Origin of the sequence: Gilliamella sp. W8136, assembly GCF_016101285.1 — a bacterium.
GTDB lineage: Bacteria > Pseudomonadota > Gammaproteobacteria > Enterobacterales > Orbaceae > Gilliamella > Gilliamella apicola_N.
In genome coordinates this window covers 173,014-215,774 of sequence record NZ_JACFQU010000003.1, presented here as the reverse complement: position 1 = coordinate 215,774, position 42,761 = coordinate 173,014, and the positions used below count along the sequence as shown (strand labels likewise).

General features: G+C 34.3%; 41 protein-coding genes and 1 other annotated feature (1 of these 42 running past the window's edge). Of the genes, 15 read left to right on the top strand and 26 right to left on the bottom strand.

Translation table 11 applies throughout. The annotated features are described in order from the left end of the window. Positions 1 to 162: 162 nt before the first annotated feature. From H3T96_RS02990 to H3T96_RS02955, 8 genes are all read right to left on the bottom strand, one after another. Positions 163 to 444: an IS3 family transposase gene (locus H3T96_RS02990; protein WP_025315588.1), complete on the bottom strand. Its 282-nt coding sequence runs from the start codon at positions 442 to 444 to the stop codon at positions 163 to 165. Between the two features lie 67 nt (positions 445 to 511). Then, positions 512 to 823, bottom strand: coding sequence for a DDE-type integrase/transposase/recombinase (locus H3T96_RS02985; protein ID WP_144091248.1), 312 nt, complete (start codon positions 821 to 823; stop codon positions 512 to 514). Positions 824 to 1,137: 314 nt separating this feature from the next. Continuing rightward, the gene (locus tag H3T96_RS02980) at positions 1,138 to 1,851 is read right to left on the bottom strand and encodes a tetratricopeptide repeat protein (protein ID WP_186279202.1); all 714 of its coding nucleotides are present in this window, start codon (positions 1,849 to 1,851) and stop codon (positions 1,138 to 1,140) included. Then, on the bottom strand, positions 1,835 to 2,242 hold the full coding sequence (locus H3T96_RS02975; RefSeq protein WP_144091246.1) for a hypothetical protein: 408 nt from the start codon (positions 2,240 to 2,242) through the stop codon (positions 1,835 to 1,837). Before H3T96_RS02975 ends, H3T96_RS02980 begins: the two co-directional genes overlap by 17 nt. A 10-nt stretch (positions 2,243 to 2,252) precedes the next feature. After that, positions 2,253 to 5,627, bottom strand: coding sequence for an N-acetylmuramoyl-L-alanine amidase (locus tag H3T96_RS02970; protein ID WP_144091245.1), 3,375 nt, complete (start codon positions 5,625 to 5,627; stop codon positions 2,253 to 2,255). 725 nt (positions 5,628 to 6,352) lie between these two features. Next, entirely contained in the window at positions 6,353 to 6,961 is a 609-nt protein-coding gene (locus H3T96_RS02965; protein WP_144091244.1) for a riboflavin synthase subunit alpha, read from the bottom strand. Positions 6,962 to 7,362: 401 nt separating this feature from the next. Continuing rightward, on the bottom strand, positions 7,363 to 7,815 hold the full coding sequence (locus tag H3T96_RS02960) for a hypothetical protein (protein ID WP_144091243.1): 453 nt from the start codon (positions 7,813 to 7,815) through the stop codon (positions 7,363 to 7,365). Further along, entirely contained in the window at positions 7,812 to 8,192 is a 381-nt protein-coding gene (locus tag H3T96_RS02955; protein ID WP_144091242.1) for a hypothetical protein, read from the bottom strand. The genes H3T96_RS02960 and H3T96_RS02955 overlap by 4 nt, the downstream gene beginning before the upstream one ends. 460 nt (positions 8,193 to 8,652) lie before the next feature. Between H3T96_RS02955 and crcB the strand changes: the two genes are divergently transcribed. Then, positions 8,653 to 9,030: a fluoride efflux transporter CrcB gene (crcB, locus tag H3T96_RS02950; protein ID WP_086327581.1), complete on the top strand. Its 378-nt coding sequence runs from the start codon at positions 8,653 to 8,655 to the stop codon at positions 9,028 to 9,030. Positions 9,031 to 9,138: 108 nt separating this feature from the next. Continuing rightward, the gene (locus H3T96_RS02945) at positions 9,139 to 9,537 is read left to right on the top strand and encodes a cell division inhibitor SulA (RefSeq protein WP_039126309.1); all 399 of its coding nucleotides are present in this window, start codon (positions 9,139 to 9,141) and stop codon (positions 9,535 to 9,537) included. Between the two features lie 995 nt (positions 9,538 to 10,532). On the opposite strand, the gene H3T96_RS02940 is transcribed toward H3T96_RS02945, so the two are convergent. Further along, positions 10,533 to 11,159, bottom strand: coding sequence for a TetR/AcrR family transcriptional regulator (locus H3T96_RS02940; protein ID WP_039126306.1), 627 nt, complete (start codon positions 11,157 to 11,159; stop codon positions 10,533 to 10,535). Positions 11,160 to 11,311: 152 nt separating this feature from the next. Here H3T96_RS02940 and H3T96_RS02935 point away from each other — a divergent pair, with 152 nt between their 5' ends. After that, on the top strand, positions 11,312 to 11,563 hold the full coding sequence (locus tag H3T96_RS02935; RefSeq protein WP_144091241.1) for a Tm-1-like ATP-binding domain-containing protein: 252 nt from the start codon (positions 11,312 to 11,314) through the stop codon (positions 11,561 to 11,563). 479 nt (positions 11,564 to 12,042) lie between these two features. Continuing rightward, the gene (locus tag H3T96_RS02930) at positions 12,043 to 12,453 is read left to right on the top strand and encodes a DoxX family protein (protein ID WP_039126302.1); all 411 of its coding nucleotides are present in this window, start codon (positions 12,043 to 12,045) and stop codon (positions 12,451 to 12,453) included. A 78-nt stretch (positions 12,454 to 12,531) separates the two neighbouring features. Here the strand turns inward: H3T96_RS02930 and H3T96_RS02925 are convergent, their stop codons facing one another. The 5 genes from H3T96_RS02925 to H3T96_RS02905 form a co-directional block, all read right to left on the bottom strand. After that, positions 12,532 to 13,404, bottom strand: coding sequence for a DUF4261 domain-containing protein (locus H3T96_RS02925; RefSeq protein WP_144091240.1), 873 nt, complete (start codon positions 13,402 to 13,404; stop codon positions 12,532 to 12,534). Positions 13,405 to 13,808: 404 nt separating this feature from the next. After that, positions 13,809 to 13,955 carry a LysR family transcriptional regulator gene (locus H3T96_RS14970; protein ID WP_370545713.1) on the bottom strand — a complete coding sequence of 49 codons (147 nt, stop codon included), beginning with the start codon at positions 13,953 to 13,955 and terminating at the stop codon, positions 13,809 to 13,811. Positions 13,956 to 14,067: 112 nt separating this feature from the next. Continuing rightward, a complete protein-coding gene (locus H3T96_RS02915) occupies positions 14,068 to 14,670 on the bottom strand; it encodes a hypothetical protein (protein ID WP_198248584.1) in 603 nt (200 codons plus the stop codon). After that, complete coding sequence (locus tag H3T96_RS02910) at positions 14,639 to 15,010, bottom strand: alcohol dehydrogenase catalytic domain-containing protein (RefSeq protein ID WP_198248583.1); 372 nt, start codon at positions 15,008 to 15,010, stop codon at positions 14,639 to 14,641. The genes H3T96_RS02915 and H3T96_RS02910 overlap by 32 nt, the downstream gene beginning before the upstream one ends. 171 nt (positions 15,011 to 15,181) lie before the next feature. Then, positions 15,182 to 15,730 carry a cysteine hydrolase family protein gene (locus H3T96_RS02905; protein ID WP_144091239.1) on the bottom strand — a complete coding sequence of 183 codons (549 nt, stop codon included), beginning with the start codon at positions 15,728 to 15,730 and terminating at the stop codon, positions 15,182 to 15,184. Positions 15,731 to 15,836: 106 nt separating this feature from the next. On the opposite strand from H3T96_RS02905, the gene H3T96_RS02900 reads away from it, so the two are divergent. From H3T96_RS02900 to hisIE, 9 genes are all read left to right on the top strand, one after another. Continuing rightward, on the top strand, positions 15,837 to 16,229 hold the full coding sequence (locus H3T96_RS02900; protein WP_144091238.1) for an Lrp/AsnC family transcriptional regulator: 393 nt from the start codon (positions 15,837 to 15,839) through the stop codon (positions 16,227 to 16,229). Between the two features lie 209 nt (positions 16,230 to 16,438). Beyond that, positions 16,439 to 16,564: a sequence feature (His leader region), on the top strand. Between the two features lie 39 nt (positions 16,565 to 16,603). Beyond that, positions 16,604 to 17,503, top strand: coding sequence for an ATP phosphoribosyltransferase (hisG, locus tag H3T96_RS02895; RefSeq protein WP_144091237.1), 900 nt, complete (start codon positions 16,604 to 16,606; stop codon positions 17,501 to 17,503). Positions 17,504 to 17,507: 4 nt separating this feature from the next. Then, positions 17,508 to 18,803 (top strand): histidinol dehydrogenase, encoded by a 1,296-nt coding sequence (hisD, locus tag H3T96_RS02890; RefSeq protein WP_144091236.1) that lies wholly within the window; start codon positions 17,508 to 17,510, stop codon positions 18,801 to 18,803. Further along, entirely contained in the window at positions 18,804 to 19,871 is a 1,068-nt protein-coding gene (hisC, locus tag H3T96_RS02885; RefSeq protein WP_144091235.1) for a histidinol-phosphate transaminase, read from the top strand. Positions 19,872 to 19,879: 8 nt separating this feature from the next. Further along, positions 19,880 to 20,947, top strand: coding sequence for a bifunctional histidinol-phosphatase/imidazoleglycerol-phosphate dehydratase HisB (gene hisB / locus H3T96_RS02880; RefSeq protein WP_144091234.1), 1,068 nt, complete (start codon positions 19,880 to 19,882; stop codon positions 20,945 to 20,947). Next, a complete protein-coding gene (gene hisH, locus H3T96_RS02875; protein WP_086326347.1) occupies positions 20,948 to 21,535 on the top strand; it encodes an imidazole glycerol phosphate synthase subunit HisH in 588 nt (195 codons plus the stop codon). It begins immediately after the preceding gene. Between the two features lie 17 nt (positions 21,536 to 21,552). Beyond that, positions 21,553 to 22,290: a 1-(5-phosphoribosyl)-5-[(5-phosphoribosylamino)methylideneamino]imidazole-4-carboxamide isomerase gene (gene hisA / locus H3T96_RS02870; RefSeq protein ID WP_144091255.1), complete on the top strand. Its 738-nt coding sequence runs from the start codon at positions 21,553 to 21,555 to the stop codon at positions 22,288 to 22,290. Beyond that, positions 22,272 to 23,048 carry an imidazole glycerol phosphate synthase subunit HisF gene (gene hisF, locus H3T96_RS02865; protein WP_144091233.1) on the top strand — a complete coding sequence of 259 codons (777 nt, stop codon included), beginning with the start codon at positions 22,272 to 22,274 and terminating at the stop codon, positions 23,046 to 23,048. Before hisA ends, hisF begins: the two co-directional genes overlap by 19 nt. Then, entirely contained in the window at positions 23,042 to 23,683 is a 642-nt protein-coding gene (gene hisIE, locus H3T96_RS02860) for a bifunctional phosphoribosyl-AMP cyclohydrolase/phosphoribosyl-ATP diphosphatase HisIE (protein WP_144091232.1), read from the top strand. Before hisF ends, hisIE begins: the two co-directional genes overlap by 7 nt. A gap of 67 nt (positions 23,684 to 23,750) precedes the next feature. Here the strand turns inward: hisIE and cysB are convergent, their stop codons facing one another. From cysB to matP, 3 genes are all read right to left on the bottom strand, one after another. Further along, on the bottom strand, positions 23,751 to 24,725 hold the full coding sequence (gene cysB / locus H3T96_RS02855; protein WP_144091231.1) for an HTH-type transcriptional regulator CysB: 975 nt from the start codon (positions 24,723 to 24,725) through the stop codon (positions 23,751 to 23,753). A 163-nt stretch (positions 24,726 to 24,888) separates the two neighbouring features. After that, positions 24,889 to 27,489, bottom strand: coding sequence for a type I DNA topoisomerase (gene topA / locus H3T96_RS02850; RefSeq protein ID WP_144091230.1), 2,601 nt, complete (start codon positions 27,487 to 27,489; stop codon positions 24,889 to 24,891). Positions 27,490 to 27,517: 28 nt separating this feature from the next. Further along, on the bottom strand, positions 27,518 to 27,982 hold the full coding sequence (gene matP / locus H3T96_RS02845; protein ID WP_039126398.1) for a macrodomain Ter protein MatP: 465 nt from the start codon (positions 27,980 to 27,982) through the stop codon (positions 27,518 to 27,520). A gap of 149 nt (positions 27,983 to 28,131) precedes the next feature. Between matP and H3T96_RS02840 the strand changes: the two genes are divergently transcribed. After that, on the top strand, positions 28,132 to 29,823 hold the full coding sequence (locus tag H3T96_RS02840) for an amidohydrolase (RefSeq protein WP_144091229.1): 1,692 nt from the start codon (positions 28,132 to 28,134) through the stop codon (positions 29,821 to 29,823). 48 nt (positions 29,824 to 29,871) lie between these two features. On the opposite strand, the gene H3T96_RS02835 is transcribed toward H3T96_RS02840, so the two are convergent. After that, on the bottom strand, positions 29,872 to 31,263 hold the full coding sequence (locus H3T96_RS02835; protein WP_144091228.1) for a PTS fructose transporter subunit IIC: 1,392 nt from the start codon (positions 31,261 to 31,263) through the stop codon (positions 29,872 to 29,874). After that, positions 31,256 to 31,690: a PTS sugar transporter subunit IIA gene (locus H3T96_RS02830; protein WP_039126259.1), complete on the bottom strand. Its 435-nt coding sequence runs from the start codon at positions 31,688 to 31,690 to the stop codon at positions 31,256 to 31,258. Before H3T96_RS02830 ends, H3T96_RS02835 begins: the two co-directional genes overlap by 8 nt. A 361-nt stretch (positions 31,691 to 32,051) precedes the next feature. Here H3T96_RS02830 and H3T96_RS02825 point away from each other — a divergent pair, with 361 nt between their 5' ends. Beyond that, positions 32,052 to 33,434, top strand: coding sequence for an APC family permease (locus H3T96_RS02825; RefSeq protein ID WP_039126256.1), 1,383 nt, complete (start codon positions 32,052 to 32,054; stop codon positions 33,432 to 33,434). A 123-nt stretch (positions 33,435 to 33,557) separates the two neighbouring features. Here H3T96_RS02825 and H3T96_RS02820 read toward each other — a convergent pair whose 3' ends face one another. From H3T96_RS02820 to H3T96_RS02790, 7 genes are all read right to left on the bottom strand, one after another. Continuing rightward, on the bottom strand, positions 33,558 to 33,821 hold the full coding sequence (locus H3T96_RS02820) for an HPr family phosphocarrier protein (RefSeq protein ID WP_039126254.1): 264 nt from the start codon (positions 33,819 to 33,821) through the stop codon (positions 33,558 to 33,560). Positions 33,822 to 33,957: 136 nt separating this feature from the next. After that, complete coding sequence (locus tag H3T96_RS02815; RefSeq protein ID WP_144091226.1) at positions 33,958 to 34,896, bottom strand: phosphatidate cytidylyltransferase; 939 nt, start codon at positions 34,894 to 34,896, stop codon at positions 33,958 to 33,960. A gap of 58 nt (positions 34,897 to 34,954) precedes the next feature. Beyond that, complete coding sequence (locus H3T96_RS02810; RefSeq protein ID WP_039126248.1) at positions 34,955 to 35,431, bottom strand: hypothetical protein; 477 nt, start codon at positions 35,429 to 35,431, stop codon at positions 34,955 to 34,957. Further along, a complete protein-coding gene (locus H3T96_RS02805) occupies positions 35,415 to 36,752 on the bottom strand; it encodes a phosphatase PAP2/dual specificity phosphatase family protein (protein WP_144091225.1) in 1,338 nt (445 codons plus the stop codon). The genes H3T96_RS02810 and H3T96_RS02805 overlap by 17 nt, the downstream gene beginning before the upstream one ends. Before the next feature lie 12 nt (positions 36,753 to 36,764). Continuing rightward, positions 36,765 to 38,519 carry a bifunctional alpha/beta hydrolase/class I SAM-dependent methyltransferase gene (locus H3T96_RS02800; protein ID WP_144091223.1) on the bottom strand — a complete coding sequence of 585 codons (1,755 nt, stop codon included), beginning with the start codon at positions 38,517 to 38,519 and terminating at the stop codon, positions 36,765 to 36,767. Positions 38,520 to 38,533: 14 nt separating this feature from the next. Beyond that, complete coding sequence (locus tag H3T96_RS02795) at positions 38,534 to 39,142, bottom strand: CDP-alcohol phosphatidyltransferase family protein (protein WP_144091221.1); 609 nt, start codon at positions 39,140 to 39,142, stop codon at positions 38,534 to 38,536. A gap of 73 nt (positions 39,143 to 39,215) precedes the next feature. Next, positions 39,216 to 42,761: the 3' portion of an acyl-CoA dehydratase activase-related protein gene (locus H3T96_RS02790; protein ID WP_144091219.1), read on the bottom strand. Its footprint extends 732 nt past the window's final position; only the last 3,546 of its 4,278 coding nucleotides appear in the window; the start codon falls outside the window, past its right edge; it ends in the stop codon at positions 39,216 to 39,218.

The following is a 42,761-nucleotide window of genomic DNA, read 5'->3' as shown; positions in this document are numbered from 1 at the left end:
GGGCTTTATGTTGCCAATACTGCTTTTGGATATACTCGCTGAGTTTGGTTGATTTGTTTGCTCTTTTTAACCAAGCATAATAACCTGATGAACTGACACCAAGTAATGAGCATATCCTAGTAACGGGATAGCAGATTAAATGGTTTTTCATATAAGCGTACTTCACCGACTTGGATTGTTGATGAAGTACACATGCGCCTTTTTTAGTATATCATTGGCCATTTTCAGTTCTTTAATCTCTTTTTCTAACACCATAATCCGCTGTTGCTCAGCCGTTAACTCTCGACGGCTGGTTTTATTCGGGGAAAGTTGCCTAATCCATTTATCTAGGGTTGATTTACCCACACCTAGATGGTTGGCAAGTTCGCTGATAGAAAGGTGTGCATTAGATAACGCATAATCCACTGATTGTTGTTTGAATTCGATACTAAATTTTTTGACCATGATATTTGTCTCCTATGATTTTTGTTTATATCATAGAGGCGACTTTTGTCCACTTTTTTGGCGAGGATCAGTAATCTAGGGTTATTCCATGTGATTTTGCCCAGCTTGTAAATCTGTTTGAGGTAAATTCTGTGCCATTATCAACGCGTATTTTTAATGGATAACCGTGATATTGAGCCAGTCTGTCTAAATAACGGGTAATTCTACCTGCCGATAAACTGACCGCAATATCAATGCCTAATGCCTCTCGATTAAAGTCATCAATAACATTAAAGGTTTTAAATCGGCGGTGATTTTGAGAACTATCACTCATAAAATCCATTGACCAACATTCTCCCAAACGACTTGGTACTGATAATGGCTCTGGATAACTGTTCATTATTTTGTGTACTTCCTAAATATAAATATTCTTTATTTGAAGAGTCAATAAATACCTCTTGACCCAATAGTAATTTAGGAAAAATCAATAAAATTAAAACTAGAAATTTCATAGAATTGCCTTATTTTTTATGAGGATTACCATCTAAAACAAGGGAATATAGATAATTATCCTTTGTATATAATTTGTTAGATTCAGCCTTGTCACCAACAACGTTCATGATTAAATTGTTAATGATTATTTATAAGTATTTTTTTATCAACTTGGATTAATCTCTAGAAATATTCACCTTTATCCGAAAATCAAATAGACAATTATCTATTTTTAGAGCGTATTTTTTTTGTCTTAATCTTAGAAGCCAGTTGACAAGCATCGGTTAAATCATTTTTGCAAGCTTGATTAAGCCACAATAATGCTTGCTGGTAATTTGATTGAGCCATTTGAATAATACCTAAGTTAAGTTGAGCAAACGCATTATTTTTTTGTGCTGCTTTTTTATACCAATAAACTCCTTTTTTGTAGCTATCTAAATCTGAACCCAATCCACTAGTTGTTAAATATAAATTACCTAATTCAACTTGCGCAGGTATATAATCTTGTTGAGCCGATTTTTCTAAAAAATATAATGCTTTTGAACTGTCTGATTTAACATCAAATCCAAATCGATAATTTATGCCTAATTCATATTGAGCTTTTGCATGATTTTGTTTTGCGGCTTTTTCTAACCAAATAAACGATTTTTCAGAGTCACCGCGCTCTGAATAAATAACCGATAAAGCAAATTCAGCTTCTACATATCCTTGTTCTGCTGATTGCTGATACCAATAAAAAATTTTATCATTATATTCTTCATCAACGTTTTTCGATAACAACAAATTTGCTAAATGATACTGAGCAACCTTATCTCCATTTTCTGCTTTAATGATTAAATTATTTTCGTTATCAATATCAGCCTTTGCAAGATTTATTACCAACAAAATGCAAGTTAATCCGACTGCTGTAATAAATTTTTTATTGAGGTATTTCATTAAGTTCTTCTTCCTCTGTTTCATATAAATTAGCATAATTATATATTTTTTTAGTTAACACCTTACCATTCTTATCATAAGTTGTAGTGATCTTATAATCTTTGCCAAACTCATCAGGATGATAATAATTCGTGCGAACAGGCATACCTAATAAATCATATTCATACCAATTACCTACAGAAATACCTGCCGCATTATAATGACCTTGGCAACCTTGTTCTTTAATTTGACCATTTGGATAATAATCAATGCGTAAAGAGTAACAAAAAGGATCACTATGATTAGCGGCTGACCGTGCTGCACGAATATCAATGTGTTCCTTTTGATTATTCGCAAAAACATTATTAACCCAAAATAATGGAATGAGCGATAAAAAAATTATTCTTTTCATTATGCAACCTTTAATGATATTTTTTTAAATTTTTTAGTAATCCCTTATATAGCTGTTGAGCAATTAAATCAATATTTGAAAATAAGGCCTTTGCATCTTTAGGTGATGTAACAAATCCTAATTCAATGAGAACTTTCCGATTGGTTTTATTTGAATTTCTTAATACTTGAAGATTTCTTACATCTTTCTTAGGGGAAGATGGCTCAACAGGTACCACAGTATAATAACTAAATATATCTTTTGCTAATTCTTTACTAAGTGCAACAACTTTGCTATCTGTTGTATTAGGATATATTACGTGAGCTCCTGAATCAGAATACTTTGTAGATCCATCAGCATGTATGGAAATAAAATAATCGGCTTTATTTTTATTAGTCAGGGCAATTCTAGCTTGTCTAGTCTTTGGATCATCTGTTCCATCAATTTTCCTCTGTGTTCGGGTGAGAATAACATTATAACCGTTTGCTTTGAGTAATTCTTTGAGTTTTATTGATACATCAAACACTAAACCTCTTTCATTTCTATCTGGATCCTCCTCATCACCCACAATTAAATTTGTGTTATCAATAACTTTTTGTGGTAAATTTGTGATATCTGCTTTTGCTGTTTTATTTTTGTCTATTTTATATTCATAAATTTTAGCTGATGCACCTGAAGTTCCTTTTGTATATCCATGACCAGGATCAATTACAATTGTTAAATTATTCTTTGTAAATTTAAACATTTCCATTATTATCGGATTAATAAACCATGCTTTCCCCTTAGAGCAAAATTCAGCTGGAGGTTTTACTTTGGCTGAAGTAGATGATTTATTAGCTGAATTGCTATTTGTAGCATTTGTATTATTTTGTTTCGCTAAACCTTTTACAACATCATCCCACCATAACATTTTTTTTATCTTTTCTTTTTCATTATCCCAACGTGCTACTTGTAGTTTTAATTCTGTATAAAATGAGTCTTCAATTGTTTTATTATTATTGATTCCCTTTTTTTCCAATTCTTGACGTTTTAATAGTAATCCTCTTTTTACTGATTCTTGTTCGTTTTCGGGTAATGTACTTATATAAGCATCACATTTTGCAACATCACCATCTTCTAAATAACCCAAGGCTTTTTTTGCTTTCTCGTTAAATTCACTGTCTAAGGCATCCCATTTGGGCATTTTACCTTGTGCATCCATTTCACTATACCATTCACTTTCGCTCTGAATCAGTAAACGTGAAAGTGCCGATGATAATTGTGGTTTATCTTTGATTCCGTTGAAACTTTTTGCATCTATTTTGGCATATTTTTTTTGGTCTAAATGATATTGCCTATCTAAAATTGTTAACGTCTCTTTTAGCGTCGGTTTATAGGCTTCAAGAGATGCATTATCTCTAGATGAAGACTTTTTAACATCTAAATAAAACTCTTTTGTAGTCGCCTTTTCCTCTATCTGCTTAAAATCAAACCAATCCCAACAACTCACTTTTTTTACATTTTCTTTATTTATAACTAACCAGCCACGGATAGGAGCATTATTTTTATCAAGAGCATGCTCAATATAAACCCATAATGTTCCATCTTTATCAACAGCCCGATGACTCAACTTTTTAAAGACCCCATTATTAATATCAAGTAATAATGGAGTATCAATAATCGAACTGTTATTCGATAATTCGCTTGCCTGTAATGGATATTCACTCCAGGCTTTTTTATCAGTCGCTAAAGTGATATTACCCTTTGCATTTATGCTTTTTGATATCTCTTCACTATTTTCTATCCATGCCGTTTTTTTCTTAGTTTTGGATACTGTGATTTCGACTTGTAACCATTTGATATTGATATTTTTACTGATTACTTTAATCTCAGTATGTTGCCCCACATCTGTGTCTGCATCTTTCGGTGATTTAAGTAGTTTTGCTTGTTTCGAAATACCTAATAAGGTCTTCTCTTCCTCAGGAAGTTTACTGGCCTCTGCACGAGTTTGTGCAATAAAGTTAGGCAGGTCATCACAGGTAAAACATTCAACATGCAAGTTGGTTTCGCATTTAATTTCAGCACTGTTCTGGGAAAGTGATATCTGAGGGGTATGGTCATGCCCAATATGCCCAATCAAATCACCTGCTTTTATTGGAGATGGTGTATCTAATACAACCACTTCATTGTATTTTTTACCTCGGGAAATTCTTTCAAGGCAATCAAACCAAATTTTTGTGTTTCCCTTTGGTAAAGGAATGGTGGGTTTACCATCCCGAATCACTTCAGTTAACTCAACAAAATGTTTTGCTTTTTTATTTCCCGATATTTTAACTTGGGTTCCTCCAGGTAGCATTGATAAGATTTTTTTATCTTTTCGAACTCTTAATCCTTTAGATTTCACCCAATTAGTATTAAATTCTTTTGTTAGTATGCTAATTTTTTCAGACTGATCAGAAAGAAGTTTTTCGTGCGCTTTTAATTCTAAAATTTCAAATTCTAGCGAAGTCACCTCTTTACCAATAAAAATCCAACCTAAAATGTCTATTTGACTTTCACCTTGAGTGTGTTTGATTGATTTTAACTCGGGAATAGAGGAATAACCTTCCGCTAAACTTGTAACAGCATACCAGTTATGATTTTCGTCATGTAAATCAAGATTTAAATTTACTTTGGTACCGACTTGTAATACCGCTAATATACTGTCATTTTTTGAATTGTCCGCTTTATCGCGAATACATAACCCTTCGACCTTATTCAACTCCTTATGGTTAGGTAATACACGATAAATATCTTGTTCCCAAAATGCAGGTGTTGGCATTTTAGAATTTTTATCATAAAAAGCAGTATCGGCCAGATGCATATAAAGGCTATAAAAATAGAGTTGATGCGGCGGCAGCTTTTCTTTTTCAGCTTCGGCTGGTTTGTTTTCTGATGTAGTACCAGCTTTATCTGCCGTTGAATTAGTTGAAGTTGCAGTATCATTTGCCTTAGAAGCAGAAGATGCGGGAGAATTATCTTCAGCAGGTTTTTCTGTTGTTGAACTATTTTCGGTATTAGGCTCTGTTGGTTGTTTTTTTTCTTCAACTCGCTCCATTTCGAGTAGATGACGTACCAAAACAAAACCTGTTGAGTAGTAAGCAACTGTATCTCCGTAGCTAATATTTTGATAGTTACCATTAATTCGATAAGCAACTACTTCACCATCGGCAATACAATGAACCTTTCGTTCGTTTTCATCACCTAATTCTTTAAGTACCGTTTTATCAAAGTGAATACCCATATGCATAAGATTAGTGACGCTAACTGGATAAAATCCTGTTGAAGTTGACATTAATGCTGCATGATAGTCATCAGCAGTGAGAGGTTCTTTTTTACTATTAATGATAACTGGAAATGTCCATTTTTTTACTGGTGATAATGTCATTGTTCATTCCTTAAACTATGAAGTTATTATAATAATTATTTATTAAACGTAATATGGTAACACTAAAGACATCTTTAAATTTAGGATTGTTGTTCTCCGATGCCTTACATGTCATTTTAAGTATTATTTGTTTATTTAAGCTAAACATGAACATCACAAATATAGTCCATAAGTTATAACGCTATGAAATTAACTTGTGATAAAAAATAATCTAAAATATGTTTGTAAACATACATTATTCTGCATAATTTGCAATCTTTTTTTGAAAAAAATTTAATTTAAATTAGATAGATAACTTAGTAATGACAGTAATAAATTAACGCAATACCAGTTAAAAATTGATTTCTGAGTAGTAGCAAAAAAGGTTGGGTAGGATTTATACTTCACGAATTTTGTATAAATTGATATTCAATCATTATCTTTAAAAATTAGTTTTTTACTGAAACGTATGCATAACCTGAAACTTTTTGACAGAAATAATCAACTATTCTTAATGAAGAAAATGATTTATATAAAAATTAGCAATAGAAAAATAGGAAGTAACCGGTTGTTAGACATTAGGGAATATCTGGATAGCTGTTAAGGCTTTAATAATAAAGCCTTAACCTAAATATAAGATAAGTAATAGTAAATTAATACGTTTAAAATATTCGAGAGTCAGTAAAACAAAATTTTTTAAAATTATAATGATAATCTTTTTAATTATTTAATCTAAAAAATATATATTACTTTCTTTCCGCCAAAACTCTTTCAACGGTATCAACAATTGCTTGAGTCTGTGAATCAATTTCTATGTTAACTCTATCTCCTACTTTTTTACTATCTAAAGTGGTAATCGCAAGTGTCTCAGGAATTAAATTAATTTTAAAACGATTATCCATTACATCACCCACTGTTAAGCTAGCACCGTCGATGCCAATAAAACCTTTATAGAGAACATACTTGGTAAATTTATGTGGTAATTCTAAAGTCATTTGGCAATTCGTTGCAGTTTTTTGAATATCAACAATTGTGGCCGTACAAGATATATGCCCAGACATAATATGGCCACCTATTTCATCGCCGTATTTAGCACTACGCTCAATATTGACCAGATCATTAATATTTTTATCACCTAATGTAGTAAGCGCTAAAGTTTCTTGCATTATGTCAAAGGTAACCCAATCATCTTTAAAATCAGTCACGGTTAAACAACATCCGTCGTTAGCAATGGATGCACCTATTTCGATATGTTGTGTTAGTTTTGCTGGTAATTTTACCTTATAAGTACGTAATTTATCTTGATCGATGATATCAATAATTTCACCAACCCCCTGCACAATACCTGTATACATACTTTATCCTTGAATTAAACGAATATTAGCCTCTATTGTACTTAATCAGCTCGTAATTATCTATCATTAAGCAAACTCGCTTAATCCTGACATCAACAAAAACAGATTTAATCAAGCGTTCTTTTTAAAACAAACAATGTTGTATTCCGTTTAGTTCTATCTTCTTGATAATCATAAAACACCAGTGTATAGCTATTATTTTGGCAGGAGATCACATCCTAAATAATTAATTTTTCTTCATATAATATAATAATTTCATTAGTAAGTAAGTTAGTAAATTTGCCAGCTTGCTGTTGTAAAAATGCCTCTATTACTTTATTGTTTCGCAAGGTTATCCAGCCGTTTCCTGTTTCTATACTAAAACGAATCACAAATGTTTCAGTGGCAATTTTTAATGGTTCTCAGACCCAAAATAGAGGAGAACCTACATCAAATAACTTATCTCGTGTCGCTTCACCTTGTGGGGTAAGAGTGATTAGATAAAAAATTCCACCCTCGCCGTGAGTTACTACACATGATGATTCGTAAAAACTCAAATTTAAAACACAATTCGGATAATCATTACAGGCTATATCAATTATTCTTGATTGTAATACGGTACCTTTTTCGTCAATTTGACGATGCAGCCAACAATTTTCTTCACTTTTGGCAATAATATTAATTTGTTTATTGTCATTATTTATAAAGGATTGATTATATTTTGGAAAAGGAATTTTTGTAGTATAACTTTTTTTAAGATCACCATTTTTAAATTCAACCGCAATCAGTTTATCTAATTGTTTGTCTGAAAAAATATCGACATACTTAAATATAGCAAAATCATGGTAAATACCAATATAATCACCAAGTGTCATTTTTTAGGTTTAGGATAGATAATATTATCGCGGTCAAAGCAAGGAACCATAATAATTAAACCATCTTTATCTGGATGATAAACCTCGATAGCAGTGTAAAGCTTACCCTCTGGATTGATGAAAAATTCTGGCAAGATACCATCAGATTCTAGGTAGTATGTAGGATTTTGTAAATCAGGCTCAAGCACAACATAGATCACTTGATAACTATACCGATCACTTTCAGAATAGTAACAATTGCAGGTAATGATTGGTTTATTTTGATAATTGATGGCTTCCTTGATACTAATACCAGCAGGTGATTTTAAAATAGTCATTGGTCCTAACGTCGTTTGCAGATAGTGCGCCTCAAAAGATATATCGGCTTTTTGTAACATAATTATGATTCATCCTGTTATTGTTTTCTTATTCAATTTATTAAGTTATATAATAAAATTAACTTTAATTATTTGATATTATTTTAGTTTTAACGTCAGGTTTTAATTGCGGTTCAAACCTTGTCAATTATTTCATCAACTGTATAAGTTACCTTATTAATCGTAATAAATCATGTAATAAAAAGTAGTAAATAAACAAAATACCCATACTTACAAAATATCTTTGCATAAAAGTGATGCTATAACTTTTTTATTTAACGTGTCTCTAATTTTTTAATTTATTTATATTTTTGAAAGTTAACAATAAAATTAAATATAAGCTATCGCTTTTTTAAACCTAAAAATGATGCCACAATGAAAGATATGCATTTTATTATTATCTCGGTTATAGTTATCATCCTTGCCATTAACCATAAAATATAAATTTAATAAGAATGCGCCCAATTTTTAAGGATTTAACATGTTTAAACTTATTTTAGCCATATCGGTTGGTTCAGTTGCAGGTGGATTATTGCGGTGGTTTTTGTCACTTAAATTAAATATTATCGCGTTTGCGATTCCATTAGGAACGTTACTATCTAATCTGATTGCTGGTTATATTATTGGCTTTGCAATTGCTTTTTTTAATCATTCAAACTTATCTGCTGAGTGGCGTTTATTGGTCATCACTGGATTTTGTGGTGGATTATCGACATTTTCAACTTTTTCAGCAGAGATCGTAAATTTTTTACAAGAAGGTCGTATTGCATGGGGATTAACTACTATTGCTATTCATGTTTTCGGTTCAGTTTTAATGACTTTTTTAGGGATTTTATCCTATCAGTTATTGCGTTCTTGATTCTATTATAGGAAAAAATAATAAAAAAAAATTGATCATTTAAGGAGTTTACAAACGCAAAATACTGTATTAATATTCACTGTATATTAATACAGTATTGAGGTTATTATGCTTATTGAACACTCTTCATCACAACTTATGGCGATTAATTTTGAATCTCCTTTTCAGCAGGTTTTACAACAACAACGCCCTTTGCTGAAGTCTCTTAATAAAGCTAAAAAATGGCAACTCTGGTTATCTGATCGACCAATGTTAAAACGTTCATGGGTAAATATTGCAGGACTTGATAAACAAAAAGTTGTGCATTTGAGTAATCTTAAAAATGAAAATTTAGTATCAACCATTGAAAAAGCGTTAAAAAGCAAAACCTGTAGTTATATCGTCGCATGTATTAATGATCTTAATGAGCACGATAAACTACGTATTAAACAAGCAGTATTAAACAGTGATACGTGTTTATTATTAGTTCACGATAACCCGAATCAACAGACAGTTCAATATCATTGATTTTTTAATCAATAATATTGTTTATCATAAAAGATAATTATTCAATTACCTTTCATCTCAGTTTATGAATAGACACTGCCTGACCTGATGGTGTCTTTTTTATATGACTGAGTCCAATTATTTATAATAAATAGAAAGAGATATAAATTTTGTCTTTTCAAATTATAAATATAATATGATTAATTCTTAAATGAGAGTAAGCTTATAAATAAAATATCATTCATATTTTCACAACCACAGTTACTGGACCCTCAGTAATTTGGCCATACTGTACTGAGCTTAATTTGCGAAAATTATAATAACCTAATTTTCTTTTTATAAAAGCTTATTCTTCTTAGTAAACTAAATAAAAAATATTAGAAAAAGAGTTAATAAATATCCTTTAATTCATTGTATTTGTTACTCTAACTAATTTATCTGAAAATGATGATGTAATAACAAAAATCATATTTGTTTTTGAGCACGCAAATCAGCTATATAGATGTCAACTTTAGCTTTGCTCATAGCAAATTGTTGCTTTAGTTCGTGCAATTTATCAACTGTTCGAGCAACCAATATTAGATTGCAATCAATATTGGTTAAAAGATAACTAAGCAACTCATCAATGCTATAACTGGCACCAGTTATAATGATGGTTTTATGTTGTAACCGCTGAGTTAAACGATTCAGGTTAGGTTTATGTACAAAAATAGCAAAAAGTTATGCAATTTAATTAAAGAAAATGGATTTCAATTGTGAATAATGTGAACGACAGTATAAAATCAACAATTGATAAGTCAATAAGTTAGCATTTTTATCATGCTATCATTTCATTTTAATGCCATGAGTAATTAGACTAATTAAACTCTATTGTTAACATCAACCTATAAGACAAGGTGTTATCAGTGTAGGAATAGAGATCGGAAATATTAATAATTCTAAAATAGCCTAATTAATTTCTTTATAAAAACAAGACGCTATAACCATTACTTATTCATCTTAAAATGACTGGATAATTAAAGCTCAGATGCATCTTGTTTTGCTTGTTTAATTACAGCGTTAATAATCCATTGAGAAAGTGAGACGATATAAGAATCATCTAAATTCCATATATCTTTTAATACAGTAATTTGAGAACCGCATATAATCGACAAGGTATAAATTAATTTATTATTTAGATCATCATTTAATTTTGATTGTAATGGTTGTAGTAAATTATAGAGCACTTCTTTGTGATTTCCACGAACAAATTTTTCAGAATCACTTAATGTTGTCGAACGAGCGGTCGCCCATTGCTGTAAGGATAATCGCATAGCTGCTCTTATTGACCCCTCATGTTTTATCATTTGAGTAAAAGCAAATGATAAAAAATCATTTATTTTTTGTCCTACATCCTGTTCATCTGATTGCCAATTTAAAATTGGTTCAAGCGAATGATTAACAACAGCCGACATCAAATCACTTTGAGTAGGAAAATAGCGGTAAGCAGTTGCTCTTGAAATTTTAGATTTATCGGCTAACTCAGTAATGGTTAATTCGTTACCTTCATCTAAAATAGTCACTGCTGTATGTATTAAATGGTCAAATGTACGTTTTTTAACGCCTGTATATTTTTGCTTTGGTACGATATTTTGCTTATCCATATTATTTTTTTATAATTTATTGCTTATTACCATTAAAGTTGATATAGTTAATCATATGAGACGTTAGTCTCATTTCTGTTAGATACGGTATCATTATATGAGTTGTTTAGTAAAAGTATGGAGTTCTATTTTATCCTTTAAAGGAGCTTTAAATGGCATCACCAAACACTATTTACTTAGTCACGATACTCAACACTAAGTTGAAAGAAAAATTAAGTTTTTTTAAAAAGCTGCTTAATCCCCAAAAAACTACTGTTAACGTCGTTGATAATTCAACTCAATCTCATCAACAGAATCGTTTTGTCGATTTAACTGCTGAACTAATAGCAAATTACCATATAATCGAAAAAGAAGCTATTTTTTGTTCTAATATCAAAATAGCTATGGTTGCTATGGTGAATTAATAAATTTATTTACGCTGGTTCAAACGGATGTAGGCGAGATTTTTTTGGTTTAGATGAATATTTTAATAAAGCAATGGAAAAGCTAAAATTATAAAAACAGAGGATGAGTGTATTTTACACAATTATTCGGATCTCAACGAATTTGAGTGTAAGTTCAATGCAAGGGAAACCAATAAAATTGCGTTAAAAAAAACAACAGAACAATTTAATCTATTTGACACCAACAATAAGTAAGACATAACGGTGTAACTTTTAAGTTACACCGTTATTTTTATCTACACATAAATAATTAAACTTCTAAATAGCGTAAACATAATATCACTAACCTTGTTCAATTTTCGTAAGTAACTTTACTAATGATTATTATCTGTGAGACAATCTTAAGTGCAGTATCCTATGTTGTAACTAAGTAATAGCTTTTGTAATAGATCTCAATGATTTTAATTATTATTTTGCTAACTTAATATAGGAACCTCAAAATGAAAGAATATCAAACTGATGTAGCAGCATTTGTATTACGAATTGCTTTAGGTATGATGTTTTTAGCCCATGGTTTTACTAAATTACTTGTTCTCACTCCGGAAGGTACGGCTGAGTATTTCCATACTCTTGGATTTCCAGGATTTTTTTCCTATATTGTTATCGCTTTTGAAATAGGCGGTGGTGCATTGTTATTATTAGGTATTTTAACCCGCGCAGTTGCATTAATTGCATTTTTTCAACTTGCGATAATTACCATTGTACATTGGACTAATGGTTGGTCTTTTACTAATCCGGGAGGAGGTTGGGAGTATCCAGCATTTATGTCTTTAGCGGCTTTTAGTCTTGCTTTATTAGGTACGGGTCGGTTTAGTGTTTTATCAGGTAAAAAATATACGCAAACCATTTAATTATACTATACTCAGTTTTTAGGAAAGGGAAAAACAGTGAACAATTACCTTTCCTAAAACTTTTATACTATAAAATTACTAATTAATTTCAATTACTAAAAGATCACCCTGATCGTTTAAGAAATATTCATCATCTTTAGGCACTCGTAATGACATCATACGATTTTCACCTATTTCCATAGTATCGCCAGGATTCATTGTTACTTTACTTTGTCGCAAATAATTTAAAATATTACTAAACATATCAAAATAATAGTCACTTTCCTCATAACTATTGGCTAATACAGCAAAATTAGGTAAGCCAAATATATTAGCGCCATAAGTGCGCATCCAAATCCCTTTAATATTTTCTATTTCATATTTAACAAAACCACAAAACAATAAAGGTAAACATTCTCCTAAACTGGTTAAACCATCTTTTTCCGAAGCTAATTCATTAATAAAGTTAATTGGCAATGAAGTATGAGCATCCTCATTAATTACTGCTAACGCATTAAATTGTTCAAAGCATACCGCTAAACGTGTTAAAGCTAGATACTGCTCTAATACATCTTGCTCATAGCCGACATAATATAATAATAAATGACTGTCACTTTCATAAATTTGTTGTTTTATTTCTTGACTATAACTAGCTGGAGTAACACATAATTCTAATTCATTTTGAGGATAAGGCGCATTGAGCCCCAAAATTCTAATAATATGTTTTCCCCAACTCACTAAAATCCACATGCCCTCTTCAAGTTGTCCGAACGGCACTTCATATCGAATATCCTTTATGGTCGGATCAACAGATTTAAGTTTTGTTAATAATTTATCGTTATTAATATCAAGTGCACCTTTAAATACAATACTTAAGCCAACTGAACTATCAATTTCAGGATTTGGAACAATTGAATTACCCATCTGTTTTGATTCTGATTTTTTCTCAAAAAAACGAGAAAATATACCCATTTTATATTCCTTATTATAACTATTTTAAATTAAATCTAATTTAGTGCATTTTACAGTAATTGATACTATAAAACTTAACCTCCAATAATATATAATTGCTTATATTAAATAAATATTTTATTTATCATTTTTTACCATTGTGAATTTTTTAATTCAATAATTAAAAAATCAATCAAACATCGAGTTCTAAGTGGCAACAATTTACGACTTGGGTAAATGGCATAGATGTTTAAATCCTCAATTTCATAATTACTGAGTATAGGAGAAAGGCGCCTTCTTTGATGTCATGATCAATAATAAAATTAGGTTGTTTGGATATTCCTCCATGATGTAACATGATTTGTCGGCAAGTGTCGCCATTGTTACAATAAATATCAGCATTTAAATTTATTGCATAACAAATATTAAATTGTCCAGTGTAATAATCGTACTTGTAAACGATCTTCTAACGCGTAAATATGACAATATACAGTTTGCTTAGACATATTCAATTTTATGGCAGCCTTGATAAAACTATTACATCCAACAACAGCAACAAATTTAACAAGAATAAAAAATCTAAAAACGATTGAATGGTAATATTATTAATTATTAGGAAAGATAAAATATACAAGTATCTTTCCTAAATCTTAATAATTAATAACATATTATAATATCTATGATTTAAGCAAATATTAATAAAGGCTTATTGTTTCTATGTGGTTGTCTATAGGTTTTTATCGCTTCTTGCCAATCAGGAAATTCAAATAAACTTGCTATATTTAAATCATTTGCATCTAATATGGGCCATATATCATCAAACATCTTTAGCCATTGATTTTGACTTATTAGATTTAAATAATGCCGGATATGAAACCAATGAACTTTAGGTAATCGCTTTTTAGGTTGAAAAAAAGTACCTGAAAGCAAACCATACGAGACAAATTCACTTGAATCAGACATATGATTCAAAATTGTTTCAGCAAGCTCGCCACCAACCGCATCAAAAACAATATCAGCATGTGCAGCAAAATATTCTATAGCTTCAGTATCGTTTTGATTTATTTTTTTAATACCATATTTATTATAAAATTGAACATGATTATCTGAGCGACAAATGACAGTTACAAATAATGCTTGCAAATTTACTGCCCATTTGCATAACAATTTTGCACAATCAGCTCCCCCCGCAGTAACTAAAATATGCTTTCCTTGTGGAGAATAATGTTTAAGCATTAACCAAGCTGCTACAAGATTAATATAAGCTCGAGCAGCGATAAGTATCATCAATTGAATCTGGAACTTGGATAGCATATTTCGCGGGTGAATCAACGAAATGTTGCCAAGTTCCTTCTCCTCTTAAAGGTAATACACGTTTTCCAATCAGATGACGATAAGTTAAAGGTGCCTCAATCACCTCACCTACTCCCTCATAACCAGCAATTTGTGGCAGAATAATACGATGCTGATAAGCACCTGTAATTGGAATAAGGTCTGAGGCATTAATTGGCGCATATAACATTTGTACTCTAATGTAATCTTCTTTTAATAAGTCTTTATTTGAAAGTTCAAGCTTCAATACATCTTCAGGGATACCAAACTGCCTATAACATAATGCTGAGTTCAAGTATTGTTCCTATTTACTATATTAATCGAATTAAAATAGCATGATTATAATTTATTTAACGGTAAATTATTCTATAAACTTTCAACAATTAGATGGCTTTTTTGTACCATCTAAATGCCTATCAATGAAATGCTAATTATGAATATAAAAACCTTTTTCACTGTTATTATGTTATGTTGTTTGAATAAATGCTTCACAGCTCATTATCTTAGAAAATCGCATTAATGCAGACATAAAACTATTGTGAACGTCTTGTGAGGGAATGATGTTGCCATTGAAGTCAAGATCACGAGTAGTACAAGCATCATGAATTAAAATCGGTTGATAATTAAGCTCAAATGCACAGCGGGTAGTTGAATCTACGCACATGTGACTCATCATGCCACAAATCACTAATTGTGTTATTCCTAATCGCTCTAACTTTTCTTGCAATTGTGTTTGGTAAAAGCTATTTGGATAGGCTTTTTGAATGATCATTTCATTCGGTTTGATAGGAAGTAATTTTGCATGTAATTGACTACCAAAACTGTTATTCACAAAAAAAACAGCATTAGGATCTGGGTTAATATGTTGTATATAAATAATAGGCAGTTGTTTTTGCCGAAAATAATTCTGCAGTTTTAAAGTATATTGTAATGTTTGTTCAGTATTATTTAACGGATATTTTCCGTCAGGAAAATAATCATTTTGCACATCAATAATCATTAATGCTTGAGTCATTTTGCTCTCCTTTATAAGGTTTCGTGTTATTATTTTCTAATAATCAATTTTTAAAGAACATAGCGAATTGAAATGATAAATATCAGTTAGCTTTCAAATTGAAACAATGGATAAAAAAGATCGAGCGATTTTAAGTGAATTAAGAAATAACAGCCGTCAATCTTGGCGCGAAATTGGCGATAAGGTTTTCTTATCTAGCCAAGCCGTTGGTCAACGCGTTCAAGATTTGCTAAATAATCATATTATAGAAAAATTCACCATTAAAGAACAAAAACAAAACTTACAGTTCATTACTATTTATATGAACACAAATCAATTTACTTCTTTTGAAAACTTAGTAAAGTCTTTTAATGAAGTAATAGAATTTTATAAGATTACAGGCGACGGATGTTATATGATTATCAGCCATTTCGACAGCGACGCATTGAATCTCTTTTTAACTAAAATTACCGATTTTGGTCGTTATAAAGTCAGTCATCGATTAAAACAAATTTTATAATTAAGTTAGTTTAACTTGACTCATTAGCAATTAATATCCGTAACTTTTGAAAAGCAAAAAGTCTGATATTTGCAATATTTCTTTATCAATCATAAAAAATGAGTTGATAGTTATTCATTTCTATTATATTTTATATATCAATTTTGATAATTAATTAAATTATTGGTTTTTATTTTTATGAATTGTTTTTGCGTTTTTGTTACTAAACATCATCATCACCATCATACCTGATTAGTCTTCGGGCGATTGGTGCTGGAAGACAGTTGGTCTTCCGGTGATATCGCAAAAGCAAATAGAAAACCCTCGGAAGATCAAACTTTCGAGGGTTTTTTGTTTGTGGTTAAAAAATTTTTTAGGATAATTTGGAGAATAATATGTTGGATAATTCGCGTTTACGTATAGCAATGCAGAAATCAGGTCGCTTAAGTGATGAGTCAAAAAAGCTACTTGCACAATGTGGAATTAAAATTAATCTTCAAGAACAACGTTTAATTGCCTTTGCTGAAAATATGCCGATTGATATTTTACGTGTTCGTGATGACGATATCCCGGGGTTAGTCATTGATGGCGTTGTCGATTTGGGAATTGTTGGCGAAAATGTTTTAGAAGAAGAAGTATTAGATCGACAAGCTGAGGGTTTCAATCCTCAATATAAAACATTGCGCCGATTGGATTTTGGCGGTTGTCGATTATCCATTGCAGCGCCTCGTGATTTTGATTATACCGGCCCTGAATGTTTAAAAGATTTACGTATTGCTACCACCTATCCTCACCTACTCCGTCGTTATCTTTCTCAGTACAATGTAGCTTTTAAAACCTGTTTGCTTAATGGTTCAGTCGAAGTAGCGCCACGAGCAGGTCTTGCTGACGTTATTTGTGATTTAGTTTCAAGTGGTGCAACACTTGAAGCGAATGGACTTAAAGAGATTGAGGTTATTTACAGATCTAAAGCTTGTTTAATTCAACGCCAAGCCGAGATGTCAGCTGACAAACAAGCATTGATTGATAAGTTGATGACGCGAATTCAAGGTGTTATCCAAGCTCGTGAATCCAAATATATTATGTTACATGCACCAACTGCAGTGTTAGATCAGGTCGTAGCTTTATTACCTGGTGCTGAAAATCCAACGATTTTACCTCTTACTGGTGAACAAAATCGTGTGGCGTTACATATGGTAAGTTCCGAATCGCTATTTTGGGAAACCATGGAAAAACTTAAGGCTTTAGGTGCTAGTTCAATTCTTGTCTTACCAATTGAAAAAATGATGGAGTAATACTATGAAACTCTCTTATTGGCAACAATGTTCAGATGCACAGCGTGCAGCACTTTTAACTCGCCCAGCTATTACTGCTTCAGATTCAATTAGCCAAGCGGTAGCAGATATTTTAAGTCAGGTGAAACAAAATGGTGATCAAGCTTTAATCGCATTAAGTAATAAGTTTGATAAAGTACAAATCCAACAAATAAAATTAACACAAGATGCCATCAAAGCAGCAACAGCAAGGGTTAAACCTGAATTAAAACAGGCAATGCAATTAGCCGTCAGTAATATTGAAAAATTTCACCAAGCCCAAGTTAAATCAGCAATTACAGTTGAAACAATGCCGGGGGTGAAATGTCAGCTTGTTACTCGTCCGATTGATTCAGTAGGTCTCTATATTCCAGGTGGTTCTGCACCTTTATTATCGACGGTTTTAATGCTTGCAACTCCAGCAAAAATTGCCGGTTGTCGTAAAGTCATTTTATGCTCTCCTCCACCTATTGCTGATGAAATCTTGTATGCAGCTGAACTGTGTGGTGTAACCGAAATATACCAACTAGGCGGCGCACAAGCCATTGCTGCAATGGCTTTTGGTAGTGAATCGGTACCTAAGGTCGATAAAATTTTTGGACCGGGTAATGCTTTTGTTACTGAAGCTAAACGCCAAGTTAGCCAACGCCTTGACGGCGCTGCTATTGATATGCCAGCAGGTCCTTCTGAAGTGTTAGTTATCGCCGACAGTTCAGCTAATCCAGCTTTTATTGCTGCAGATTTATTATCACAAGCGGAGCATGGCCCCGATTCACAAGTGATATTACTTACTCCAGATGAGGATATTGCGAAAGCGGTTTCAATTGAAGTTGATAAACAATTAACTCAATTATCTCGACAAGGTATTGCCGAAAAAGCTTTGCAAGAAAGTCGTCTAATTGTGACAAAAAATTTAGATCAATGTATTACTATTAGTAATCGTTATGGTCCTGAACATTTAATTATTCAAACACAAAATGCTGATGATCTTGTAGAACAAATCACAAGTGCCGGCTCAATATTTTTAGGGGACTGGTCACCCGAATCGGCAGGTGACTATGCTTCAGGAACTAATCACGTTTTACCGACTTATGGTTATACAGCGACTTATTCAAGTCTTGGATTAGCCGATTTTCAAAAACGTATGACCGTACAGAAATTATCACCAGAGGGCTTACAAGCCATTGGTAATGCAGTTGAATTAATGGCACAAGCTGAACAACTTACTGCCCATAAACAAGCTGTAACGCTTCGTTTAGCTGCATTAAACGCTAAAAAATAGGTGAACAATATGGATATTAATCAATTAGTCCGAAAGAACGTACAGAAACTAACCCCTTACCAATCTGCTCGTCGTATTGGTGGAAATGGCGATGTATGGTTAAATGCCAATGAATACCCTGTTGCTCCAAAATTTGAGTTAACGGAACAGACATTAAACCGTTATCCAGAACCGCAACCGGAACAAGTTATCAATAGTTATGCTCATTATGCAGGTGTCAAACCAGAACAATTAATTGTTAGTCGTGGTGCTGATGAAGCAATTGAGCTGTTAATGCGAGCATTTTGTGAGCCACAGCAAGATAGCATTTTATATTGTCCTCCTACCTATGGTATGTATCAGGTTAGTGCTGAAACATTAGGTATCGATATAAAAACTGTACCAACGAAATCGAATTGGCAATTGGATTTAACAGCCATTGATCAACATCTTGATAATGTTAAATTAATTTATGTTTGCTCGCCAAACAATCCAACTGGCAATTTAATTAATCCTAATGATATTAAAACATTATTGGATATCGCTAAAAACCGTGCTCTTGTGGTAATAGATGAAGCTTATATTGAATTTTCACCAGAGTCTTCAGTAGTTAGTTGGTTAGCAAGTTATCCGCATTTAGTTATTTTAAGAACTTTATCGAAAGCTTTTGCTTTGGCTGGTTTACGTTGTGGTTTTACCATCGCTAATAAACCAGTGATTGATGCATTACAAAAAGTAATTGCTCCTTACCCGTTGGCAACCCCTGTTGCTGATATTGCGACGCAAGCACTAAGTAAAACGGGGATTGAAAAAATGCAACAACAAGTGCAACAACTCAACAGACAAAAAGAGAGATTTGCAAGCGATTTGTCTGCTTTACCCATTGTCGAAAAAGTTTATCCTAGCTCATCTAACTATTTATGTGTTAAATTTCAAGCGGGTAAAGATGTGTTTAAAACATTATGGAATAAAGGCATTATTTTGCGCGATCAAAGCAAATCTATTGGGCAAGATAGCATAATTCGCATTAGCGTTGGCACAGCAGCCGAATGTGATGCGGTGATTTTGGCACTCAAAGCGATAATATAGGAGCAATGATGTTACAGAAATACTTATTTATTGACCGAGATGGAACATTAATTACTGAACCGCCAATTGATTTCCAAGTCGATAGCTTTGAGAAGTTGGCGTTTGAACCTCATGTCATCCCTGCTCTACTTAAGTTGCAATCTGCTGGTTTTAAACTGGTGATGGTAACAAATCAAGATGGTCTTGGTACTAGCAGTTATCCACAATCTGATTTTGATGGACCTCACAACTTGATGATGCAAATCTTTCAATCACAGGGTGTTAACTTCGAAGAGGTGCTAATTTGTCCTCATTTTCCAGAAGATAATTGTCAATGTCGTAAACCAAAAATTCAATTAGTTCTACCTTATCTTAGCAATGGTAACTTAGATAAAGAAAACAGTTATGTTATTGGTGACAGGGTTACTGATGTTCAACTCGCCGAAAATATGCAAATCAAAGGATTACGTTATCATCCTGAAACGTTAAATTGGTCTGAAATAGCACAACGTTTAACCACCGCTGACCGCTACGCAAAAATTGAACGTAATACTAAAGAGACAAAGATCTTAGTTGAAGTTTGGCTTGATCGCCAAGGTGGTAGTCAAATCAGTACAGGTATTGGGTTTTTTGATCATATGTTGGATCAAATTGCAACCCATGGTGGGATTAAACTTAATATTAAGGTTGACGGAGATTTGCATGTTGATGATCATCACACCATTGAAGATACTGGATTAGCATTAGGCGAAGCCTTAAAAATCGCTTTAGGAGATAAACGAGGAATTACTCGTTATGCATCAGTCATTCCTATGGATGAATGTTTAGCAAAATGTGCAATGGATATTTCGGGTCGGCCTTATTTAAAATTTAATGCTCAATTTACTCATCAAAAAGTAGGCGATATGAGTACGCAAATGGTTGAACATTTCTTCTATTCTCTCAGCTATGCAATGGCAATTACCTTGCATATTGAGACACAAGGCGATAATGATCACCATAAAATTGAAAGTTTATTTAAAGCCTTTGCTCGAACGTTGAAGCAAGCAATTAAGATAGACGGTAACAGCTTACCGAGCTCAAAAGGAGTACTGTAGATGAATGTTGTCATTCTAGATACGGGTTGTGCAAACCTTTCTTCGGTTAAATATGCCATAGAAAGATTGGGTTATAAACCGATAATTAGTCTTGAGCCCGAAGTCGTACTTGAATGTGATAAGTTGTTTCTACCCGGTGTGGGATCGGCTTCGGCGGCAATGAAAAAGTTAAAAGAACGTAATCTAATTGAACTTATTAAAGCGTGTACTCAACCTGTTTTAGGCATTTGTCTCGGTATGCAGCTACTAGCCGAATACAGTAGTGAGGGGCATGTACATACATTAGGAATCATTGATGAAAAAGTCGATAAAATTCCAGATATTGGTTTACCTTTACCTCATATGGGTTGGAATCAAGTTTACCCAAAAGCAGGTCATCATCTATTCAGAGATATTGCAGATGGTGCTTATTTTTATTTTGTTCATGGATACGCGATGCCACTATGCTCAGCAACTATTGCAGAAACCAATTACGGCGAAAGCTTTACCGCTGCCGTGCAAAAAGACAATTTTTACGGTGTACAGTTTCATCCCGAACGTTCTGGGTCAGCCGGTGCACAATTGCTAAAAAACTTTTTGGAGATGTAACTATGGCAGTTTATCCAATTATTATTCCAGCCCTTGATTTAATTGATGGTAGTGTCGTTCGATTACATCAGGGCGATTATGACCAAAAACGTGACTATGGAAGTGACCCTCTATTACGCTTACAAGAGTATCAACGACAAGGCGCAAAACTTCTACATCTTGTGGATTTAACCGGCGCAAAAGATCCTAAAGCTCGGCAAATTACTTTAATTCAAACGTTAATTAAAGGTGTCCAAGTACCTGTACAAATTGGTGGTGGTATCCGCACCCAAGACGATGTAGAAGCGCTCCTTGCAGCTGGCGCAGCGCGAGTTGTGATAGGTTCAACAGCAATAAAACAGCCAGAATTAGTTAAACAGTGGTTTAGCAAATATGGTCCTGAAGCGTTAGTTTTAGCTCTGGATGTGCGCATCGCTGCTGATGGTAATAAATATGTTGCAATTCATGGTTGGCAAGAAGATTCTAACCAAACACTTGAACAAGTCATCGATGATTACTTACCTCATGGCTTAAAACATGTGCTTTGTACAGATATTTCTAAAGATGGGACACTAAGTGGCTCAAATGTGAAACTATATCGTGAAATAAGCCAAAAATACCCGCAGATCGCCTTTCAGGCATCGGGTGGAATCGGTCAACTCGATGATGTTAAAGCTCTCAAGGATAGTGGCGTGGCGGGAGTGATCGTGGGACGAGCACTACTTGAAGGCAATTTTACGGTTGAGGAGGCAATTTCATGTTGGCAAAAAGGATAATTCCTTGTTTGGATGTACGCAATGGACAAGTAGTGAAAGGCGTGCAATTTCGTAATCACGAAATTATTGGCGATATTGTACCTTTGGCTAAACGTTACGCCCAAGAAGGGGCTGATGAACTGGTTTTTTATGATATCACTGCATCTTCCGATGGTCGTGTCGTTGATAAAAGTTGGGTTGCAAAAGTTGCCGAGGTGATTGATATTCCCTTTTGTGTAGCTGGTGGTATTAAAACAGTTGAAGACGCAGGACAGATTTTAACTTTTGGTGCAGATAAAATTTCAATTAACTCACCCGCATTGGCTAATCCTAGTTTGATTACTCAATTGGCTGATCGTTATGGTGTGCAGTGTGTTGTAGTTGGAATTGATACTTGGTATGACCAAGAATCAAATAACTATCATGTCTATCAATTTACCGGAGATGAAAAGCGTACAGTGGCAACCAAGTGGAATACCCTTGATTGGGTAAAAGAAGTACAAAAACGGGGTGCGGGTGAAATTGTTTTAAATATGATGAATCAAGACGGTGTGCGTAATGGTTACGATTTAGCTCAATTAAAAGCCGTGCGAGAGGTTTGCCATGTACCATTAATTGCATCAGGTGGCGCGGGTACAATGGAACACTTTTTACAAGCCTTTAATAAACCAGATGTCGACGGTGCATTGGCCGCGTCAGTATTTCATAAACAAATCATTAACATTGGTGAACTTAAACAATATTTAGTGCAACATGGAGTAAATATTCGATTATGCTAACAGAAAATTCCAACACAAAATTCGATTCATTGCAATTCGATACAAAGCAACTTGATTGGCAAAAAGTCGATAATTTGATGCCTGTCATTATTCAACATTATGTCTCAGGCGATGTATTAATGCTGGGTTATATGAATCAAGAAGCTCTATCTCAAACTCAAGCCAGTGGTAAAGTTACATTTTATTCACGTACTAAACAACGTCTTTGGACCAAAGGCGAAACTTCCGGTAATTTTCTAAATGTAGTAAGTATTACTCCAGATTGCGACAATGATACTTTATTAGTTTTAGTTGATCCAATTGGACCAACCTGTCACACAGGTACCAACAGTTGTTTTGCTTCTGCGAAAACTCAATGGGGTTTCTTATTTGAGTTAGAGCAGTTAATTGCTGGTCGCAAAAATGCCGATCCAAAATCTTCTTACACCGCTAAACTCTATCATGATGGAACTAAACGTATTGCTCAAAAAGTGGGTGAGGAAGGCGTTGAAACGGCTTTAGCTGCAACGGTACGTGATACTGAAGAGTTGAAAAATGAATCGGCTGATTTAATTTACCATCTACTCGTTTTACTGCATGACCAAAATCTGTCATTGCAAGATGTCATTGGTATTTTGAAAGCCAGACATAAATAGTGCTAATAAAAAAGTGCGATAATTTCGCACTTTATTCAGCTTTATTATTCAAAAATAAAATTTCAAGCTAGCGAACTGGCAATTTTACCCCATTGAACATTGCTAACACTTCAGTATTATTTTCACATAACATCAGTTTGTCGATAGTTTGACGATTTAAATGTGGTGAAAATTGACTGATAAAATCATACATATAACTACGTAAAAATAAAGAACGTGCAAAAGTAATATAAGTAGTACTGTAAGGAAAAATATGCCCAGCATTAAGCACGACAAAATCGTCATCAGCAATTGCATCACTTACCGCCATTTTAGCAACAATTCCGACGCCAACACCTAATTTAACATAGGTTTTAATTAACTCTGCATCGGTTGTGCTAAACACAATATTCGGCGATTGCCCAGCGCGAATAAAAGCTTGATTGAGGTCAGAACCATCATTAGTAAAGTCATAACTGACTAAGGGATATTGGGATAACTCGGCAATGGAAATTAAACTACTTTTGGCCAATGGATGATCCTTTTTAACTATCACTGCTTGGTTCCAGTGATAACATGGCAATGCAATCATTTCATCATTAAGTTGTGAAAGGTCGGTGACTATGGCGAAGTCGGCTTGCCCCGCTTGTGCTTGTATAATACATTGCGGTGATGAGCCCTGCTCCATATGCAAAATAATATTTGGGTATTGCTTCATAAATTGCTGGATGACTATTGGCAAACTATAACGTGCTTGAGTATTAGTTGTCGTAATCGTTAATGAGCCTTGATTTGGCTGACTAAACTCTTTAGCTATAATTTTTATATCATTTGATTTATTGAGGATTTCACGCGCTAGGGATATCACTTTTTCCCCTACAGGTGTAACTTCAGAAAGATGTTTACCGACTCTTGTAAAAATTTGAATGCCAAGTTCATCTTCTAACAATTTTATTTGTTTACTGATACCAGGTTGCGAAGTATAGAGTTTTTCGGAGGTTAACGACACATTAAGGTCATTGTTGACCACTTCAACAATGTAGCGTAATTGTTGCAATTTCATGACAAGGCTCCTTAAACTATATACTTTTCACGCTTTTGGCTTTACTCTAAAGCGAAAAATCGTAAGGTAATTCCTTTCACACTCTAGCACAAACAAAAACAAATTTTATACTAAAACGTATACATAACCTGAAACTTTTTGACAAAGTTTCAGGTGTTCTTACCTACTTTTTACTATTTACCCATTTGCCGTCTATGTATTGCATTACCCAGCCAGTCGATTTTCCATTAACTTCGGAAGTGACATACTGTTGTTTGCTTTTACGACTAAAACGTACAATGGATGGATTTCCATCTGGATCTTTATTCGGTGCTTGAGTTAAATAAATAAATTTCTCTGGCAAGCGATCTTTAAAACGTTGTAGCTCTTCAATCAATGGTGCACGTGTTTCTCTTGATTTTGGGAAGTTATGCGCAGCCAAGAAGATACCTGATGCACCATCACGTAAAACAAAATGAGCATCAGATTTACTACACGGTAATTCTGGTAAATCAACAGGATCTTCTTTTGGTGGTGCAACATCACCATTTTTTAAGATTTTACGTGTATTTTTACAATCTTGATTAGTACATCCCATATATAAACCAAAACGCCCTGATTTTAAGTGCATTTCTGATCCACATTTTTCACATTCAATAATAGGGCCTTCGTAGCTTTTAACCTTGAAGTTACCTTTTTCAACGATAGAACCATCACAAATTGGATTGTTACCGCAAATATGTAATTTGCGTTCGTTATCGAGTAAATAACTGTCCATTGCGGTATGACATTTTGGACAACGTTTAAGCGCTCTTAAAGCATCCGTTTCCGCCGTTTCGGCCTCTTCCAAAATATTTAATGTTTCGTGTTCTGGAATGAGATTAATGGTTTGCTTACAGCGTTCTTTAGGTGGTAATGCATAACCCGAACAAGCTAAAAACACCCCTGTTCCAGCAGTTTTAATGCCCATTTCACGTCCACAATTTGGACATTTAATTTCAGGTGTTAAAACCAGTGGATTAAGTTGCATACCGCCTTTATCTGGTGCTTGTTCCGCCACTTCAAGATGAGCACTAAAATCGCTAAAGAATTGGTCAAGAACTTCTCGCCACTCTTGTTTTTTATGGGCGATTTCATCTAAAGCATGTTCCATACGTGCAGTAAAATCGTAACTCATTAAATCATTGAAGTTTTCGTTTAATCTATCTGTTACAATTTCACCAATTTTTTCAGCATAAAAGCGGCGATTATCCAAACGCACATAACCGCGATCTTGAATAGTTGAAATGATAGTTGCATAGGTTGATGGACGACCAATTTCTCGTTTTTCAAGCTCTTTAACCAATGACGCTTCGTTATACCGTGCAGGTGGTTTGGTAAAGTGTTGATTTGGATTTAAGCTGATTAACGATAATTCGTCGTTAACAGCAACTTTAGGTAATATTTTATCCTCATTGTTTTTCGAGAGTTGAGGTTGCACTTTAGTCCAACCATCAAAACGCAACGTACGTCCTTTAGCTTTTAAGGTAAAATCGCCTGATTTTACAGTGAGAGTTGTGGAGTTGTATTCAGCCGACGTCATTTGGCAGGCAACAAATTGTCGCCAAATTAATTGATATAATTTGCATGCATCCGCTTCAACATCACTAATATTATCGGCAATAACGTTCACATCAGACGGACGAATGGCTTCGTGCGCCTCTTGGGAATTCTTTTTACTGCTGTAAACATTTGCTGATTTAGGTAAATACTTGTCACCAAAATTCTGACCAATATAATCACGCACCATTGTTAATGCATCTTGACTTAAATTGGTTGAGTCAGTACGCATATAAGTAATGTAACCTGCTTCATACAGACGCTGGGCAAGCATCATGGTTTTTTTAACCCCAAAGCCTAAACGCGTGCTAGCAGCTTGTTGCAAAGTTGAAGTAATAAACGGTGCAGTTGGATTACTTTTCGTTGGTTTTTCTTCAATATTGATAACTTGATATTGATTTTTGTTTAACTCAGCTAAGGCAATATCAATAGCGACTTTATCTTTTGGCTCAAAGGCTTCATTTTTATACTGCACAACTTGCATCGTTAACAGCTCACTATTAGCTGTATGCAAATCAGCAAACAGATCCCAGTACTCTTCTGGAATAAAGGCATGAATTTCACGTTCACGCTCAACCACTAATCGAACAGCAACGGATTGTACACGCCCCGCTGATAATCCTCTCGCCACTTTTTTCCAAAGTAAAGGTGATAGCATAAAGCCCACAACCCGATCCATAAATCGACGGGCTTGCTGAGCATTGACGCGATCCATATCTAACATAGCGGGTTCATTGAATGCGTTTTTAATCGCGGTCTTGGTGATTTCGTTAAATACCACACGACGATATTTACTATCTTCACCGCCTATTACATCTTTTAGATGCCACGCAATTGCTTCCCCCTCTCTATCCAAGTCGGTTGCCAGATAGATCATGTCAGCATCTTTAGCAAGTTTTTTTAGTTCAGCAACAACCCGTTCTTTACCGGGTAAAATTTCATAATGCGCTTTCCAGCCATTATAAGGATCGACACTCATTCGGTCGACTAAAACCTGTTTCTCTGAACGTTTAACTTTTTTCTCAGCTTTGTCTTTTGTGGTTTTTTCAGCACGTTGACTACTACCACTTACTGGAAGGTCACGAATATGTCCCACACTTGATTTAACCACGAAATCTTTGCCAAGATATTTATTAATCGTTTTTGCTTTGGCTGGTGATTCCACAATAACAAGGGATTTTCCCATAATTAAGCCTATTTATCCTGTAGTTGAGTTAGTTATTATCAAGCTTCGCATCAAGAAGTGACTGTAAATCATCCTTAATAGTCGATACTTTTGTTGCATATTGCTCTTTTTGCTCAGCGTCTTCAATAAGTTGTGTAATGGTTTGCGACAAAGTACAGCCTCGACGTTTTGCTAAATTAGCTAGCCGTTGCCAAACTAAAAATTCCAAATCTATGGATTTTTTTCGTGTATTTTGTTGTTCAGCATTAAAGTGACGTTTTCGTCTAGCCCGAATAGTTTGCTTCATTCGATTATCTAAATCGGGATTCAAATGCTCATTGATCCAATTCACAACTCCTTTTGGATTATGTTCTAATAGTAATAATTCATTTACGGCATGTTGTGCAGCACTTTTTTCGATGTAACGAGTAATTAACTCACCCTCTAAATGCCTTTTTACAAGATAGTGCCATTTCCAACCACATTCAAGGTTTTCTAATTGTTGATATTTCATCGGCTCACCTTGTGACGCTGTAACTAAATGGCTTAGTTTTAGCATAATCTGCTCACACAATAAAGAAAATTATTGCATTTGACAAATTTTTTATAAATCTGTTATCGTTCAGCTTTAATTTCGATCTTTATTTTGAGGAATCACTTATAATGGCTAAAGCTGATGTTATTTATGTTAATGGCTATATTTACACCGCTGACAAACAAGACACTGTTTGTGAAGCTATTGCCATTAAAAATGGCTATATTATTGCAACCGGTAGTACACAAGAAATAAATAACCAGAACTATGTTGATAACCAAACAACCATTTATGATCTAAAAGGCAAAACCATGATGCCTGGGATCATCGATTCACATTTACATACTTTTTGGGGAGGAATGCAACTATCCTCATGTAATTTAAATTATCAAAGTTTAACCATTGATGATACTTTAGCAATTATTCAACAATACTTAGATAAAGATTCTACAAATCACAATAACCATTGGCTGCAAGTACGAGGTTGGCTAAGACAAGAAGTTCTTCCCGTAGGGACTGATATCACTCGTTTCGATCTTGATCGTCTTAACACTTCACGCCCAGTAATTCTTTTTTCAAATGATTGCCATACCTTGGTTGCCAATAGCACTGCATTAGAAAAATTTGGCTTAGATAGGAATACGCCAGAACCTACCGATGGCAAAATCGGCCGTACTGCTGATGGCGAATTAAATGGTATCTTAGAAGATGCCCCTGCCATGCGTGCCTTTGATAGTATATCTAAATTAACGGACGAGCAAGCGGTTAATGTTGCTAAATTATCACAAACCGAATTAAACAAACAAGGCGTTACTGCGGTTATGGATGCCCGAATCACTCATACGCAAGCCGATGCTTTTTTACAATTACAAAAACAAGACCAATTAACCATTCGTTTATTTGGTGCTCATGAGCTTCCACCTGATGATGTTTCATCTATTGAAGATATCCCTAGTGTAATCAATAAAGTAAAACAATTTGCTGCTCGTTATGATGATAAAAACTGGCAACCAAAACCAGGTATCAAGGTGTCACATGTTAAGTTATTCGTTGATGGGGTAATGCAACAACCTTTGATGACCGCTCGTTTACTTAAACCTTATAATTTAACCGATGAAAAAGATCGTTACGGCGATCTCTATTATTCCATCGAAATGTTAGATGCTTTGATTTTAGAATCGTCCAAAGCGGGTTTCCACCCTCATATGCATACTGTTGGGGAAGGCGCAATTGAAGTCGTGCTTAATGCAATTGAGAAGATGCGAAAAGTATTACCCGATGCCGATATTCGTCCAAGTACAGCGCACAATGAGTTAAGCGCTGCACATCAATTTGCTAGATACAAAGAGTTAAATGCTGGTGTGGTCTTTTCATTCCAATGGGCAGGATGCAGCTCAGCCATGGTTGAACAATATCAAACTCTTTTTGGTGAAGAGCGCTATCATGGTTTAGAAGCTCATGGACGATATATCGATGCAGGCGTTCATTGTGCTTTTGGTAGTGATTGGCCGATTGATCCATTAAATGAATGGTATGATTTTCAAATTGCTATGACCAGACAAATCGATGCCGATCATCCACGATTAAATAGCGACCGTAATTTAACCGCTAAAGAGGTATTACGTTGTGCCACCATTGGTGCGGCTTATATATTGAAACAAGATGAATATATTGGTTCGATTGAAAAAGGTAAATTTGCAGATCTTATCATTTTAGATCGTAATCCGTTTACCATTGCTGCGACGGATATGCAAAATGTAAAAGTTTTGACAACGATTGTCGGTGGTAAAGTAGTCTATCAACAAGATAAATCATTATAAATGGATTGATAAACTGTTACACCGCCATAATTGACGGTGTAACTTATTTTATGATTCACTCTCAATGACTTGCTCCGTTTCTACTGGAGCTTTCTTAGTGAAGTGCAAGATCGCAGCGATAATCAATGCGCCAATAAACATATCAATAACATACCACATTGCGCCTTTTGTTACCCCACCTAAAGCAACAAGTCCTCCAAAAGCAACTAATGAGTCTATACCACTGATCATCCCCAACATCCCTGCAATAGCAGTACCCACAACTATAGCAATGATTACCCGTTTTGGATCTTTGGCTGCAAATGGAATGGCTCCTTCAGTAATACCGGCTAATGATAAGAAAAATGCCGTAATACCAAACTCTTTTTCTTCTTTACTGTATTTGGATCGTGAAACAATTAATGAAGAAATAGCCAGTCCTAAAGGTGGGATCGCACAGCACATACGGAAAACCCCATTAGGCCCATAAACACCCTCCGCCATTGCGGCTAAAGTAAACGCTGTTGCAGCTTTACTGCATGGCCCCCCCATATCTAAAGCAGCCAATATCCCAATACCAATCCCTAAAAATGCCGCATTGACTTGTGACATCCCTTTTAAGGTTGCAACCATGGCTTTTACAAACCAATCCAGTGGGTAAGATAAGCCATAAATATAGATTGGCGCCATTACCAATAGTGTTACCGTTGGAATAATCATAACAGGCATTACTGACGCAATAACGGGATGCACTTTGATTGTTTTAAACCATTTAACAAAATAACCAATTAAAATCCCAAAAATCATGGCTCCAATAAATCCAGTACTAACATTATTGACACCAATTGGATTATTAACGACATACCCCATAATGAATGCAGGAGCAAGAGCCGCGTTACCACCAATTGAATAGGCCATATATGCAGCTAAAACCGGTACCATCATTGCAAATCCATAGAATGCAACTTGTTGAAGGTCAGCAAAGAATTGATTGCTTGGTAAAATGGTATTGTTAGTAACATCACCCGTCATTAACACAATTGAAAAGAGAATCCCTGATGCAATAATGACTGGTAAAAATTTGCTAATTCCCGTATTTAAAGCTCTAAAAATTTCTGTACCAATATTATCTTTGACAATTTTTGTCGACATTTGCTCTGCATTATTGAAAATATTGGCAGTATTTTTAACGGCTTCACCCGTACTGACTTTGATAATATTTTTAAAAGGCTCAAGTCGCTCAGCATTTTCGATTGATATATCCGTTGCCAATATAATGACATCAGCACTTTTAAGATCATGTTCAGTTAAAACATTTTCAACACCTGCTGCACCTTGTGTTTCAACCTTGCAATCCCAACCGCGTTTTTTAGCTTCATTTGTTATTTTTTGTCTTGCAATATAGGTATGCGCCATACCTGCGGTACAGGCGCAAATGGCTACAATTTTCTTATTATTCATAAATACCTCTCACCCTATGAGCAATGGTTTGAATATCACTATTTAACAATTCAGCAATAAAATCATCATCAGCAAGACTAGCTGCTAATTTAGCGATAATGGCCAAATGTTCTTTATCAGCATGTTCTTGAGCACCAATCATTACAATTAATTTAACTTTATTATTATTGTTCCAAACAATACCATCACTATATTTGCCAACTGCAATAAATGGGGTACTTACGCCACCACTTTTAGCATGAGGTAATGCAATATCGGGTAACACATCCGTTTCCATTTCTTGTTCATGTGCCATAACATCCTCAACAAATTTTTCAACATCAGTTAAATAATTTTGACTTTTTTGAGCCATTAATTGAATGATCGATGATTTTTGTTTTATTACATCATTAGTTAATTCAACAGGTACAACGGGAATTGAGGTCATAAATATATCCTTCTATTGATAAGTATTTACAGATTAAATTATCTGCAATTTATAATAAATATAACGTGTTTTCCTTATACTGACATCTCCTGAAACAAAGAAATAATTAGATATAGATCACAAAATCTGTATCTCTTAAATTGACTTTATCAAAGTGTGATTTTTGTTGATATGACGAAAAATAATTCCCTATAAAATAGCAAGCTCAAAAATTACACACTTGTATGTTAATAAGCTAAAAATTAGCTTGCATAATTATAATAATGTGGGAGAATTCCCTGCCGCTTTCAGCGGGTAAAAAAGGCAAAACTATACTTAGTAGTTTTTTATTGTTTTTTGGGACAGAGGAGCAAAATTAGTCATGTCCGCAATAAAAATGAAACGAGTTTTAACCACACCTGCATTAATTGCATTTGGTTTAGCTTATATGGTTCCTTTAGGGATCTTTACCACTTATGGGGAAGTTACCGTTGCCAGTAATGGACACTTACCTATAGCCTATGTTATCACTCTAGCAATGATCTTTTTTACAGCATTAAGTTATTGTCGTATGGCAAATAAACTACCTATTGCTGGTTCTGCCTATTCGTATGTACAACATACATTTGGTGGAAGAATTGGTTTTTTAGTGGGATGGGCGCAAATTCTTGATTATCTATTTTTACCAATATTAAATTATTTGGTTTTGGGCATCTATCTTAATGAAGCATTCCCAAGCATACCTGCTTATGTATTTGTGCTTGGTTCATTATGTAGTGTCAGCTTGTTAAATTACTTAGGGATTAAATTAATTAATTCAGTGAACTTTACTTTGATTATTATTCAAATGTTTTTTATTGGATTATTTATTTTCTTAACTTTAACCAATGTAAGTTTAACACCAGAAGCAATGATAAAACCTTTGGCTGTTAATGCAGGTGATTTTAGCGGATTAATGTCTGGCGCAGCAATATTATGTCTTGCCTTTTTGGGTTTTGATGCTATCGCGACACTGGCAGAAGAATCAAATGATGCACAAAAATCATTACCAAGAGCCATTATATGGACGGTTCTTATTGCAGGAAGTATATTCTTAATTGTTTCGTATAGTGCTCATTTAGCCTATCCTAACTGGACAGATTTCGCTTCTAATAAAGATACCGCTAGCTTGGATGTAATGCGTAAAGTAGATTCTATAAGTAATTTAAAAGAGATACTTGGTAAGTATGGAAATGATTTTATGTATAACTTTTTCCAATCTGCTTATCTAACCGGTGTTTTTGCATCAGCAATGACAGCACAAACCAGTGTATCAAGAATATTTTATGCGATGGGTCGCGAGGGTGTATTACCTAAACAGATTTTCTTTAAAATCCACCCTCGTTTTAGAACACCTTATTTATCAATATTGTTTGTGGCTTGTTTTTCATTGTTATCATTGGTATTAGATCTTAGTTTGGTTGTTTCAATGATTAGCTTTGGTGCTTTAGTTGCTTTCACATTTGTTAATTTATGTGTCATTAAAAGTTATCTATGGGATATCAAAACGAAAACAGCAAAAGTGTTATTTAAATATGGTGTATTACCAGCAATTGGTGTTTTACTTTCGTTATGGCTATGGACCAGCCTTGATGAGACTGCGATGATTGTTGGCTTAGTTTGGTTAGCGATTGGATTTTGTTATTTAGTCTATTTGACCAAAGGTTTTACTAAGTTATTGCCATCGATTGATCATCATGAATTGAATTCAATCATTAAAGATTAAAGTAATCTTTTAAAATAGGTCTACTTGAAAGTATTTAGTTACTGCCCTTTTAAAACAATTCCGTCGACTTATGTCGACGGAATAATAATTTTTTGATGTTAATTGAATTAATTTATCAATTAATTACTCACCAAAACCTGTAGCAAATAATTCACGGATTTCATCCATTGCAGCTTGTTCGTCTTCACCATCACAAATGATTTCAACAGTAGAGCCACCTTTAACGCCAGCGCCTAATAAACCCATCATACTTTTCATTTTAATCGCTTTGTCATTGTAAACGAGTTCAATTGTTGATTTATAACGACCTGCTAGTTTTACAAGTGTTGTTACTGGGCGGGCGTGTAATCCAGTTGAATTTTTTACTACCATTTGTTCTTTTAACATATTATTGTCCTTCTATATATCTTAAGTTAATACATTTCAGTATTTATATCATAAATTGAATTTTTTTGCTCTTTTTTATATGCAAATTTTTTTGCAATTTATATTATCTTTCTGCTTTTCTTAATCAGATTTATAATCATACCCAATAATATCGCACAACATGAAAAAATATAGGTGCAGCAAAACAGATAGAATCTAAACGATCCAGCACACCACCATGACCGCTAATAAGCCTCCCCCAATCCTTTACACCTCTATCGCGTTTAATTGCCGACATAACCAATCCACCTAAAAATCCAAGCAAGGTGATCATGAGTGAAATTAAACCAGCTTGAATAAAGCTAAAAGGCGTTACCCACCATAAACATGCACCTATCAAACTAGCCGAAAAAATACCGCCAATAAAGCCCTCAACAGTCTTGGATGGTGATAAATTAGGGCTAATTGAATGTTTACCAAATAGCTTACCAAATACATACTGTAAGACATCTGATAGTTCAACAACAAATACAAGAAAAGCAATCAACAATAAATTGCGGTCTTGATAGTGATCGATGGGTAAAATAATCAATGCTGGTATGAAAGATATGCTATAGACGGTAATCATCAATCCCCATTGCACTTCAGCTATTCTTGCTAAGAAATTATGAGCCGATCCAGTAATTGCCGCCAAAATAGCTAAAAATAGAAACCCATAAATAGGAATAAAGATACAAAATAACTCATACCACGACACGGCAACTAAGATATATTGTAATGGTAACACAATGAAATAAGCAAAAAGTAAAGGCCAATAATCATAACGGGTTATGGGCGTTAATGTCAGAAACTCACGCAGAGCTATACCTGACGCAATAAAAAAGAGAATAATTACGGCAAATTTTCCCAAAAAAATAGCGATGGCAAAAATGGCTACCATCACCCACCAAGCATTAATGCGTTTGTTTAAATTATCAATAACACTATTTGGGCTTTTCATACGTCGTTTCAACAACCAACCAATCGTAGATGCTACAATCAACAATACACCTATACCAACAAACAATAATAGACCATCGCGTTGATAACTAGACATGTTTTCCTCCATATTGTTTGTTATTATATGTGTGATAATATTCAATTTAATCGGAAAGTTAAGTAGAAATACCTAAAATAACTGTCACTATTGCTAAAATTAGCTGCATACTAATTAGGAAAATCTGTTTTTTGAATAATTTCAATGTCCCTTTTTGACGATCTTCGATTGAGCGCAATGGTTGTTGTTTCGATTTTTTTAAATTCAATTGCAATAAGGCATTATCCAATTCATCTAAAACATCAGGAAACTGATCGTATTTGGTGGCTAGATAATCAAATAGTTTTTTATCAAAGGCTATACGTATTGCATAATATTGACTGATTAATCCAACCAAAAAGCTGACTAAACTGTAACTTGTCAATAAAACAGAATTTAAGAACCAACTAGCCATTAACCCAAAAAACAAGGCTATTAACGTCAGTAATCGCGAAAAAACCTCTAATTGATGACTTATAATAAGAAAATGATTAAATGTTACTAAGACTGTTTGATTGATATTTTCAGTTATTTTAGCTTTATTCGAATTGACCACTGCAGCTTCCTTTTTGAATCCTATTAAACCAATTGATTAATACGGTTTGTTGCTTGGAGGAAATAACGACCGAACTACGACCCGTTTTCACTTTGATTATTGCTTCTTCCACATTAGTCGCTCTTTTGGTCAATAATAACCATGCGATTACGGCTGTTGCACTACGCGAATAACCTAATGCACAACATACCAAAACAGAACCTTGCTTTTGAAATTGATCGATTTTTTCGGCTGCTCGTTGACACTGCTCAATGGACAAAGGTGTCATATCAAGTACTGGAATCAAACTGTAATGACCATTAAATTGCCCAATTGGTAATTCAGCACAGAGATCAACAACTGAACCGATAGGTTGAGTTTGCAAAGTGTTTTGCGAAGCAATCCGCCCTAAATAGACATTATCAAGAATAAAATCAGCTGGTTTGTTTTTTAAAGTCCATAAACGAGAATTAAGCCACATAATTACAAAATAAGGTAAATATAAAATTGCTACCGCGAGCGTAAAATGTCCATTAGCTTGTTTTTGGAAACCTGTTGCTCCAAATAGCAAGTAATTGGCTGATACTAACCCAAAAGCTCCCGCTACCCACAATAGCCAAAGTCCAACCCCACCAATATATATAGCTAAACTTAATGATAATAAAAATAGTAAGAAGTAAATGCTGCTCCAAGTATATTGCTTAGGGTATGATTTATTTTTTAAAGGAGCTATTCCATTTTCTGGCCATAACCAAATACAAAAACAGCCTGCCCATAATCCTGTTGGAACATCAAAAAAATGATGTTGCCACGTTGTTAAAACAGATAAGGCAATTAATAAACACCAAGCATGTAGAAGCAATTGATTAAATTTTGATTTTAAATAACTCTTATAAAACTGCCATAAGATCACCAGTAAAGTAATGTGTAAGGAAGGAGCTTGATTAAAGGGTTTGTCAAAACCCATTAAAACATCAAACCATAATCCTAAAAAACCATCAAGATGGGGGCGTTCAAAACTAAATTTTAGAGGGAATATCAAAAAACAAGTAATACAAATAATTTGCGCCGAAAAAAGTCTTAAACATAAAATTTTAAGCGATTGCTTAGAACTGGCCAATAAAATGGCTAAACCATACATGAAATCAATGGACCAATAAGGCACAATTGTCCAAGCCCATAATGGAGTTGAGGATTCCCAACTGAATACCAAACTCCCCACATCAGAGCGATTTGCAGTATACCAGTTAGTTAAGTTATAACTGGTAAAAAAGAATATTGATAATCCAGCTAATAAAGCAAATTTATAATAGATTAATGCTCCAAATTTTTGTTTTTGCATATGGACCAACTATTATTTAATCCTTTGCGCCAGTGATACTGTAAAAATACCCCATTGATCGATACACATATCTATTTTTTTGAATCCCGCAGCAGCAACCAATTGATCCATTTCCAATTGAGTGCGTCTGCGCATTACCCACGGTTGCCCATCACGATGCGAGGTCAAAGCACGGGCTATAAACTCTAATTGAGGATGCCAAGGTTGATTGGTATAGATTAAATACCCCCCTTCAGGTATAACATCCGCTAACCCAGAGAGAGATTCACGTAATAATGCATTATCATCGAATAATTCATATAACCCTGAAACTACTGCTAATGTTGGTTGAGGTGTTAATTCGGCTAATTGCTGCCGATTAAATGCATCTCCTTTTTCAAAACGAACAAAGTTTGTTAAACCAAGTTCATCAATTAATTTTTGCCCATCACGAATATTAATATCACTGTAATCCCGCAATAGTACCGAATCAGGTTTATGAGCTATTTGATTAACGGTTTCAAGAATATAACGACCATGTCCCGCCGCAATATCAACGATGTTAACAGCTTTATTTTGTTGTTGTAGTTGGTTAACCGCTTGTTTTAAGATCTCTTCAAGATGGATTTTGCGTTGACGAATGCCTCGCCAACCTATGGATTGTAAATAAATATAATCCAAAAACTGCCCGAGTTTAGAATTTCCTGTCGGTTCATTACGATAGATATAATCTAAGGTACTCCCTGAATCAAAACCAGTATCAAAACCGAGTTTAATACCATTTGAAACTCTACTCGCATATTTTAAAATGGCTTTAACAAACCGCCAATATAAAGGTTTAATCAAGCCTGTTGGCGGCATTGCTAAAGAGTCTTTCTCTTGCCTTGTATAACCAACAAGATCAGCATTAACGAGTGATGGCACGCTAGGTGTGTTGGCAAAACAGCCAATAATAAATCGTCTTGCCCTGTCGATAGCGATTTGGCGATCTTTTTCACCAAAAGTATCATGATAAAATTTTGGTAAAATATGAAATTCTTTTTGCTGGGTACCCAAGTTTTCATAAAATTTTTTTTGTGGTTTACGTTTTACCACATAATCTGATCCCGAAACAAGTAATTGGGTCGGAACGGTAATGGCGTTAGCATCTTTAACAATTCGGTCAGATACGGTATAAAGATCTAAAAGTAATCTAACCGATATTGGTCTAGTAATTAATGGATCTTGGGTAAATGACTTCGCTCGCTCAGCATCATGAGTTAATAAATTAGATTTAACGTAACTATTAACAAAAAAATTACCTTTTAAGTTGTATAGTAATTTCAATCCAGGTACAGCGAATGGTACATAAAGTTTGACATTAAATGCAGGAGACCCCAACACCAACGCACGAATATTAGGCACATAGTCGTGTACCCATGCAGAAGCAATCACGGCCCCAACACTTTGGGCAATAACGGCAATATCTTGATGTTTTAAATGATATTCTTGCAAAATATGTTCAACAAAGCAGTTAGCATCTTTAATTAACGTTGCAAAATTAGGCGCATCACCTCGCTCACCTTCTGATTGACCATTACCTCTCGCATCCCAAGCAAAGATCTGATAATCGGGTAGATTCAATTCATCAGCAAGATGAGCAACACGACCTGAATGTTCATGACCGCGATGAAAAAGCACAATCGCTTTGGAAGAAAGTCCATCACTGCTATCAACTGCTGGCCAATAACGATAAAATAGTTGGCAGCCATCGTGACTTATAAAAGTTTTTTGTTGTTGATCACGCATTTTATTTCCTTTTTTCATTTTTGTGTTTCTTGCAGACCTTTTCGAATCCGATTAAGCACAGTGTATATAAGTAAAAAATTAACGATCCATAACAATGGATCAATCCAATCTAACGGTAATTGATAAACTCCAATGCCTAAACTAATTATCCCAAAGACAAAAGCTCGATCACTTTTCCCCATTGGTCCATCGTAGCGCCTTGACGCACCAACCATCAGACCTAAAACGCCAGTATATTCCGTTAAAAACGAGAGCAAAATAACTAGTATAACCAAATAGTTACTAACATTATCGAGTTGTGTAAAAACCAGTAATAACGCACTATCGGAAATAACATCTCCAATTTCATTTAAATAAGCCCCTAAATGCGTTTTTTGGTTAAATTCACGTGCTAACATACCATCAATGGCATTAAGAGCCATACGAATCAACATCCAAATGGGAATGACGCAAAAAATCCATTGATAAGATGAAAGCAAACCGACAATAAAAGATACAAAAATGGATCCCAAGCAAGCTGAAACTGTCACTTGATTAGCCGTTATATTGGCATTGTAAAGCCTATTCACATACGGGCGCAGTAGTGATTGGAATTTGGGTTTTAATTGGTAAATTGATATCACAATCGATCCTAAAAAATTAACCTACAGTTTAGTTAATTTAATAAAGTAAAATAAACTAACCCTTTAGTTTTTATTACACAATTCGTTGTAGCTGTGAATACTTTAATGAACTTACCATAAAGTGCAAACGGTTAAGCACATTTACTTCACCTGCGCCATCGTCAAAATCTAAATACAATAAATTGAGTTTAGGATTAAGATCGCGCATACGCTTTTCAACACCTTTTGATACCACATGATTGGCAATACAACCAAATGGTTGCAAGCTAATAACATTATTAATTCCATATTCAGCAAAAGTCATGATGCCAGCTGGTATCAACCATCCCTCACCAAATTGATTGGATAAATTAAGGATCTGCTCAGCTTTTTTAGAAATATCGCGAATATTATGGAACGGTTGATAATATTTGAAAGTCGATAAAATGTTATTAGTTTTATCGATATAACGTTGTGCTATTTTTTCAAAAAAATGCATTAAATAAGAATGATAGGTTTTTGATACTAAATGATTATCCACATTACTGTCATGATTGACAAAACATTGTGCAAAAAATTCAATCATAGGTGGAATAACTGGCTCGATACCCTGATCGATTAACCATTCAACACTATGTTGATTACCAAAGTTGTTATACTTAACGTAAATTTCTCCAACAATACCGATTTGAGGACAATCTTTATTATTTACAACTTCAATTTGATTAAAATGTTTAACCGCATCGGCTAATAGCGCAAATATTGAGCGTGACCCTTTCTTTTGATTAATCAGTTGTTGTAATTTTCGAGTATAGAGTTCTTTAAGTTGATTCGCTTGTTGTTTTACTTTTGCCCTTGGCGCTATTGAATAGTACATTTTGGATAGTGAATCAGCAAACAGTATTGAAAAAAAACTAATAGGTAATGTTTTAAGCCAATTGATTTTAAATCCTGGTTGTTCAGATTGATTCATATTGTCAGTGCTGAGTGAAATAATTGGAATATCATCAAAACCATTACTGATCATCGCTTTTTTAATTAATGATAAATAGCTACTTGCCCTGCATTGCCCACCTGTTTGCGTAATGCCTACTGCGACCTCTTCACGATTGTATTTTCCAGAACGTAACGCCTTAACAATATCACCCACAATAATGGTCGCAGGATAACAAATTTCGTTATTACAATATTTTAGTCCCCACTCAACTGAACTTTTATCGGGTTTAGGCAAAGTTTCGAGTTTATAACCCGATAAAGCAAAAATAGGCGGTAATAAAGGTGAATAAAAATCAGAAATGAACGGCGCTAAAATTGTTCGACGTTGTTTATCTTGTTTACTAAAAATAGCCGTTTTTTTACGCTCCACTTTTATTAATGGTTGCTGTTGATTCATTCGCATCGATTCAATAATAGAGCGTAATCGTAATCTGACCGATCCTGTCGCAGTGATTTCATCAACACGAATCACCGTGCAAGTTTTGCCTTTTGATTCTAATATCGCTTTACATTCGTCAGTAACAATTGCATCAGGACCACACCCGAACGAGTTAAGTTGAACAAATTGCACATTATTAGGTTGCTCAGCAACAAAAGAGGCTGCAGCATATAAACGATTTGGATAACTCCATTGTGAACAAATTTGCAATTCTGGAGATAATTGATTAATGGCACCTAATACCGAATCTTCAGTAATTACATCACAACCTAGCGCGTTTAAAATTTCAGGCGTTTTATGATTAATTAAACTGTCACTATGATAAGGTCGTCCCCCTAAAATAAACACATAACGACCTGTTTGCTTAGCATTGTTCACTATTTCAACCGCCTTATTATAGAGCGATTTTTTATATTCTGACTGAGCGATCAACGCATAGGAAAAGGCATTTTCCGCCACTTTTTTCGTGATTCCTAGCGATGTTAAATAATTAATACAACCTTTTTTCAGTAATTGAATATCAGTAAAGTTGATAACAGGATAATCAAGGGGCACATTATATTTGTTTTCGGGATTAATCGCACTGTGCACAACTTCAGCATAACTACTTACAATTGGGCAATTGTAATTATTAACCGAATTATCAAATTGCGCAGATTCAAACAAAACCATTGGCATAAAGATACGATCTACTTTCTGCTCAATAAGTTCCATAATATGTCCATGCACTAATTTGGCAGGGAAGCAGATACTATCAGACATTACCGTACCCGCACCCTTTTCGTAAATAGCCTGAGTGGAATAAGGCGAAAGTATGACATTAATGCCACTTTGCGTTAATAATGTGTGCCAAAAAGGGAAATTCTCATACTGACCTAATACTCGTGGTATACCAATATTGATTTTAGCATTCGGATTAGAGGTATTAGCGCGTTCAAATAACAGTTCGTTTTTGTAATCGAGCATATTAAATGAACTGTTATCTTTGTATTGATTATTACTTAAGAATCTTTCACATTTATTCCCTGAATAATAACGTTGCCCATTGGCAAAACGATAAATCATAATATCGCATTTATTTTCACACCCTTTACAACGTGAAGGTTTGGCTTTGTTATCTTCAGCTTTATGAAGCTGGTCTAACCCTATGAACTGGGATAAAACCGGGTTTTGTTGGTAATGATTTTTTGCAACTAATGCACTTCCATAGGCCCCCATCAACTCAGGAATATTAGAGCTGGTAATTTGTGCTCCTGTTAATTGTTCTAATGCTCTAAATACCGCTGGGTTTTTAAAAGTCCCACCTTGTACCACGATATTATTACCTAACTTACGCATATCATGGAGTTTAAGCACTTTATGAATGGCATTTTTAATGACCGAAAAGGCCAGTCCTGCTGAAATGTCTCCCATGGTCGCATTTTCACGCAAAGCTTGTTTTACTTTAGAGTTCATAAAAACGGTGCAACGTGTCCCTAAATCACAGGGATTGGACGAATTACAAGCCGCGTCAGCAAAATCGATCGTATTGGAATTGAGTGATTTAGCAAAAGTTTCAATAAAAGATCCACAACCTGATGAACATGCTTCATTAAGCTCAATATGATTGACAACTCCATTAGCGATAAAAATGGCTTTCATATCCTGCCCGCCAATATCCATAACAAAACTCACGTTAGGATCAATATGTTTAGCGGCAGCGAAATGCGCCATGGTTTCAACCAATCCATCATCAAATGCAAAAGCAGCTTTTAAAAGTTCTTCGCCATATCCTGTTACGCCAGTGCGAGCAATGACAATTTGTTTACCTGATGCAACAATTTCATCTTTTAATAGGGTTAACCCTTTAATTAAAGCACTAATAGAGTGACCATTATTAGGAGCATAATGAGTAAAAAGAAGCTCGTTATCTTCACTGATGAGTGTAATTTTAGTCGTTGTTGAACCACTATCAATGCCTAAAAAAGCGTATTTTTTTTGGTAATCGGCTAAATTTAAACGTGGAATTTGAATATATTTACGCTGTTTTTTCCAATCATTAAAAGATAATGATTCATTAAATAATGGTTTTAATCGAAAAGATTGATTAGCTATGATTTTAGTTGAGGCATTTAATCGATTAATAAAATCATCAAGTGAAAGCTCGGTTCGCTCAATAAGATGAATTGCAGCTCCCCACGCGGATAATAATGTCGGATGGTCAGT

Excerpts from the sequence above, each read along its gene's own strand:
- hisF (WP_144091233.1), top strand. The coding sequence starts at position 22,272 with ATGTTGGCAAAAAGGATAATTCCTTGTTTGGATGTACGCAATGGACAA.
- H3T96_RS02970 (WP_144091245.1), bottom strand. The coding sequence starts at position 5,627 with ATGACATTATCACCAGTAAAAAAATGGACATTTCCAGTTATCATTAAT.
- H3T96_RS02980 (WP_186279202.1), bottom strand. The coding sequence starts at position 1,851 with ATGAAATACCTCAATAAAAAATTTATTACAGCAGTCGGATTAACTTGC.
- H3T96_RS02945 (WP_039126309.1), top strand. The coding sequence starts at position 9,139 with ATGCTTATTGAACACTCTTCATCACAACTTATGGCGATTAATTTTGAA.
- topA (WP_144091230.1), bottom strand. The coding sequence starts at position 27,489 with ATGGGAAAATCCCTTGTTATTGTGGAATCACCAGCCAAAGCAAAAACG.
- H3T96_RS02905 (WP_144091239.1), bottom strand. The coding sequence starts at position 15,730 with ATGACTCAAGCATTAATGATTATTGATGTGCAAAATGATTATTTTCCT.
- H3T96_RS02965 (WP_144091244.1), bottom strand. The coding sequence starts at position 6,961 with ATGTATACAGGTATTGTGCAGGGGGTTGGTGAAATTATTGATATCATC.
- H3T96_RS02975 (WP_144091246.1), bottom strand. The coding sequence starts at position 2,242 with ATGAAAAGAATAATTTTTTTATCGCTCATTCCATTATTTTGGGTTAAT.
- H3T96_RS02900 (WP_144091238.1), top strand. The coding sequence starts at position 15,837 with ATGGATAAAAAAGATCGAGCGATTTTAAGTGAATTAAGAAATAACAGC.
- H3T96_RS02820 (WP_039126254.1), bottom strand. The coding sequence starts at position 33,821 with ATGTTAAAAGAACAAATGGTAGTAAAAAATTCAACTGGATTACACGCC.
- H3T96_RS02915 (WP_198248584.1), bottom strand. The coding sequence starts at position 14,670 with ATGATACTTATCGCTGCTCGAGCTTATATTAATCTTGTAGCAGCTTGG.
- H3T96_RS02800 (WP_144091223.1), bottom strand. The coding sequence starts at position 38,519 with ATGCGTGATCAACAACAAAAAACTTTTATAAGTCACGATGGCTGCCAA.
- hisB (WP_144091234.1), top strand. The coding sequence starts at position 19,880 with ATGTTACAGAAATACTTATTTATTGACCGAGATGGAACATTAATTACT.
- crcB (WP_086327581.1), top strand. The coding sequence starts at position 8,653 with ATGTTTAAACTTATTTTAGCCATATCGGTTGGTTCAGTTGCAGGTGGA.
- hisG (WP_144091237.1), top strand. The coding sequence starts at position 16,604 with ATGTTGGATAATTCGCGTTTACGTATAGCAATGCAGAAATCAGGTCGC.
- H3T96_RS02985 (WP_144091248.1), bottom strand. The coding sequence starts at position 823 with ATGAACAGTTATCCAGAGCCATTATCAGTACCAAGTCGTTTGGGAGAA.
- H3T96_RS02840 (WP_144091229.1), top strand. The coding sequence starts at position 28,132 with ATGGCTAAAGCTGATGTTATTTATGTTAATGGCTATATTTACACCGCT.
- H3T96_RS02825 (WP_039126256.1), top strand. The coding sequence starts at position 32,052 with ATGTCCGCAATAAAAATGAAACGAGTTTTAACCACACCTGCATTAATT.
- H3T96_RS02955 (WP_144091242.1), bottom strand. The coding sequence starts at position 8,192 with ATGTTACAAAAAGCCGATATATCTTTTGAGGCGCACTATCTGCAAACG.
- H3T96_RS02935 (WP_144091241.1), top strand. The coding sequence starts at position 11,312 with ATGGCATCACCAAACACTATTTACTTAGTCACGATACTCAACACTAAG.
- H3T96_RS02815 (WP_144091226.1), bottom strand. The coding sequence starts at position 34,896 with ATGTCTAGTTATCAACGCGATGGTCTATTATTGTTTGTTGGTATAGGT.
- H3T96_RS02925 (WP_144091240.1), bottom strand. The coding sequence starts at position 13,404 with ATGGGTATATTTTCTCGTTTTTTTGAGAAAAAATCAGAATCAAAACAG.
- H3T96_RS02930 (WP_039126302.1), top strand. The coding sequence starts at position 12,043 with ATGAAAGAATATCAAACTGATGTAGCAGCATTTGTATTACGAATTGCT.
- matP (WP_039126398.1), bottom strand. The coding sequence starts at position 27,982 with ATGAAATATCAACAATTAGAAAACCTTGAATGTGGTTGGAAATGGCAC.
- H3T96_RS02990 (WP_025315588.1), bottom strand. The coding sequence starts at position 444 with ATGGTCAAAAAATTTAGTATCGAATTCAAACAACAATCAGTGGATTAT.
- hisIE (WP_144091232.1), top strand. The coding sequence starts at position 23,042 with ATGCTAACAGAAAATTCCAACACAAAATTCGATTCATTGCAATTCGAT.
- H3T96_RS02805 (WP_144091225.1), bottom strand. The coding sequence starts at position 36,752 with ATGCAAAAACAAAAATTTGGAGCATTAATCTATTATAAATTTGCTTTA.
- H3T96_RS02940 (WP_039126306.1), bottom strand. The coding sequence starts at position 11,159 with ATGGATAAGCAAAATATCGTACCAAAGCAAAAATATACAGGCGTTAAA.
- H3T96_RS02835 (WP_144091228.1), bottom strand. The coding sequence starts at position 31,263 with ATGAATAATAAGAAAATTGTAGCCATTTGCGCCTGTACCGCAGGTATG.
- hisD (WP_144091236.1), top strand. The coding sequence starts at position 17,508 with ATGAAACTCTCTTATTGGCAACAATGTTCAGATGCACAGCGTGCAGCA.
- H3T96_RS02830 (WP_039126259.1), bottom strand. The coding sequence starts at position 31,690 with ATGACCTCAATTCCCGTTGTACCTGTTGAATTAACTAATGATGTAATA.
- hisH (WP_086326347.1), top strand. The coding sequence starts at position 20,948 with ATGAATGTTGTCATTCTAGATACGGGTTGTGCAAACCTTTCTTCGGTT.
- cysB (WP_144091231.1), bottom strand. The coding sequence starts at position 24,725 with ATGAAATTGCAACAATTACGCTACATTGTTGAAGTGGTCAACAATGAC.
- H3T96_RS02960 (WP_144091243.1), bottom strand. The coding sequence starts at position 7,815 with ATGACACTTGGTGATTATATTGGTATTTACCATGATTTTGCTATATTT.